General features: G+C 62.9%; 51 protein-coding genes and 3 tRNA genes (1 of these 54 cut by a window edge). 27 read left to right on the top strand and 27 right to left on the bottom strand.

Annotated features, from left to right (window positions below):
* On the top strand, window positions 1–395 hold the 3' portion of the coding sequence (locus tag FJ930_RS21950) for a Crp/Fnr family transcriptional regulator (RefSeq protein ID WP_141840116.1). It extends 325 nt beyond the left edge of the window; only the last 395 of its 720 coding nucleotides appear in the window; the start codon falls outside the window, past its left edge; the stop codon is at window positions 393–395.
* 155 nt (window positions 396–550) lie between these two features.
* Here FJ930_RS21950 and FJ930_RS21945 read toward each other — a convergent pair whose 3' ends face one another.
* The 6 genes from FJ930_RS21945 to FJ930_RS21925 form a co-directional block, all read right to left on the bottom strand.
* Window positions 551–1645, bottom strand: a complete 1095-nt coding sequence (locus tag FJ930_RS21945; protein WP_181763445.1) for a flavodoxin family protein — start codon at window positions 1643–1645, stop codon at window positions 551–553.
* Between the two features lie 159 nt (window positions 1646–1804).
* Window positions 1805–1969 carry a DUF3309 family protein gene (locus tag FJ930_RS21940; RefSeq protein ID WP_140610360.1) on the bottom strand — a complete coding sequence of 55 codons (165 nt, stop codon included), beginning with the start codon at window positions 1967–1969 and terminating at the stop codon, window positions 1805–1807.
* A gap of 238 nt (window positions 1970–2207) precedes the next feature.
* Window positions 2208–2372, bottom strand: coding sequence for a hypothetical protein (locus tag FJ930_RS30155; protein WP_181176442.1), 165 nt, complete (start codon window positions 2370–2372; stop codon window positions 2208–2210).
* A 146-nt stretch (window positions 2373–2518) separates the two neighbouring features.
* Complete coding sequence (locus FJ930_RS21935; protein ID WP_141840068.1) at window positions 2519–2914, bottom strand: PRC-barrel domain-containing protein; 396 nt, start codon at window positions 2912–2914, stop codon at window positions 2519–2521.
* A gap of 331 nt (window positions 2915–3245) precedes the next feature.
* Window positions 3246–3322, bottom strand: a tRNA-His gene (locus FJ930_RS21930).
* Between the two features lie 345 nt (window positions 3323–3667).
* Window positions 3668–4126 carry a phasin gene (locus FJ930_RS21925; protein ID WP_140744803.1) on the bottom strand — a complete coding sequence of 153 codons (459 nt, stop codon included), beginning with the start codon at window positions 4124–4126 and terminating at the stop codon, window positions 3668–3670.
* A gap of 249 nt (window positions 4127–4375) precedes the next feature.
* Here FJ930_RS21925 and FJ930_RS21920 point away from each other — a divergent pair, with 249 nt between their 5' ends.
* Window positions 4376–8266: a PAS domain S-box protein gene (locus FJ930_RS21920; protein ID WP_141840067.1), complete on the top strand. Its 3891-nt coding sequence runs from the start codon at window positions 4376–4378 to the stop codon at window positions 8264–8266.
* A gap of 246 nt (window positions 8267–8512) precedes the next feature.
* Here the strand turns inward: FJ930_RS21920 and FJ930_RS21915 are convergent, their stop codons facing one another.
* Complete coding sequence (locus tag FJ930_RS21915; RefSeq protein WP_141840066.1) at window positions 8513–10483, bottom strand: acetoacetate--CoA ligase; 1971 nt, start codon at window positions 10481–10483, stop codon at window positions 8513–8515.
* A gap of 256 nt (window positions 10484–10739) precedes the next feature.
* On the opposite strand from FJ930_RS21915, the gene FJ930_RS21910 reads away from it, so the two are divergent.
* Window positions 10740–12590 carry an AsmA family protein gene (locus FJ930_RS21910; RefSeq protein WP_140744800.1) on the top strand — a complete coding sequence of 617 codons (1851 nt, stop codon included), beginning with the start codon at window positions 10740–10742 and terminating at the stop codon, window positions 12588–12590.
* A gap of 118 nt (window positions 12591–12708) precedes the next feature.
* Here FJ930_RS21910 and FJ930_RS21905 read toward each other — a convergent pair whose 3' ends face one another.
* The 6 genes from FJ930_RS21905 to FJ930_RS21880 all read right to left on the bottom strand — a co-directional run bounded on the left by FJ930_RS21905 (window position 12709) and on the right by FJ930_RS21880 (window position 19694).
* A complete protein-coding gene (locus FJ930_RS21905; RefSeq protein WP_140744799.1) occupies window positions 12709–13527 on the bottom strand; it encodes an ABC transporter permease subunit in 819 nt (272 codons plus the stop codon).
* Entirely contained in the window at window positions 13524–14492 is a 969-nt protein-coding gene (locus FJ930_RS21900) for an ABC transporter permease subunit (RefSeq protein WP_141840065.1), read from the bottom strand. The genes FJ930_RS21905 and FJ930_RS21900 overlap by 4 nt, the downstream gene beginning before the upstream one ends.
* An 8-nt stretch (window positions 14493–14500) precedes the next feature.
* Window positions 14501–15640, bottom strand: a complete 1140-nt coding sequence (locus FJ930_RS21895; RefSeq protein WP_141840064.1) for an ABC transporter ATP-binding protein — start codon at window positions 15638–15640, stop codon at window positions 14501–14503.
* A 76-nt stretch (window positions 15641–15716) separates the two neighbouring features.
* Window positions 15717–16814 (bottom strand): polyamine ABC transporter substrate-binding protein, encoded by a 1098-nt coding sequence (locus tag FJ930_RS21890; protein WP_140744796.1) that lies wholly within the window; start codon window positions 16812–16814, stop codon window positions 15717–15719.
* Window positions 16815–17139: 325 nt separating this feature from the next.
* Window positions 17140–18093 carry a DMT family transporter gene (locus FJ930_RS21885; RefSeq protein ID WP_141840063.1) on the bottom strand — a complete coding sequence of 318 codons (954 nt, stop codon included), beginning with the start codon at window positions 18091–18093 and terminating at the stop codon, window positions 17140–17142.
* Window positions 18094–18248: 155 nt separating this feature from the next.
* Window positions 18249–19694, bottom strand: a complete 1446-nt coding sequence (locus FJ930_RS21880; RefSeq protein WP_141840062.1) for an XRE family transcriptional regulator — start codon at window positions 19692–19694, stop codon at window positions 18249–18251.
* A 236-nt stretch (window positions 19695–19930) separates the two neighbouring features.
* On the opposite strand from FJ930_RS21880, the gene aceA reads away from it, so the two are divergent.
* The 3 genes from aceA to FJ930_RS21865 all read left to right on the top strand — a co-directional run bounded on the left by aceA (window position 19931) and on the right by FJ930_RS21865 (window position 22201).
* Window positions 19931–21220, top strand: coding sequence for an isocitrate lyase (aceA, locus tag FJ930_RS21875; RefSeq protein WP_141840061.1), 1290 nt, complete (start codon window positions 19931–19933; stop codon window positions 21218–21220).
* A gap of 57 nt (window positions 21221–21277) precedes the next feature.
* Window positions 21278–21520: a hypothetical protein gene (locus FJ930_RS21870; RefSeq protein WP_006202762.1), complete on the top strand. Its 243-nt coding sequence runs from the start codon at window positions 21278–21280 to the stop codon at window positions 21518–21520.
* 276 nt (window positions 21521–21796) lie between these two features.
* A complete protein-coding gene (locus tag FJ930_RS21865) occupies window positions 21797–22201 on the top strand; it encodes a response regulator (protein WP_246676990.1) in 405 nt (134 codons plus the stop codon).
* Between the two features lie 72 nt (window positions 22202–22273).
* Here the strand turns inward: FJ930_RS21865 and FJ930_RS21860 are convergent, their stop codons facing one another.
* Entirely contained in the window at window positions 22274–22990 is a 717-nt protein-coding gene (locus FJ930_RS21860) for an HAD family hydrolase (protein WP_140744791.1), read from the bottom strand.
* A gap of 147 nt (window positions 22991–23137) precedes the next feature.
* Between FJ930_RS21860 and FJ930_RS21855 the strand changes: the two genes are divergently transcribed.
* From FJ930_RS21855 to FJ930_RS21840, 4 genes are all read left to right on the top strand, one after another.
* Window positions 23138–24574, top strand: coding sequence for a glutamine synthetase family protein (locus FJ930_RS21855; protein WP_181763444.1), 1437 nt, complete (start codon window positions 23138–23140; stop codon window positions 24572–24574).
* A gap of 40 nt (window positions 24575–24614) precedes the next feature.
* On the top strand, window positions 24615–24980 hold the full coding sequence (locus tag FJ930_RS21850) for a four helix bundle protein (protein ID WP_141840059.1): 366 nt from the start codon (window positions 24615–24617) through the stop codon (window positions 24978–24980).
* A gap of 52 nt (window positions 24981–25032) precedes the next feature.
* Window positions 25033–26319 (top strand): FAD-binding oxidoreductase, encoded by a 1287-nt coding sequence (locus tag FJ930_RS21845; RefSeq protein ID WP_141840058.1) that lies wholly within the window; start codon window positions 25033–25035, stop codon window positions 26317–26319.
* A gap of 379 nt (window positions 26320–26698) precedes the next feature.
* Window positions 26699–27571 carry an SH3 domain-containing protein gene (locus tag FJ930_RS21840; RefSeq protein ID WP_181176441.1) on the top strand — a complete coding sequence of 291 codons (873 nt, stop codon included), beginning with the start codon at window positions 26699–26701 and terminating at the stop codon, window positions 27569–27571.
* 44 nt (window positions 27572–27615) lie between these two features.
* On the opposite strand, the gene FJ930_RS21835 is transcribed toward FJ930_RS21840, so the two are convergent.
* Together FJ930_RS21835 and FJ930_RS21830 are read right to left on the bottom strand one after the other, a co-directional pair.
* Entirely contained in the window at window positions 27616–28920 is a 1305-nt protein-coding gene (locus FJ930_RS21835) for a Mur ligase family protein (RefSeq protein ID WP_141840057.1), read from the bottom strand.
* A gap of 114 nt (window positions 28921–29034) precedes the next feature.
* On the bottom strand, window positions 29035–29781 hold the full coding sequence (locus tag FJ930_RS21830; RefSeq protein WP_140744857.1) for an SDR family oxidoreductase: 747 nt from the start codon (window positions 29779–29781) through the stop codon (window positions 29035–29037).
* Window positions 29782–30091: 310 nt separating this feature from the next.
* Between FJ930_RS21830 and zwf the strand changes: the two genes are divergently transcribed.
* The 3 genes from zwf (at window position 30092) to edd (ending at window position 34156) form a co-directional block, all read left to right on the top strand.
* Entirely contained in the window at window positions 30092–31561 is a 1470-nt protein-coding gene (zwf, locus tag FJ930_RS21825; protein WP_140744786.1) for a glucose-6-phosphate dehydrogenase, read from the top strand.
* Window positions 31543–32259 carry a 6-phosphogluconolactonase gene (pgl, locus tag FJ930_RS21820; protein ID WP_141840056.1) on the top strand — a complete coding sequence of 239 codons (717 nt, stop codon included), beginning with the start codon at window positions 31543–31545 and terminating at the stop codon, window positions 32257–32259. Before zwf ends, pgl begins: the two co-directional genes overlap by 19 nt.
* Window positions 32260–32332: 73 nt before the next feature.
* Entirely contained in the window at window positions 32333–34156 is a 1824-nt protein-coding gene (gene edd / locus FJ930_RS21815; protein WP_141840055.1) for a phosphogluconate dehydratase, read from the top strand.
* Window positions 34157–34214: 58 nt separating this feature from the next.
* Here edd and FJ930_RS21810 read toward each other — a convergent pair whose 3' ends face one another.
* The 4 genes from FJ930_RS21810 to FJ930_RS21795 all read right to left on the bottom strand — a co-directional run bounded on the left by FJ930_RS21810 (window position 34215) and on the right by FJ930_RS21795 (window position 39151).
* Window positions 34215–35873, bottom strand: a complete 1659-nt coding sequence (locus tag FJ930_RS21810; RefSeq protein WP_141840054.1) for a VWA domain-containing protein — start codon at window positions 35871–35873, stop codon at window positions 34215–34217.
* Window positions 35874–35967: 94 nt separating this feature from the next.
* Complete coding sequence (locus tag FJ930_RS21805; RefSeq protein WP_181763443.1) at window positions 35968–36987, bottom strand: GlxA family transcriptional regulator; 1020 nt, start codon at window positions 36985–36987, stop codon at window positions 35968–35970.
* A 7-nt stretch (window positions 36988–36994) separates the two neighbouring features.
* Entirely contained in the window at window positions 36995–37894 is a 900-nt protein-coding gene (gene folD, locus FJ930_RS21800; RefSeq protein WP_141840052.1) for a bifunctional methylenetetrahydrofolate dehydrogenase/methenyltetrahydrofolate cyclohydrolase FolD, read from the bottom strand.
* A 180-nt stretch (window positions 37895–38074) separates the two neighbouring features.
* Entirely contained in the window at window positions 38075–39151 is a 1077-nt protein-coding gene (locus FJ930_RS21795; RefSeq protein WP_246676985.1) for a hypothetical protein, read from the bottom strand.
* 298 nt (window positions 39152–39449) lie between these two features.
* Between FJ930_RS21795 and proC the strand changes: the two genes are divergently transcribed.
* Window positions 39450–40265, top strand: a complete 816-nt coding sequence (gene proC / locus FJ930_RS21790) for a pyrroline-5-carboxylate reductase (RefSeq protein ID WP_140744781.1) — start codon at window positions 39450–39452, stop codon at window positions 40263–40265.
* Between the two features lie 13 nt (window positions 40266–40278).
* Here proC and FJ930_RS21785 read toward each other — a convergent pair whose 3' ends face one another.
* The 3 genes from FJ930_RS21785 to FJ930_RS21775 all read right to left on the bottom strand — a co-directional run bounded on the left by FJ930_RS21785 (window position 40279) and on the right by FJ930_RS21775 (window position 42293).
* Window positions 40279–40671, bottom strand: coding sequence for a type II toxin-antitoxin system VapC family toxin (locus tag FJ930_RS21785; RefSeq protein ID WP_141840051.1), 393 nt, complete (start codon window positions 40669–40671; stop codon window positions 40279–40281).
* The gene (locus FJ930_RS21780; protein WP_140744779.1) at window positions 40671–40913 is read right to left on the bottom strand and encodes a type II toxin-antitoxin system VapB family antitoxin; all 243 of its coding nucleotides are present in this window, start codon (window positions 40911–40913) and stop codon (window positions 40671–40673) included. Before FJ930_RS21780 ends, FJ930_RS21785 begins: the two co-directional genes overlap by 1 nt.
* Window positions 40914–40979: 66 nt before the next feature.
* Complete coding sequence (locus FJ930_RS21775; protein WP_141840050.1) at window positions 40980–42293, bottom strand: NAD(P)H-dependent oxidoreductase; 1314 nt, start codon at window positions 42291–42293, stop codon at window positions 40980–40982.
* A gap of 342 nt (window positions 42294–42635) precedes the next feature.
* Between FJ930_RS21775 and FJ930_RS21770 the strand changes: the two genes are divergently transcribed.
* The 3 genes from FJ930_RS21770 to FJ930_RS21760 all read left to right on the top strand — a co-directional run bounded on the left by FJ930_RS21770 (window position 42636) and on the right by FJ930_RS21760 (window position 44883).
* The gene (locus FJ930_RS21770; protein ID WP_141840049.1) at window positions 42636–44042 is read left to right on the top strand and encodes a PTS transporter subunit IIC; all 1407 of its coding nucleotides are present in this window, start codon (window positions 42636–42638) and stop codon (window positions 44040–44042) included.
* A gap of 72 nt (window positions 44043–44114) precedes the next feature.
* Window positions 44115–44576, top strand: coding sequence for a PTS sugar transporter subunit IIA (locus FJ930_RS21765; RefSeq protein WP_140744776.1), 462 nt, complete (start codon window positions 44115–44117; stop codon window positions 44574–44576).
* A 19-nt stretch (window positions 44577–44595) separates the two neighbouring features.
* Window positions 44596–44883, top strand: coding sequence for a PTS sugar transporter subunit IIB (locus FJ930_RS21760; RefSeq protein WP_140744775.1), 288 nt, complete (start codon window positions 44596–44598; stop codon window positions 44881–44883).
* Window positions 44884–44919: 36 nt separating this feature from the next.
* Here the strand turns inward: FJ930_RS21760 and FJ930_RS21755 are convergent, their stop codons facing one another.
* From FJ930_RS21755 to FJ930_RS21740, 4 genes are all read right to left on the bottom strand, one after another.
* On the bottom strand, window positions 44920–46314 hold the full coding sequence (locus FJ930_RS21755; protein WP_141840048.1) for a multicopper oxidase family protein: 1395 nt from the start codon (window positions 46312–46314) through the stop codon (window positions 44920–44922).
* Between the two features lie 194 nt (window positions 46315–46508).
* Window positions 46509–48194: a DUF882 domain-containing protein gene (locus tag FJ930_RS21750; RefSeq protein WP_141840047.1), complete on the bottom strand. Its 1686-nt coding sequence runs from the start codon at window positions 48192–48194 to the stop codon at window positions 46509–46511.
* Between the two features lie 206 nt (window positions 48195–48400).
* Entirely contained in the window at window positions 48401–49543 is a 1143-nt protein-coding gene (locus FJ930_RS21745) for a hypothetical protein (RefSeq protein WP_141840046.1), read from the bottom strand.
* 185 nt (window positions 49544–49728) lie between these two features.
* Window positions 49729–49803: transfer RNA gene (locus tag FJ930_RS21740), tRNA-Thr, on the bottom strand.
* Window positions 49804–49964: 161 nt separating this feature from the next.
* Here FJ930_RS21740 and FJ930_RS21735 point away from each other — a divergent pair.
* From FJ930_RS21735 to FJ930_RS21690, 10 genes are all read left to right on the top strand, one after another.
* Window positions 49965–50141, top strand: coding sequence for a hypothetical protein (locus FJ930_RS21735; protein WP_141840045.1), 177 nt, complete (start codon window positions 49965–49967; stop codon window positions 50139–50141).
* A gap of 128 nt (window positions 50142–50269) precedes the next feature.
* Window positions 50270–51562, top strand: a complete 1293-nt coding sequence (gene murA / locus FJ930_RS21730) for a UDP-N-acetylglucosamine 1-carboxyvinyltransferase (RefSeq protein WP_140744770.1) — start codon at window positions 50270–50272, stop codon at window positions 51560–51562.
* A gap of 327 nt (window positions 51563–51889) precedes the next feature.
* The gene (locus tag FJ930_RS21725; protein ID WP_141840044.1) at window positions 51890–52324 is read left to right on the top strand and encodes a DUF2948 family protein; all 435 of its coding nucleotides are present in this window, start codon (window positions 51890–51892) and stop codon (window positions 52322–52324) included.
* Between the two features lie 7 nt (window positions 52325–52331).
* Window positions 52332–53624, top strand: a complete 1293-nt coding sequence (hisD, locus tag FJ930_RS21720) for a histidinol dehydrogenase (protein ID WP_141840043.1) — start codon at window positions 52332–52334, stop codon at window positions 53622–53624.
* A gap of 6 nt (window positions 53625–53630) precedes the next feature.
* Window positions 53631–54116, top strand: coding sequence for a UPF0262 family protein (locus tag FJ930_RS21715; RefSeq protein WP_140744767.1), 486 nt, complete (start codon window positions 53631–53633; stop codon window positions 54114–54116).
* Window positions 54104–54574 carry a low molecular weight phosphatase family protein gene (locus FJ930_RS21710; protein WP_140744766.1) on the top strand — a complete coding sequence of 157 codons (471 nt, stop codon included), beginning with the start codon at window positions 54104–54106 and terminating at the stop codon, window positions 54572–54574. Before FJ930_RS21715 ends, FJ930_RS21710 begins: the two co-directional genes overlap by 13 nt.
* A 200-nt stretch (window positions 54575–54774) precedes the next feature.
* Window positions 54775–54993 (top strand): translation initiation factor IF-1, encoded by a 219-nt coding sequence (gene infA, locus FJ930_RS21705; RefSeq protein WP_006200926.1) that lies wholly within the window; start codon window positions 54775–54777, stop codon window positions 54991–54993.
* A gap of 23 nt (window positions 54994–55016) precedes the next feature.
* Window positions 55017–55643, top strand: coding sequence for a Maf-like protein (locus tag FJ930_RS21700; protein WP_140744764.1), 627 nt, complete (start codon window positions 55017–55019; stop codon window positions 55641–55643).
* Window positions 55640–55837, top strand: a complete 198-nt coding sequence (yacG, locus tag FJ930_RS21695) for a DNA gyrase inhibitor YacG (protein ID WP_141840042.1) — start codon at window positions 55640–55642, stop codon at window positions 55835–55837. The genes FJ930_RS21700 and yacG overlap by 4 nt, the downstream gene beginning before the upstream one ends.
* 272 nt (window positions 55838–56109) lie before the next feature.
* Window positions 56110–56185, top strand: a tRNA-Phe gene (locus FJ930_RS21690).
* The last annotated feature ends 87 nt before the right edge of the window (window positions 56186–56272 follow it).

The raw sequence follows: 56272 nt of genomic DNA, 5'->3' as shown, positions 1-56272 counted from the left end.
AGCTGAAGATGCTTACCGAACGGGCTCCTCACCTGACGCGCCTTTTGTGGCTGGACACGCTTATTGATGGCGCGATCCATCGCGAGTGGATCGTGGCGATGGGACGACGATCCAAGACTTCGCACCTCGCTCATCTGATCTGCGAGCTCTTCGTGCGGCTGCGCGTAGTCAATCGTACTGAGGGCATGAGCTTCAGCCTGCCTCTCTCGCAAGCCGAGATGGCCGATGTGTTGGGCCTGTCTGTTGTGCACATGAACCGGGTGATCGCTTCCCTAAGGCGGCTAGAAGTCGTCGCTTGGTCAAATCACACGGTGACGATTTCGGACTGGGACCGGCTGGCAGGGATCGCCGAATTCGATCCCACCTATCTGAGCATGAACAACGAGCCAAGATAGCGTCCCGCGTGGCTCAATGTCCTGTTTTCGTGCAGGGGTGCGGCCACCGGTCTGTTCGCCTGAGAACCGCGCCCCAAGGCACTGGCGGCCCGAGGCACTGGCGGCAGCAGGATACCGGAAGAAAGACGCCTCAATACGCCCTGGACGTCCGCAAGTCATTTAGGGTGCGGGTTTTTGAGGCTCGATCCGATCGGCTTCAGTCGGCCCGCCCTGCGCTCCGCGACGGCCTCGGCGAGGGCTCGCGCGGCATTGCGCACCTCTTCTTGCACAGCCTCGTTGGCATCGAGTTCCTGATGGCTGGTCGCATACGGCTTCCAATAGCCGATATAGCGATCAAGTTCGGCATAGGCTCCCGCCGGCGAAAGTTTCATGAAGCAGAGCCAATCGGACAATGACCGTCGCACATTTTCGACACCTTCGACATCGCCGTGGACCACGACGGAAAACAGCCGGCCCGCAAGATGACGCGGGTAGTCCCAGCCGCTCATCTCGACCTTCTTTGCCTCGGTAGCGTCCTTGCCGTGCGTGAGCGTTGGGTCGGGGTTGCCTCCGTCCGCACACACAAGCCGGTCCATCATGAGCTTCACGGGCGAGGAAACCTGGTACCAATTCACTGGCGTGATGACCATGACACCGTGCGCGGCGACCCAAAGCGGATAGATGTCGTTCATCCAGTCCTGGGTCTGGCCGAGAGAATGATTGGGATAGCATGAACAAGGCCAATGGCACAGCGCCGCCGCGGTCGAGAAACATGCCTTGCAGGGGTGAATGTTGCGGCCGTATTCTGAAGCGAGACGAGACAAATCCAAAATCTCGGCGTCCAGCCGGGCTTCGTTTTGGATAGTTGACCTTGCGATTTCGGCCAACCGGAAGCTTTTCGACATTTCGCCCGGACAGGTATGCTCACTGCGCGACGATCCGTTGACGATGAGGATGGTCGGCGTTCGCGCCCTATCCTCATATCTTTCCTGGGCATTGCGAATGGCATCACGCGCGGAAAGCCATTCGACCGACAGGTCGTAACCAGGATCAGCAAATTCCGCGCCTGCCTTGCGGGTCACCGGACTCTTCCTGGACTCCCTATAGGCCTGCCAGGCGACTTCGGCGAGTTCATCGATTGCCGCCTCATGCGGTTGAAACGCCGGATCGAAAAATTGCTCCCGGTACCGCCTCTTGAATTCGACCTCGTCGAGCCGGGGACTTGGCATGCCCTTGCGGGGAACTGGCGCCTCTACAGGCTCATTGTTCATCACTTCTCCTCGACCCGCCAGGCTTGCACTTGTGGCCTGCCCAGGCGTGCGTCCCGTGTGGCTAGAAGTTTCCGTGGTCTGCTTTGTTCCCCGGGGGCCAAACGGGCGCCCGAGGTGCGTTTCACTCGTCCACCTATGCCGCCCGCTGGGCGCTGCTGGTCAGATGCGGCCCAGGACCACGAGGATAATTATGATAATCAGCAACAGCCCGAGACCGCCTCCGCCATAATAGCCGGTCCCGTAGAACGGACCGCCTCCCAGGCCGCTGAATCCGCCCAGCAATGCAAGGATCAAGATGATGATGAGAATTGTGCCCAAGCTCATGTGATAGTTCTCCAGAACAGCCCAATCGGCTACTGAACAGAAACGCGCCCTGGGTGCTTCGTGTTCCGGTGTAACTAAGCCGGCGAGCGGAAAGCACGACTCGAATCAGATCCCTGCAGGCAGCGATCAGGCCAAGACGCGTTCGAGGCCACGATGGAAATGAAGAAAATCGACGTGGCCGCGATCAAGGCGGCCATTCGCAGGTAACGCCGCAGTCGGCCAAGATGCGCGCTAGAGCCTATCCTTCGGCCTTGAAATTCTTGGCTTCCTTTTCAACCTTCTTCTTGTCACCGCCGTGCTTGCGAATGAGATCGTCAGCCTGCTTCGGCGATACGTCGGTCGTCTCCGCCAAGCGCATTGCTTCGTTTTTCTTTTCAGATGATGTCTTCTTGGCCGTGGTCATAAAAGGTCTCCTTGTCGATGTGCCTCGTTCGCAACCGGGAATGACTGTGAGCGGTCGCGCAAAGAGAGGTTGGGCTGAGAACAATAACGCGGTTTTCTGATCGAGCCGCAGGGGCCGGAATGTGCGTCCGGCGCCGCAGGAAAAGCCTACTTGCTCCAGCGGCCTTCGTACTTGAACTCCGGCGCAGCCTTTAGCTGGTCTTTGGTGGCGTCCATGGTGGCCGTCCACTTTTTGTCGTTCTCGGAGTAATTGACCTTCACAGCAGCCGGCGAAACGATCACGTAATGCTCTCCAACGCCGAGGAAGCCGCCCACCGAAACGATGTAGCCGGCAAGCGCGCCATCGGAGATGAGGAGATCCTTGATTTCCCCGACGGTCTCGTTCGCGCCATTTACGATATTAAGCCCGATCAGGTTGTAGCTCAGAATATCGGTAGGCTTTGCGGTGACATACGTTCCAGTCGTCGTAGCGGTCGCCGATTGCGCGAGGTTCGGTGTCGCCAGTGCGGACACTGCAGCCAGAGCGATCAGAATGTTACGCATAAACTTCTCCTGTTGAAGGGCCAGCCGCCGCCGATTGAACGTGGCACTTCAACAACGGTTCCGATCTCAACGATGCATTCTATTTCGCCAAGAATTTCTTCCAAGAATTTCGCGGTCAGGTTAGGTGGCGGCGGCGCTGTCGATGGCAGCTGACTGCTGCCGCGAGCAGATCAGCGCAGTCATCTGTTGGACCGCAGTCGCTCGTCGAAAACCGTCTTCGATGATTCGGGTGGAAACGATCCCCCGCCTGTTGAAGAAAACCAGCCGTGACATCCAAGTCGCCAAGCGAGGATTATATAATAATGTCAATGATTTATTAGGAGTAACCCGATGGTACCGTTGGCTGGGATCGAACCAGCGACCTCCGGATCCACAATCCGGCGCTCTAACCAGCTGAGCTACAACGGCACACTTGCCTGAGCAAACCCCTGCAGGAACCCGTCCCACTTGATCCGCTCTGTCGTTCGGCGATGCGTCCTTACGGGCTTATGGATTTTAATTCAAGGCTTTTGCAAAGCAAAGACCACTTCCCCACAGCGGCACAACGTGCACAAGGCAAAGAAAAAGGCCGGCGGGAGGAGGTGCCGGCCTTTTCCTGTTACAAGCCAGCGGGAGGAGGAGCTGGCTGGTCACCCCGGAGGTGAAGGGAGGAGGTTCCACCCGCCGGGTATTCGTTGATGGCTGCCATCATACGCTTGATCATACCGGGGGGAAATGCGACCTTTCGTTGCATCTCCCGATCATGCGTAAATATTAGGCAGCCTTAATGTCCTTCACGGCCTTCTCGAAGGCGGTCTTGATCGGCTTGGAGACGTCCTCGGCCGCCTTGGAGGCGACGGCCTGGAAGTCCTTGGCCTGCTCGACGGTCATCTCGACGCGCTGGCGCAGGAAGGCGGTCTGCAGCTCGACGACTTCCGACAGCGACTTGGCCCCAATCAGGGCTTCGAGATGCGAGAAGCCGGCTTCGGCGTTGGCGCGCAACGTGGCGATGGCCTTGAGCGACAAGTCGCTCGAAACGGTCTTGGCGGTCTCGTAGGTCGACTCCAGGGCCTTCTGGGTCTCTTCGGCGCCGGTCTTGAGCTTGGCATAGGCCTCTTTCGACTGCTCGACGCCCTTCTCGGCGAAAGCGCGCATCTGGTCGGTGGCCTTGGAAGCGTCGAAGCTCGGGAATTCAACGTTTTCGATCGTCTCGGCGGTCTTGGTCCTGGACATTTTCCATCCTTTTCAGCGGGCAGCGGCTTTGACAGAAAGCCGTCTCGTTCATGTATGATGGCAATATAAAGGCAATTTTTGTGCATTGCAATATCTTTGTTGCAGTGCACAAAAAATTGTTTTGCCCCGTTAACCAAAAGCCCAGATTCCAGCCTTTGCACGTTCTGGCTTGTGGACCTTCGCGCCTGCGGCTTTTATTAACAAAGCGTTAACTGCAAATTCGCCGCTCCGTGAGGGTCCGCCAAGCGCATGCCGTCCGAATACTCCTTCCTCGACGTCGCCGTCCTCGACGCGGTCCGCGAGCGGTTTGCCGCCGGCGACGCGATCGCGATCCTGTCGGTGGACCTGGAGCAGGTGATCTGGGCCAATGGGCCGGGCGCCGCCGTGTTCGGCTACCCCGACATCGAGGCGATCATCGGCGCCTCGGCGCGGCTGCCGCTGATCGCCCGCCGTCAGGTGATGGCGACCAGTTGCTTTCCTGAGATCGGCAACGATCGCGCCATCATGGTGCGGCTGGCAACCGGCATGACCAGCCGCGCTGTCGGCTTTCTTGCAAGTGCCGTGACGCTGCCCGATGACGAAAAGGCGATCATGCTGGTGGTGCCGGCGGGACAGACAGGCTCGCGAAGTGTTGCCGAGATCGCCAGCCGGGCGATCAGTGGCTTCACCGAAGACGGCCATTTCATCGCCTTCGTCGATGCCAAGGGCAATGTCGAGGCGGCCTCCGAAGGATTTTCGGCGCTTGGCATCCAGCCCGCGACGCTGGCGGCCCTGGTGGCCGATGTGGCTGCCGAGGGCGACCGCATCGTCAAGCGCCTGGTTCCGGGCAGCAAGACCTCCTACCCGGCCGGTCTCGCCCGGCTGACGCCGGAGCGGCATCTGCTGGTAGTGATCGACGAGGATCGGCTCGAGGACGCCGATGTCGCAGACGGAACGCCGGCGCACGAGCCTTCCGACGCGGCGACGGGTGCCCCCGCCGTACAATCCCGGCCAGATGCGGACAAGGAGCGGGCCGCGGATCCACAGGCAGAAACGGCCAGGCAGGAACCCACCCCTTCTGAAGCCATCGCCGAGGACCCTCCCAAGCCGACCGAAGTTGCAGGCCCGGCCGGACCGGTGGCGGCAAACAGCGACCAGCCGGCGAACGGCGGCACGTCTCCACAGCACGATCATTGGTATTTCCATGCGGGCGAGGACGATCATCCGCCCGAGCCCGCCACGCCGGCCCCGGAGACCGGGACCAGACAAGCCGTCGCCGGAGCTTACGAGGAAAGGAAGGGGCCGGACGACATCCAGGCCGCCTCCCCTTCCGCCCAAACCGCAACCCCAGCCGCCCGCACGATAGACCGTTCGGTGGCGCCGATGCGCTTCGTCTGGCGCACCGACGCCGAGGGCAGGTTCAGCGCGCTGTCGCCGGAATTCGCCGACATTGTCGGCAAGCAGGCCGCCGACGTGATCGGCCGGCGCTTCAGGGATGTCGCGGCGGCCTTCGGTCTTGACGCGTCGGGCGAGATCGCCGGCCTTCTGGAGCGACGCGACACCTGGTCCGGCCGCTCCGTGCTGTGGCCGGTCGTCGGCACCGACATGAAGATCCCCGTCGACCTCGCGGCTTTGCCTGTCTATGGCCGCAGCCGCGCTTTCGAAGGCTTCCGCGGCTTCGGCGTCGCGCGGACCGGCGACGCGGTCGTCGATCCGGAAGCGATCGGCATGGCACTGTTGCCCAATGGCGAGGCCGCCGCGGCGTCAAAGCCGTCAGCCGTCGAACCTGCCACCGAAGAGCCCAAGGCCGAGGAGCCGAACGCTGCGGACCCGTTCAAGGGCGAGGTGCCGGCGCTGACCATCGTGCCGAAACCGGAACGGCGCTTCGCCGACAAGGTCATCCGGCTGGCCGAACACCGGCAGCCGGCCAACGACAAGGGATTGTCGACGCTGGAACGCAGCGCCTTTCGCGAGATCGGCGAACGGCTGAAGAAGGACAGTTCGCCGGCCGAGCCTCCGCAAGCGGAAAGGCCTGGCTCGGATGAACCGGCGGCCAAGATGCCCGCTGAACCCCCGGCCGAAATAGCAGATGTCCCGACGCCGGAGACCGAAGCGCCGACCATGGACGCAGGCGAGGTTGCGTCGAAACCCGATACAGAACCGGCCGAGCCATCCGAGACCGATGCCGGGGATCAAGAGGACTTGGCACGGCTTGACGGTGCGCGGCCAGACGAAGCGACGGATCGGAAGCCCGCCAGCAGCTTGCCCAATCAAGCAGGCTCGCTGCTTGACTATGCCGGCCGGGGTGACGAAGCCGGTCCTGTCGCCGATAACAGCGATCAGCCACCGGTTGCCGATCCGGCGGCGGAACCTAAAATCTCCGAGGCCCTCGCGACCGGCGGCGGACCGATCGCTGCCAAGGCCGAGGCTGTCGATGATGACAGCATGACCTCGGATGATTTTCGCGATGCCGAGGACAATGAGGATTGGAAAAACGGCGAGGAAGCCGCCTCACCCGACGAGCAGGCCGTTGCGCCCGCCGCCGGTGCAACCGACGGCGCAAGCGGCGCTGCGGACAATGCGATGGAACGGCCACGCTTGCAGGTGCCGCCACTCAAAGCCAGCGGGTTCTTGCCGTCCGCCTTTTCCGTCGGAGATGACAACAAGGCTCCCGATACCTTGCTGCTCGGTAAGCTGCCGGTGCCCCTGCTCATCCATTCGGGCGACCAGTTGCACTATGCCAACGAGGAGTTCCTGAACCTGACCGGTTACGCCGCGCTCGAGGACCTTGAGGATGCCGGCGGCCTGGGCGCGCTGTTTGCCGATCCCTATGCGGATGACGGCGCCTCCGACGGCAGTGACCATGCGCTCCGGCTGAGGACGCGCGACGGACACGAATTCCCGATCGACGCCATCCTGCGCTCGGTTCCCTGGCGCGACGGCAAGGCACTGATGCTGGTCGTGCGCCGTTCCGGCGAGGACGAGGCGCCGGCGGCCCTGCACGTGGTCGGCGAGCAACAGACGCAGCCCGACATTTCCGAGCTCAAGGCACGCATCGCCGAGATGCGCACCATCATCGACACCGCCACCGACGGCGTCGTGCTGATCGGCAGTGACGGCACCATCCGCTCGATCAGCCGCCCGGCCGAGGCGCTGTTCGGCTTCGACAGCGACGAGGTGACCGGCAAGCCGTTCGCCTCGCTGTTTGCAATCGAAAGCCAGCGCGCGGCGCGCGACTATCTGAGCGGACTGTCCGAGCCCGGCGTGGCGAGCGTCTTGAATGACGGCCGCGAGGTGATCGGACGCGAAGCGCAGGGCCGCTTCATCCCGCTGTTCATGACCATCGGCCGGCTGCCCAACGACAGCGGCTTCTGTGCCGTGGTGCGCGACATCACGCAGTGGAAGCGGGCCGAAGAGGATCTCACCCAAGCGCGTGCGGTGGCCGAGCGCGCCTCCTCGCAGAAGACCGACTTCCTCGCCCGCATCAGCCACGAGATCCGCACGCCGCTCAACGCCATCATCGGCTTTTCAGAACTGATGGTCGACGAGAAGTTCGGGCCGGTCGCCAATGACCGCTACCGCGACTATCTGCGCGACATCAACCGCTCGGGCAACCATGTGCTTGATCTGGTCAACGACCTCCTGGATATCTCCAAGATCGAGGCCGGCCAGCAGGAGATGGCCTACGAGGCCGTTTCGCTCAACGACACGCTGGCCGAGACGGTGGCTATGATGCAGCCGCAGGCCAACCGCGAACGCGTCATCATCCGCTCCAGCTTCGCCTCGCGGCTGCCGGAAGTGGTGGCGGACCTGCGCAGCGTGCGCCAGATCGCGCTCAACATCTTGTCGAACGCCATCCGCTACACTCAGGCTGGCGGCCAGGTGATCGTCTCGACCGCCTACGAGACCTCGGGCGACGTCGTGATGCGGGTGCGCGACACCGGCATCGGCATGAGCCCGGCCGAGATCGAGCAGGCGCTGAAACCGTTCAAGCAGATCAACGCCCTGAAGCGCGGCCGCGGCGACGGCACCGGCCTTGGCCTGCCGCTGACCAAGGCAATGGTGGAAGCAAACCGCGCCCGCTTCACCATCAATTCGACGCCTGGCGAAGGCACGCTGGTGGAGGTCGCTTTTCCCTCCACCCGGGTGCTCGCGGAATAGCAAAGTCCAAAAGAAAAAGGCGCCCTGGAGGACGCCTTAAAGATTGGATTGCTGTCACAACGGGGCTTGAGCGAATTCAGTCCTCCGGGGGCCGAGGAACGGGATTTCTCCCTCAAGTTACGTGCGACTATCGGCGTCGGGCCTTAACAAGTCCTTACCGGCGCCGCGGAAAATTTACGAATGTGTACCACTCGTGAAATCTAGGTAAATTCGCACGCCATATTTCATTAACCATGCCGGCTGGGCTCATTCGGCAAGCTGAGGCAGGTTCCTGAACAGTTCCAGCGCTTCCGGGTTGGCGAGCGCTTCCTTGTTCTTGATGGCGCGGCCATGCACCACGTCGCGCACGGCGAGTTCGGTGATCTTGCCCGACTTGGTGCGCGGAATGTCTGTGACGGCGACGATCCTGGCCGGGACATGGCGAGGGCTCGCGCCGCCGCGGATCTTGGCGCGGATGCGTTTTTCCAGGTCTTCGTCCAGTTGCACGCCGGCGGCCAGCCGCACGAACAGCACGACGCGCACGTCATTGTCGAAATCCTGGCCGATGCACAGCGCCTCCAGGATCTCCGGCATCTGCTCGACCTGGTTGTAGATCTCGGCCGTGCCGATGCGCACGCCGCCCGGATTGAGCGTGGCATCCGAGCGGCCATGGATGATCATGCCGCCATGCGCCGTCCATTCGGCGAAATCGCCATGGCACCAGACATTGTCGAAACGCTCGAAATAGGCCGCCTGGTATTTCTTGCCGTCGGGGTCGTTCCAGAAGCCGATCGGCATGGACGGGAACGCCTTGGTGCAGACCAGTTCGCCCTTCTCCTGCCTGACCGGCTTGCCGTCGTCATTCCAGACGTCGACGGCGAGGCCAAGGCCCGGCCCCTGGATCTCGCCGGTCCAGACCGGCTGGGTCGGTACGCCGAGCACGAAGCAGGAGACGATGTCGGTGCCGCCGGAAACCGAAGCCAGATGCACGTCCTTCTTGATGCCGTCGTAGACGAAGCGGAAATCCTCGGGCGACAGCGGCGAACCGGTGGAAGAGATGCTGCGCACGCTCAACAGATCATGGCTGCGGATCGGCTTGAGGCCGGCCTTGCGCACCGAATCGATGAATTTGGCCGAGGTGCCGAAAAAGGTCATCTTCTCGGCATCGGCGAAGTCGAACAGAACGTTGCCGTCGGGATAGAAGGGCGAGCCGTCATAGAGCAGCAGCGTCGCACCGGAAGCGAGGCCCGACACCAGCCAGTTCCACATCATCCAGCCGCAGGTGGTGAAGTAGAAGAAGCGGTCGCCATCCAAGAGACCGGCATGCAGGCGGTGTTCCTTGACATGCTGGATCAGCGTGCCGCCTGCCGAATGGACGATGCATTTGGGAATGCCGGTGGTTCCCGACGAGAACAGGATGTAGAGCGGATGCGAAAACGGCAGCCGCTCGAAGGTGACGGCCTTGGCGGCGAAGGGCGACAGCGCCTCTTCCATCGCCACGGCCTTGTCGATGGTGTCGGCCACGTCGGCCGAGGTGCCGAGATAGTCGACGAGCAGAACCTTGCGGACACTGGCGAGCTTGGCCGCGACCGCCGCGACCTTGTCGGCGACCTCGATCGCCTTGCCATTGTACCAGTAGCCGTCCGGCGCGATGAAGAGCACAGGCTCGATCTGGCCGAAGCGGTCGAGCACGCCCTGCTCGCCGAAATCAGGGGAACAGGATGACCACACCGCGCCGATCGAGGCCGCGGCCAGCATGGCGGCGACGGTTTCGGGCATGTTGGGCATCATCGCGGCGATGCGGTCGCCCTTCTTTACCTTGAGCGAGACGAAAAGCTGCTGCAGGCGCGAGACCAGGCCATGCAGTTCGCTCCAGGACAGCCGCCGCTCGACCTTGTCCTCCCCGCGAAAGACGATCGCCTCGGCCGCGCCGGTCGTCTTCAAAAGGTTCTCGGCGAAATTCAGCGACGCATCGGGGAAGAAGGCGGCGCCAGGCATCCTGTCGCCATCGACAAGTATGCGTTCGTCCCCACCGGTGCCCTTGTTGCCAACGACTCCGCAGAAGTCCCAGACCAGGCTCCAGAATGCCTCGCGGTTCTCGACCGACCAGCCGTGAAGGTCGGCATAGGAGGCGAATGCGGTGCCGGCTTTCGCCTCCGCGGCCTTCATGAAAGCAGTCAATGGCGAAGCGTCAATCTGGTCTTGCGTCGGGGTCCAGAGCGGTACTTCGGCAGCCATGATCGATCCTCCCAGGGTCGTCATCGCTTATGCATATCGCAGCGCAGCAGAGCAAGATTTTGTTCGGCTGATACCGCTAGGTGTGCGCAAATGCCATCGCCGGGCCATAAAGACTTGAAATGCGTCAGCCCTAAGTCGTAGTGACGACGGGAAGTCGTGGTGACGACGGGGAGTCGTGGTGACGACAGGAGTCGTGGTGACGACAGGGGTTACACCCGTCGGATGATTTTATCGGAATGGAAGCATACGGGGCGATATGCCATCATCCTTGATCCGCCGTGGAGTATGGGCGATCGGCGCTGCCGTGATCGTCATCGCTCTGGTGGTCGCCGCCCTGCCGCTGATCGCCTCGACGCGCATCGTGCGCGACCGCATCGCCTGGGAGATGAGCGCCTGGAGTGGATTCCGGGTTGCCATTGACGGCTCACCGCGCATCGAGGTCTGGCCGAAATTCCGCGCGATCCTGACCGATGTGACGCTGTCAAAGTGGACGGACACCGATGCGCCGCCAGTCGTCGAGGCCGAACGGGTCGAGGTCGACCTCTCGGCCATGGCGGCGTTGCAGGGCGATGTGGCGTTCTCCACGGCGCGGCTGGTGCGGCCGACGATCCGGGTCCAGCGCACGGAAAACGGCCTGTTCCTGCCCACAGCACCGACCGGCGGCCGCATCGCGCGCTCCATCGACACCGCCCGCGGCGTCGTCAATGCCAACCCCGCCAAGCCTGACCTCGACAAGCTGCCGGCCGATGCCTTCGGCACGGTGGAGTTCAGGGATGGGCGCATGGTGGCTTCGGTCAACGGCAAGGACGTGGAAATCCTGAGCAGCCTTAATGGCCAGGCCAGCTGGGCGGCGATGAACAGCAACGCGACACTGTCGGCAACCGGGATCTGGCGCGGCGAAAGCGTGACCGTGGATGCCGCTTCGCCGAAGCCGCTGGTGCTGTTTGCCGGCGGCACGGCGCCGCTCACCTTGTCTTTCAAGGCCGCGCCCGCCACCTTCTCCTTCGACGGCATGGCCAGCATGTCCGAGAACGGCTATTTCGACGGCCAGGTGAAGTTCGCAGCACCCTCGCTGCGCCGCGTGCTGGAATGGTCGCAGGCTGGCATCGCGCCAAGCGCGGCGATCGGCTCCGTCAGCATTTCGAGCAAGGTCACGGCGTCGGCCGGACGCGTCAAGTTCGAAAATACCGCGCTGGCGCTGGACAACAATCCCGGTATGGGCGCGCTGGACCTGTCGCTTGGCGATGCACAGCCGGTGATCTCCGGCACACTCGCCTTCGACACGCTCGATCTCAGATCATTCCTGTCCGCCTTCACGCCGCTGGGGCCGGCGAGCGGAGCTGGACCTAGTGATGCCGACACGAGTTTTGCCGACCGGGTCAACCTCGATCTCAGGCTCTCGGCCGCACATGCCACAGCCGGCAGCATCCAGCTTGCCGATGTGGCCGCCACCGCCCAGGTCAAGGATGGTCTTTCCGTCTTCGACATTTCCGATGCCTCGGCCTTTGGCGGCAACATCCAGAGCAGCCTTCGTTTCGACCGCAAGCCCGAAGGCACCCAGGTCGAGATCCGGCTGCTTGCTTCCGATGTCGATGGCGGCGCGTTCGGCACGGCGGCCGGGATGACCCGGCTGGTTCCGGTCGGCACGGGCACCGTTTCGGTCATCCTCAAGGGACCGGGCAGGACCTGGGATTCCATCTTCGAAAACGCCGACGGCTCGGTGACGGCGACCTTCGGCCCCGGCGCGCTCAGCAAATTCAACCTGCCGGCCTTTCTCAAGCATACCGAACAGGGCGGCTTCTTCGCGCTGGACGACGTCTCGGACGGGACGCTGCCGATCGACGGCGCCGAAGTGAAGGCAACCATTTCGAGAGGCGTGGCGAGGCTGGACAAGGCCGAGGCCAATTCGGCGAAATACAAGATCTGGCTTTCCGGCATCGCCTCCTATGCGGGGCGCGGGCTGGCGTTGTCCGGCGGCGTCATCCAGCCTGACCAGGCGGCGCAGAAGAACGGCCAGCAGGGGCCGAACCAGTCGTCCTTCTTCGTCGGCGGAACGTGGAGCACCCCGTTCATTTCACCGATAAGCCGTGGCGTCTCTGGCGAATAGGACAATTCCAGGAAACGTGCGAAGCGGGTTTCCTGGAATTGCGTCAAAACAAAAAAGTCGGAGCGGTTCGCTGTTTCCATGAAACGGTGAACGGCTCCAGCCTCGGCTTCCGTCTCCCTCACCCGCGCTGCGCGGCCCGCTCGTCGAGCTGGCGCTGCACCTCACGCCGCTTGTTGGCGATCGAGGCGATGATGACGCCGACCGCGACGACGGCGATCAGGATCGTGCAGGCGGCATTGATCTCCGGCGTCACGCCGAGGCGGACCTGGCTGTAGATCTTCATCGGCAGCGTGGTGGCGCCCGGCCCGGAGGTGAAGCTGGCGATAACCAGATCATCGAGCGACAGCGTAAAGGCCAGCATCCAGCCGGAGACGATCGCGGGCATGATGACCGGCAGCGTGATCTGGAAGAAGGTCTTCGCCGGCGTGGCGCCGAGATCCATCGCCGCCTCCTCCAGCGAACGGTCGAAGGAAACCAGGCGCGATTGCACGACGACCGCCACGAAGCACATTGTGAGCGTGATGTGGGCCAGCGTCACCGTGAGGAAACCGCGATCGAGACCGACGGCAACGAAGAGCAGCAGCAGCGACAGGCCGGTGATCACCTCCGGCATGACGAGCGGCGCGAAGACCATACCGGAAAACAGTACCCTGCCCCTGAACCGCGTGTAGCGCGTCAAGGTCAGTGCCGCCAGCGTGCCGAGCACGGTCGCCACCGTCGCCGAAATGACACCGACGCGCGCCGTGACCCAGGTGGCATCCATCAGGCCCTGATTGTGGAACAGCGACACGTACCATTTGGTCGAGAAGCCGCCCCAGACGGTGACGAGCTTGGATTCGTTGAAGGAGAAGACGATGAGCAGCACGATCGGCAGGTACAGGAAGGCAAAGCCAAGCACGATCGAGGTGACGTTGAAGCGGCTCCAGGTGGCGTTCATTTATCCTGCTCCTGGGCACGCGCCTGCGCTCGTTGGAAAAGCATGATCGGCACGGTCAGCAGCAACAGCAGAATGACGGCGACGGCCGAAGATACCGGCCAGTCACGGTTGGCGAAGAACTCGTTCCACAAGGTCTTGCCGATCATCAGCGTCTGCGACCCGCCAAGCAGGTCGGGAATGACGAACTCGCCGACAGCGGGGATGAACACCAGCAGGCAGCCGGCGATGACGCCCGGCAATGAAAGCGGGAAGGTGATCTTCCAGAAGGCTGATGTCGGCGGGCAGCCGAGATCCTTGGCCGCCTCGATCAGCGAATAGTCCATCTTTTCCAGCGACGAATAGAGCGGCAGCACCATGAACGGCAGATAGGAATAGACGATGCCGATGAAGATCGCCGTGTAAGTGTTGAGGATCACCAGCGGCTGGTTGATGATGTGCAGGGACAAGAGCAGCTGGTTGAGCAGGCCTTCGGGCTTCAGGATGCCGATCCAGGCGTAGACGCGGATCAGGAACGACGTCCAGAACGGCAGGATGACCAGCATCAGCAATGTCGGGCGGATGGTGGCCGGCGCACGCGCCATGCCGTAGGCGATGGGATAGCCGACCAGCAGCGTCAGCACGGTCGAAATGGCGGCGATGATCAGGCTGGTGACATAGGCCTTGAAATAGAGCGCGTCCTGCGTCAGCCAGACATAATTGTCGAAGTTCAGGTCACGGAACCCGGCGAAGAAGCCGGAAACGCCGTCGCTGAAGTCGAGCACGGGCGTGTAGGGCGGCATGGCGATCGCCGTCTGCGACAGCGAAATCTTGAAGACGATGACGAAGGGGATGAGGAAGAAGAACAGCAGCCAGAGATAGGGGACGATGATGACGAGCCGGTTGACGAAACCGGCGGCCAGCCGTGCCCCGAAAGGCTGGCCGGCGGCGGATGGCGTGGCGGCGTTGGTGACAGCGATGTTGGACATATCAGCCCCTACCGTGTCAGGACGACGCCGGCGTCGGGCCGGAAGGACACCCAGGCGCGGTCGTTCCAGGTCAGCGGATCCTCGCTCACGCGCGCCGCGTTCAAGGCGCTTGCCCGCACGAGCTGCCCGTCATCCAGCCTGACGTGATAGACGGTCATGTCGCCGAGATAGGCGATGTCGTAGACTTCGCCCTCCAATGCGTTGAGGGCGTCGGCCGGCTTCTTCGACGACACCCTGATCTTCTCAGGTCTGATGGCGAAGATGATGTCGGCGCCTGTCGCGGCGGCGGCGCCATTCTCGACGACGATCTGGGCTCCGGTCGTGCCGGTGATGCGTGTTGTCTTGTCGGTCCGCTCGGCAACCTTGCCTTCGAACATGTTCACGTTGCCAACGAAATGCGCCACGAAGCGCGACGTCGGGGCCTCGTAAACCTCCGCCGGCGTCGCGACCTGCATCACTTCGCCCTTGTCCATGATGGCGATGCGGTCGGCCATGGTCATCGCTTCTTCCTGGTCGTGGGTGACGACGACGAAGGTCAGGCCAAGCTCCTGCTGCAAGTCCATCAGTTCGAACTGGGTTTCCTCGCGCAACTTCTTGTCGAGAGCGCCGAGCGGCTCGTCGAGCAGCAGCACCTTCGGCCGCTTGGCGACCGAGCGGGCGAGCGCGACGCGCTGGCGCTGGCCACCGGAGAGCTGGTGCGGCTTGCGCTTGGCGAACTGCTCGAGCTTGACCAGCTTCAGCATCTCGGCGACGCGCTTTTCGATATCGGCCTTCGGCATGCCCTCCTGCTTCAGGCCAAAGGCAATGTTGTTCTCCACCGTCATGTGCGGGAACAGGGCATAGGACTGGAACATCATGTTGACCGGTCGGCGATAGGGCGGAATGCCGCGCAGATCCTGACCATCGAGCAGGATGCGGCCGGCCGAGGGTTCCTCGAAACCGGCAAGCATCCTGAGCAACGTCGACTTTCCGCAACCCGACGCGCCGAGCAGGGCGAAAAATTCGCGCTCGAAAATGGTCAGTGACAAATTGTTGACGGCGGTGAAGTCACCGAACTTCTTGGTGACGTTGTCGAACTGGATGTATGGCTTGGCGCTCGGGTCGTTCCATGGCGCGAAATCCCTGCGGATGCTGCCAAGCGATTTCATTTCCAACTCCGTGCTTCAAAATTCCCCAAAGGAAAGGCGGCCCCGGCAGTTGGCTGCCGGGGCCGTATCCCATGACTTACTGGCCGGTGACGATCTTGGTCCAGGTACGCGTGATGACGCGCTGGGTCTTGGGATCGTATGGCGAGACGGTATAGAGCTTCTGCAACGTCGCGTCGTCCGGATAGACGGCCGGGTCGCTCAGCAGCGCCTTGTCGACGAATTGCTGCGACGCCTTGTTGCCGTTGGCGTAGAGCACGGCGTTCGACGATTTGGCGATCACGTCCGGCGTCATCATGTAGTTGAGGAATTCATGCGCCTCGGCGACATGCGGCGCATCGGCCGGGATCGCCATCTGGTCGAACCACATCTGGGCGCCTTCCTTCGGCACGGAATAGCCGATCTCCACGCCCTGCTTGGCATCGTTGGCGCGGTTGCGCGCCTGGAAGACGTCGCCGGACCAGCCGATGGCCAGGCAAATGTCGCCATTGGCCAAGGCATTGATGTACTCGGACGAGTGGAATTTCCTGATAAAGGGGCGGACCTTCATCAAGGCGTCCTCGGCCTTGGCGATGTCATCGGGCGAGGTGCTGTTCGGGTCGAGGCCGACATATTTCAGCGCCGCCGGAATGATGTCGGCCGGCGAATCCAGCACGTAGACACCGCAGTCCTTCAGCTTGGCCAAGCTCTCGGGATTGAAGAACACATCCCAGCTGTCGATCTTGTCGGTGCCAAGTGCCGCCTGCACCTTCTTGATGTTGTAGCCGATGCCGACCGTGCCCCACATATAGTTGATCGAATACTCGTTGCCCGGATCGTATTTGGCGGTCCGTTCCGAAACCGTGTCCCACATATTGGAGAGGTTCGGCAGTTTCGACTTGTCGAGCTTCTGGAACACGCCGGCCTGGATCTGGCGGGCAAGGAAATTGCCGCTCGGCACGACGACGTCATAACCGCTGCCGCCGGCAAGCAGTTTGGTTTCCAGTATCTCGTTGGAATCGAACGTGTCGTAGACGACCTTGATGCCGGTCTTCTTGGTGAAGTCGTCGATGATCGTCGGGTCGATATAGTCGGACCAGTTGAAGACATTGACGACGCGGTCCTCGGCGTGCCCCGCGGGCGTCAAAAGCGCCAGAAATACCGAGGTCGCCGAAAGCCATAGCGCTTTGCGGATCATGCTATTCTCCTTTGGTGAGTGTTCCATCGCCGACTCGTCGCGGCGTGCGCGCGGCCGGGCATTTGCTTCAGACTATTGAGCTTTCCAGGGGACAACAAGCGCCAATCGGCGCGCCCGACGCAGCCCAGGAATCGTCTCGGACTGGAGGGAATCACGGCGCCGTCAGAAGCTTTCGCCACCGCGCGGACAGAAATACAGAAATATGGTCCGGTCTCGATCGGGTTGCCGGGGAGACTTGGCAAGATACGCCTGTCTTGTTGTTGCCGTGTTCACAGCCTGCCCGGGCGGCAGCAACGTTGTCAATGGCAAAGCATCGGTGCCGGCATCAATTAGGCGACGGCACTCCGGTAACCCCTGCCCGTTGCGGCCGTGCCTGGCGCTTGAATTCAAGCCCGATATGGACAAGCAGTGCCGTGACCACCACCGCACCGCCGATGATGGTACGTCCGGACGGCACTTCGGAATGGATGAGCCATACCCATATCGGCCCAAGAATAGGCTCGAATGTGCCGAGCAGTGCCGCGATTGCCGCCGGGATCAGCCGAGCGCCGGTGGCGAAGAAGGCGAGGCCAATGCCGAGATTGACCACGCCGAAGGCGAACAGAAAACCCATGTCACCGGGCGAGACCGAGAAGGTCGAGGCCTGTGAGGCGGCAAAGCCCGCGGCCAGAATCGTGCCGAGACAGGTCGCCGGCGTCATGCGCACACTGGAGAACCGCCGGGTGATGACTGTGGCGATCGAGAACATGAATGCGATCAGCAACGCCAGCCCGTCGCCTATGGGCGATACCGCGCCATCGAGCGATTCCGACACCATGATGGCGACGCCGGCGATAACGGCGGCGATCGCCACCCAGGTCACGACACCAACCCGTTCGCGAAACAGAGCCCAGGCAAACAGCGCCGCCAGAAGCGGCACGCCGGCCTGCATCAAAAGGATGTTGGCGACGGTGGTATAGGCGAGAGCCACGACGAAGGCGGTCGACGCGATGGCGAAGCAGAACCCGACCGCAAGGCCGGGCAGGCCCATGTCGCGGAATGATTTCAGCATGCCGCGCCAACCGTCACGCCAGACCATGAAGCAGAGCAGGAAGGCGGCGGCCCACACGGAGCGCCAGAACACCACCGTCCAGGTATCGCCGGCAGTGATGAAGCGGGCGATTGTGCCGCCGAAACTCCACATCAGCGCCGACAGGAACACCAGCAGGAAGCCGATGCGCTCCTCGCGCCGCGAGGCGGTCGATGCAACAAGGCTCCGTGATGATGCTGCGTCTGTCATGGGCCGCGACTGTCGAGTTTTTGTGGACGGGACGATGCGCCAGGGGACGACCAAAATGTACTCCGTTCGCGTAACGCAAACGCGCGGGCCGGGCGTGATCCAGAGCCCGGGGACGATTGTGGCACCTCACGACCGCTCTATCGGAATCCACCGCGTTACTGGAAGTCGAAGGCACTCAGGCCGGTCACCATCTCGTCGAGGCCGAGCGGACGTGTCACCGGCGGTTCGGCACGCGCCAGACAGCCGACGCGTTCGCAGAGCCGGCAGGCGGGCCCGACAGGCGTCGCCACGACAGTGCCTGGGCCCGACTTCCCGGCAGCCGAGCCGGGCAGTGCCGCGCCATAGACGATGTCGTCGCGAAAGCCGATGTCGCAACCGAGCAGCAGAGCGGTGCGGCGCGGACGCTCGGAGAACGCGCCCTGCGGGCCTTCCAGCGTGCGGGCAATGCACAGAAACTCGGCGCCGTCAGGCATTTCCACCGCCTCGACGAAGACCTGGCCCGGCTGGGTGAAGGCGGCATGCACGGGCAGCTTGGGGCAGCCGCCGCCGAAGCGGCTGTGCGGAAAGCCCTGGCTGCCGGCTCTACGAAAGCGGTTCCCGGCATTGTCGACCTCAAGCATGAAGAACGGCACGCCTGGCGTGCCTTGCCGCTGCAGCATGGTGAGCCGGTTCGCCGCCTGTTCGAAGGAGACGCCAAAACGCGAGCGCAGGACGTCGATGTCATAGCGAGCGCGAATGGCGGCCGCGTGAAAGGCCTGGTAGGGCATCATCAACGCATGCGCGGCATAACGGCCGAGCTCGAAACGGGCGAGCCTGCGGGCTTCGTCCGTGGTCAGTTTGAGCGCCTGGATTTCGCCGGCGACCGCGACCGTCATGCGGATCAGGCAGGCCTCCGTCGCTACTTCCCGCAACTGGTCGAACGGTGACAGCCGCTCGGACAGGAACAGGCGTTGCGAATGGCGATCATAGCGGCGGCGCCAGTTGGGCATGGTGGCGACCGGCAGCACCTTGACCACGATGCCGTATTCGCGCTTCAGCCAGGCCTTGAGCGCACCGAACAGGTCGTCACCGGGATCGAGCACCGCGGTGAACGCCTCGGCCTCCTCCTCGAGCCCGGCGAAATGGTTCGGTCGCCGCTCGAAGGTCTCATGCACCTCGTCGATCGGCAAGCGGGCGCCGGAAAGCGCCGTCGCCCGCCCCTCCCGCGCCAGAAGCTCGTTGAGGTCGGACAGCCGCTCGGCCTGCTCGCGATAGGCACGGAATAGTTTTATCACCGCGGCCGAGGCGTTGGGCGCCGCCTCCGCAAGCTCGATCAGTTCCTGGTCTCCAGGCAACTCGCCGACCAGCAGCGGATCGGTGAAGACCTCCTTCAAGGCCGCGACCGATCCCCTTGCCTCGCCCTGCAGCTCGTGTGGGTCGACCTTGTAGACGGACGCCAGCTTGAGGATAAGCTGCACCGTCAGCGGCCGCTGGTTGCGCTCGATCAGGTTGAGATAGGAGGGCGAGATGCCGAGCCCCTCGGCCATCGCCGTCTGGGTCAGGCCCTTGGCGTTGCGGATACGGCGGATGCGCGGTCCGGCGAAAATCTTCTGGTCAGCCATCACATGCCCTTGACATAAATTTACACGATAGCCGCGAAGTTCTCAGCCTGCCGCCTTTTACAGTGTTGACAAATTTACAGCGCGTTCGTGTCAAACACAATACAGATTTTCCCTTATATCCGGCTAAGCTTCCCGATTTTTCTGGCTCATTTTGCGCCGCAATGTAAACTTAGTCACATACCGATGCCGAAGCCAATCGGCATGCGGACAGCGTGCAGCAATCTTTCGGAGTGACCATGACTGATATTTACAACCTTGTCCCCTCGGCGCCGGAAGGTCGCTTCGACGGCATCGAACGTCCCTATTCGCCGGAGGACGTGAAGCGGCTGCGCGGGTCGGTGCAGATCCGCCAGAGCCTCGCCGAAATGGGAGCCAACCGGCTGTGGAAGCTCATCCATGAGGAAGACTTCGTCAACGCGCTCGGCGCCATGTCGGGCAACCAGGCCATGCAGCAGGTGCGCGCCGGGCTGAAGGCAATCTATCTGTCTGGCTGGCAGGTCGCCGCCGACGCCAACACAGCCTCGGCGATGTATCCCGACCAGTCGCTTTATCCGGCCAATGCCGCGCCGGAGCTCGTCAAGCGCATCAACCGCACGCTGCAGCGCGCCGACCAGATCGAAACCTCCGAAGGCAACGGGCTTTCGGTCGAGACCTGGTTCGCGCCTATCGTCGCCGACGCCGAAGCCGGCTTCGGCGGGCCGCTCAACGCTTTCGAGATCATGAAGGCGTTCATCGAGGCGGGTGCCGCCGGTGTCCACTATGAGGACCAGCTGGCGTCGGAAAAGAAGTGCGGCCATCTCGGCGGCAAGGTGTTGATCCCGACCGCGGCGCACATCCGCAACCTCAACGCCGCGCGGCTGGCCGCCGACGTCATGGGCACGCCGACGCTGGTCGTGGCGCGCACCGACGCCGAAGCCGCCAAGCTTCTGACTTCCGACATCGACGAGCGCGATCAGCCCTTCGTCGACTATGACGCCGGGCGCACGGTGGAAGGCTTCTACCAGGTCAGGAACGGTATCGAGCCCTGCATCGCGCGGGCCGTCGCCTATGCGCCCCATGCGGACCTGATCTGGTGCGAGACCTCGAAGCCCGACCTGGCACAGGCCAAAAAGTTCGCCGAGGGCGTGCGCAAGCACCATCCGGGCAAGCTGCTGGCCTATAATTGCTCGCCATCGTTCAACTGGAAGAAGAATCTCGACGACGCGACGATCGCCAAGTTCCAGAGGGAGCTCGGCGCCATGGGCTACAAGTTCCAGTTCATCACGCTGGCCGGCTTCCACCAGCTCAACTACGGCATGTTCGAACTGGCGCGCGGCTACAAGGCGAGGCAGATGGCTGCCTATTCCGAACTGCAGGAAGCCGAGTTCGCCGCGGAGGCCAATGGCTACACCGCGACCAAGCACCAGCGCGAGGTCGGCACCGGCTATTTCGATGCGGTGTCGATGGCGATCACCGGCGGCAAGTCGTCGACCACCGCCATGCATGAATCGACCGAGCACGCACAGTTCAAACCGGCCGCGGAATAGCGGATCAGAAAACACCGAGGAAACGCCCTACAGGGCTTCAAGGACAGGAGAAGACCAATGGCATCGATAAGCCGCGTCAAGGAACGGGCGGAAGAGCAATCGACCACGATGAGCGTCGACCAGCAGGCGACGATCCGCATGCTCGCCAACGATCTGCACAGACTCAACCAGTCGGTGATGAAGGCAGTCGAGGCGGGCGTCTCGGTGGAGCTGGTGCGCTCGGCAAGGCACCATGGCGGCGACGGCAATTGGGGCGATCTGCTGATCCCGGTGATCGTGACACAGCAGAGCCATGGCTGATCGGAAATCGTTCGAACCGACCCTTCACCTGCGCACAATGTGCGCAGGTGAATTTTATTTTTACGCAATCAGATTCTGGACAGTTCAGTACAGTACTGTTGCTTGAGTCCATTGTTTTTAGGGGCAAAGCAGAGGCCTTTTATTTCAACTTGACACGAGCCACGATCTCACGCCAATTGTCCTCAGATTTCAACTCTGCATTGAAATGGGGGCGAACTTGGCCGACTTGGGTGCCCAGTGAATCGTGAGGGCGAGACCACAAAACATCCGAATCAGATTAGCCGGCATTCCAGCGCCGAGACTATCCGCGATCGCTCGCAAGTGCTCGTTGTCGGGAAATCGCCGATCAACCGAGTGGTGGTATCGAAGATTGTCGAGCGTTCCGGGCTCAGACCGATCTCGGAATCGCCCGATACGGCGGCGAGGACCTTGCGGTCGCTCGTGCCCGGCGTGATTGTGCTGGACGGCGGCTCCGACAACAGGGACTGCGACAACCTGATGTCCGGCATCGAAACGTTGCGGCGGACTTCGGGCAAATCGCTTCCTCCCGTGATCCTGCTTTCAACCAAGAATGGCACGCCCGAGAGCCTGGGCCTGTCGAGCGTCGTCGATGTGGTGGTCGCCAAGCCGATCACGCCTGAGCGGCTGCAACCGGTGATCGATCGCCTGATCAGCCGGTAGAGCAATTCCGGAGAAAAGTGCGCAACGGTTTTTCCGTACGGAATTGCGCAAAAACAAGAGTTGAGGCGGCGATCAGCCCGATTTCCCGATGCTTTCGACCAGTGCGGGCAACAGTCCAAGATCGGCTATCTGACGGAACCGCGGCTCGGCGACGGGCGCCTCGACATGCTCGAGCACCCAGGTCAGTTCGTGCGGCACATGGACACCCCAGCCGCCGGCCTCGATGGCCGGCACCACGTCCGACTTCAGCGAATTGCCGACCATCATGCTCTTCGCGGGACCGTCACCGTGGCGGCTGAAGAGGCGCGCATAGGTCGCGGCACTCTTGTCGCTGACGATCTCGACCGCGTCGAACAGATCGCCGAGGCCGGACCCGGCCAGCTTGCGCTCCTGGTCGAAGAGGTCGCCCTTGGTGATCAGCACGAGGCGGAATGTGCCGGCGAGCTTCTCCACCGTCTCGCGCGCGTGCGGCAAGGGCTCGATCGGATGGTTCAGCATCTCACGGCCGGCATCGAGAATTTCCGATATGACCGCAGCCGGCACGCGCCCATCGGTGACCTCGATCGCCGTCTCGATCATCGACAGAGTAAATCCCTTGATGCCGAAACCATAAACGGCAAGGTTGCGCCGTTCGGCCTCGAGCAATCGGGCTGAAATCTGCTTCTCCTCGCCATGATCGGCAAGCATGGCGGCGAAGCGCTTCTCCGTCATGCGGAAGAATTGTTCGTTCTGCCAAAGCGTATCGTCGGCGTCGAAGCCTATCGTGGTTACTTCGCTGCTGGTTCGCATCGCCGACTTCCTGGACTCAAGGACAAGCCGAATCTAAGCCGACCCGAGGGCGATTTTCAACCGCGGCGGCAAATGCCGGCAATGGCTCCCCTTCCCTTCCATCGCTGGCCACGGCTATACTCCGAAATCCGCAACTCTATCTGGTGAATGATGCCGCCTGCAAAAAAGGAAGTCCGTCCGTCGAGCCGCGGAGGACGTGTCCGCACGCCTGCCTTCGTAAAAAATCAACGTGGCGTCAAGAACTGGAAGGAAGTCAGCGCCTGGCTTGAATGGCGCGGCATCGAGGATATCGAATGCATCACGCCTGACCAGGCGGGTGTCGCACGCGGCAAGATGATGCCGTCGAAGAAATTCACCTCCAACACCTCGCTGGCCCTGCCTTCGGCCGTCTTCATGACGACGATTTCCGGCGGCTATCCCGAGGACGGCAACGGCTTCCACTATCCCGAGGATGACGGCGACCTCAAACTGATGCCGGACCTGTCGACGCTGACGGTGGTGCCTTGGGAAGAGGATCCGACGGCCGCCGTCATCTGCGACCTCGTGCATCAGGATGGCCGCTCGGTGGAGTTCACGCCGCGCAACGTGCTGAAGCGCGTCATTGCCGCCTATGACAAGCTCGGGCTGAAACCGGTGGTAGCGCCCGAGATCGAATTCTATCTCGTGCGCAAGAATCCGGATCCGGATTATCCGCTGACCCCACCTGTCGGCCGTTCGGGGCGCGCGATCGGCGGCGGCGCCGGCTATTCGATCGCCGGCGTCAACGAATTCGACGAACTGATCGACGACATCTACCATTTCTCCGAAGGACAAGGCCTGGAGATCGATACGCTCATCCATGAAGAGGGTGCGGGCCAACTTGAGATCAACCTGCGCCACGGCGATCCCGTCGAGCTTGCCGACCAGGTGTTCATGTTCAAGCGCACCATTCGCGAGGCGGCGCTCAAGCATGAGATCTATGCGACCTTCATGGCCAAGCCGATCCAGGGCCAGCCGGGCTCGGCCATGCATATCCATCAGTCGATCATCGACAAGAAGACGGGCCGGAACATCTTTTCGGCCGAGGACGGCTCGGAAACCGAGGACTTCTTCCATTTCATCGGCGGCATGCAGAAGCATGTGCCGAACGCGCTGGTGATGTTCGCGCCCTATGTCAATTCCTATCGCCGGCTGACACAGGCGGCCTCGGCTCCGGTCAACAACAAATGGGGTTATGACAACCGCACCACGGCGTTCCGCGTACCGCGTTCCGACCCGGCGGCGCGACGCGTTGAAAACCGCATCCCGTCCTCCGACGCCAATCCCTACCTGGCCCTGGCGGCTTCGCTTGCCTGCGGACTGATCGGCATCACCAACAAGATCAAGGCCGAACCGCCGGTGCTGACCACCGCCAATGCCGACGAGATCGACCTGCCGCGCAGCCTGCTCGAAGCCGTCGACCTGTTCGAAGGCGACGAAGAACTCGGCGCGATCCTGGGCAAGTCCTTCGCCGCCACCTACGCCGCGATCAAGCGGGCGGAATTCGAGACCTTCATGGAGGTGATCAGTCCGTGGGAGAGGGAATATCTGCTGCTGAACGTTTAGGGAATAGGGGAGTAAGTCAGTAGGGCAGTAGGGGAAGACTATGGCGAAGATCGAATCATACAGAGATTTGGTCGTCTGGCAGCAAGCCATGGATCTTGCCGTCTCAATCTACGAAACGACAAAAGCCTGGCCGAAAGAAGAGCTCTATGGATTGACAGCTCAGCTGCGCAGGGCAGCCACTTCCGTGCCTGCCAATATCGCCGAGGGTTATGGGCGAGAAAGCCGAGCTTCCTATCAGCAATTTCTCAGGATTGCGCAGGGATCGCTCAAGGAATTGGAGACCCATTTGCTGATCGCACGGCGCGTCGGGATCACCTCCCATGAGGCAACCGAACCGTTGATGACTCGGAGTGAGAGCGTGGGAACGCTCTTGCGGCTTCTGATCCGCAAATTGTCGCCGGAATAGCTCTACCTACTGCCCTACTGCCCTACTGCCCTACTGCCCTACCGTGAGCATCATGCCCTACCAATCCCCGATTTCTCCCGGCCGCTCCTGGTATGAGGATACGGCCGGGCCACGGCCTGAATATCCGGCGCTGGACGGTGACCGGACCTGTGACGTGGTCATCATCGGCGGCGGTTTCACTGGTCTGTCGGCGGCGACGCATCTGGCCAAGGCAGGGACCAATGTCGTCCTGATCGAAGCTCACCGCTTCGGCGATGGCGCGTCCGGGCGCAATGGCGGTCAGCTTGGCACTGGGCAGCGCGCCTGGGCCGAGGATCTCGAGGCTGAATACGGCTTGTCCCGCGCCAAGGCGCTGTTCGATCTCGCCGAGGAGGCGAAGGCGCATCTGCTTGAATTCGCCGCCGCCAACCAGATCGAGATCGATTACGTGCCGGGCCAGCTTTCGGTGGCGCACAAGCCGCGCTATGTCGACGACTACAAGGCGCATGCCGAGATCATGGCCAAACGTTTCTCCTACCCGCACATCTCGTTCATGGATGCCAAGGAAACGGCGGAGCGGCTGGGCTCGACCGCCTATTTTGGCGGCACGCGCGATACCGGCACCGGCCATATCCATCCCATGAAGCTGGTGATCGGCACGGCGCGGGTGGCGGCAAAGACAGGCGCGCGGCTCTTCGAAGGGACATCTTCGACCGGCATCATTTCCGCTGGCGGCAAGGTCAAGGTTTCGACGCCGAGAGGTACGGTGAGCGCTCAGAAATGCCTGATCGCCGTCAATGCTTATGGCGGTACGCTCGAGCCGGTGAGCGCCGCGCACATCATGCCGATCGGGTCGTTCATCGGCGCGACAGTGCCCTTGGGAGCGGATTCAGAAGTTCTGCCAGGCGGCGAGTCGGTCGATGATTCGCGCTTCGTCGTACGCTATTTCCGCAAGTCGGCGGACGGCCGGCTGCTTTTCGGCGGACGCGAGGTTTATGGCGTCAACGACCCAAAAGATATCCACATCCATATCCGCCGTCAGATCGCCGAACTCTATCCGGCGCTGAGTGATGTCGAGATCACCCATGGCTGGGGCGGCTATGTCGGCATCACAATGCCGAGAAAACCGTTTGTGCGCGAAGTGATGCCGAATGTGATCTCGGCCGGCGGCTATTCCGGCCACGGCGTCACGCTGTCGAACTTCTTCGGCAAGCTCTACGCGGAGACCGTCGCCGGCAACCGCGACCGGCTGAAACTGATCGAGGACCTGAAAATTCCGCCATTTCCCGGCGGCCGCCGTTTGCGCGCGCCGCTGCTTTTCCTGGCGCTCAACTGGTTCGCGCTGCGCGACAGGATCTGATGCATGTCGCCCGAAAGCGACCCGCTTTTCGGGCGAACGACATTCACGAAAATAGGGTTTAAAGGGCGTCGACTGAACCCGTTTCGACGCCGTGCGCTTGGGATCGCCACGACCCCGTGCGATCACGATCCCGTATAATATTGTAATATCCATGTAATATTTGTTGCCCGGGCGGGACATTGCGGAATTCCCGGCAAAAGCGCAGAATCTCTCATAATGGCGCACTGATGCCACAATCGCGGGCGAAAGGTCCGCATCTGGGCGATTGTTCGGGGATTGTTGCGGGCCTTCCCGCGTGTTTTGGGACCGATGCTGATCAGACGCATGATTTGCGGGATTTGATCGAGAGAACACCGGCCCGCTTATGGAGGTGGCAAGAGTGAAAGAGCCCTTCAGTTTCGGTGCTCCGGAACGTCGGCGCTTTGCCATGCAGTTCGGCTATGACATGCGTCCGTCCTTTTGGCAGGAAGTCCGTTCGAATTCTCATCTGGTGATTGCCGCGATCGGCACCGCCGCGCTGCTTGGCGTGGCTGCGGTCGCGCTCTGGCTGGCATTGCCGGCTAGCGAGCGGCAAGCGGTCGCCAGCACTGAACAGACGATTCCGGCCACCCCCGTGAAAACGACGAAGATCGCCCCATCGGGAACGACAGTGGCCGCGGCAGCGGTGCCGCGGGCGGCGCACAAGGCCAATCAGGTTTCACCGGCCGTGGCTGTCGCCGAGGCCGCCATTCCCGCGCTTGCGGCCAATGACCCTCGCTGGACCGGCTCGCAGGCAAAAACCGTATCGGCTCCCGCCCCGGCTTCCACCGGCCCGACCGCAGGCAAGACCGAGCAGCCGACGGACAAACCAGCCGCCGTGGCGGCGTTTGCTCAACCGTCGGCCGACAACGATGCCGCCACCGAGCTGGCCAAGGTTGCCGCGCCAGCACCGGCGGCAGCCAGCAATCCCGATGGCGCACAGACTGCCGCCATTCCGGAGGTTCAGCCGCAAGTACCGGAACAGCAGCCGGCGGCGGCCGAGGATAATGGCGGCAAGGACAAGGCCAAGCCGCACAAGGCAGCTGCGGCCGGCACCGGGCGAATTCTCCGGCCAGTGACCATGCGCAGCAGTCCGAAGAAGAATGCAGCCGCCATCGTCACGGTGCCCGCCAAGACCTCGGTGCAGGTGATGAGCTGCAAGAAGTGGTGCCAGATCGTCTATAACGGCAAGACCGGCTGGGTCTACAAGAGCTATATCAAGACCGGCGCGTAACGGACTTGCGCATGTGCAGCCGAGGCCGGCCTCAGCTGCCGGGACTACGACGACCTGCCGCCGAACATGCGTCGCAGCCGCTGCCATCTTTTGGCGCGCCTGCGTTGCCTGACATGCTCGCCATGCTGCTCGAAAGGAACTTCGTACAGGCCGCAAGTATCGCAGCCCTCCCGCTTGCCGCAGACGGGAATCCAGCATCTGACATCATGCGTCCAGGCGAGCGCCACGCGCTCCAGGTGAAGGTTTGAAGAGCTTTTGAGGAGAATCAGCTCACCCGGCACCGCCGTGCGCTTGATGTGGTCGGAGACTTCCTTCGCCGTGCGAAGCTCGACAAATCGGCCGCTGTCGCGGTCAGCCTGCCCCGCCCCGGAGCGATGCGCATTGTCACCGGCGTAGATCACCTGATCGGCGATTTCCCGCGCGGTTTGGTAGGCGTAGGCGTATTTCTTGGTCGAGCCGGAATAATCCGAAATCTGGCCAAGCACGATGCGTTTTCGGCCAGCACTCGCCTTGGCCATCACATCCAAGGCAAGATTGATCGAATGCCAGGGTGCCTTGGCGGCATCGACAACGAATTGCGGACCGCCTTCGGTGACAAGCACGGCACAGCGATTTGCCAATGGCTGGAACGTCGCCATCTGGGTGGCAATCTTGTCCGGCGGAACACCGAGTTCGAGCGCCGTCGCCACGGCAGCAGCGGTCGGCAACCAGAAGTGCTCGGCTGGAAATGGCGTTTGAAGCTCAAGTACGCCTCCGCGCCAATGGATCGAAAGCGTCAGCCGATCCGGATAGGCGGCGTGAATGTCTGTCACACGATAATCGGCCAGTTGCGACCTGCCGAAGGTGACGACACGGCATCTGGCGCCTTCAGCCATGCCGGCCACCAGGGGGTCGTCGGCATTGAGGACGGCAAGGCCGTCCGGCCGCAACGCCTCGACCAATGCACGTTTTTCGACGGCAATGTTTTCCAGGGTCCTGAAACTGGCAAAATGCTCAAGGCGAACCATGGTGACGATAGCCACATGCGGCTGCAGCATTTCCGCCATTGGCCGGATCGTATCGATGCCAAAGGCCCCAGCTTCGAAAACGACATAATCGACCTCGCCCGCTCGCTTCATGCGCTTGTAGAGCGTGCTGACCAGCGACTTGATGGTGTTGGCGAAAACTCGCGCATAGGTCGGCCCGTGGGCGGCCAATATATGCCCAAGCAGCGCCGTGACGGTCGATTTTCCCGAACTGCCGGTAACGCCGATGAAGGTCGCCTTGCTTTTCGCGCGGGCGCGCCTCGCCCTGTAGGCCCTGACGCGCTGCCGCAGGTTTTCGCGAACTTTCCGCAATCTCGCGTTCATCGCACCGGCCCCTGGCCTCGGGAAGAACTCTAGGCCGCGGGAACCTCAAGTCAAATCGAGGCCGGTTGCGGTCAAATCGACGATTGCCATTGCCTGGCTTGTCGAAGATGCGCTTCAGATGCAGCGGCCGCCATCGACCTCCAGCGCCACGCCGGTGATGAAAGCGGCTTCGTCCGATGCCAGCCACAGTGCCGCATTGGCGATATCGAGCGGCGTCGACAGCCGGCCGAGCGGAATCGAGGCGCGGAATGTCTCGCGGATTTCGGGCGTATCGACGCCCATGAACTTCTCCAGCATGCCCGTCTCGCCGGCGACCGGGCAGAGGCAGTTGACGCGGATGTTCTTCGGCGCGAGTTCCACAGCCATCGACTTGGTGGCGGTGATGGCCCAACCCTTCGAGGCATTGTACCAGGTGAGACCGGGCCGTGGCCGCAGCCCCGCGGTGGAGGCCGTGGTCAGGATGACGCCGCCACCTTGCCGCTCCATGATCGGCACCACCGCAAGGGCGGCATGGTAGATCGCCTTCATGTTGACGGCCGTGATCAGGTCGAAGGTTTCCTCGTCAACCTTGAGCATGTCGCTATTGCGATGCGTGAATCCGGCATTGTTGACCATGATATCGATACGGCCGAAGGCGCTTTTGGCGGCATAGACCATCTCGTCGAATTCAGAGCGCAGCGAAACGTCGGTCTGCGTCCAGATCGCCGCCTCGCCGATCTCGCCGGCGACGCGCTCCGCCCCCTTGGCGTTGAGATCGGCGACAACGACCCTGGCGCCCTCCTCGGCAAAGCGCCTGGCCATGCCTTCGCCAAAGCCCGAGGCCGCACCGGTGATGACGGCAACCTTGTTTTCCAGACGCATGCTTTTCCCGCTCATTGATATCCTCGAGATCATTCCACAGCTTGCACAACAGGCTGACGGCAGATGCGGTCCACACCGCGAGATTTCCCCCTTAGCTTTCGTCACATTCACGTTCTATGCTGCAACTGCGAAAGCTTCTGGAGTCTTCGTTCACCGACAAGCCTCCGGCTGTCGCCAGTGTCAAGCGCACATGTGGACCCACGCATTATCCAGCGATCGGTCCTTGATGTGACACCATGGCACTGGAAAATTTAAATCGATTAGAATATATCAGCCGCATACTCGCGAGCGGCGTCAAAGCGGACAGACCATGACCAGCCAGATCATCCCCGTCGACCCTTTCGACTTCATCATCTTCGGCGGTACCGGCGACCTGTCGGAGCGCAAGCTCCTGCCGTCGCTCTACTATCGCCAGCGCGACCATCAATTCTCCGAGCCGACGCGCATCATCGGCACGTCGCGCTCGAAAATGAGCGACGAGGAATTCCGGGCCTTTGCCAAGCAGGCGATCTCGGACCATGTGAAGCCAGCAGACATCGACCCGAAGGAACTGGCAACATTCCTGGCTAGGCTAACCTACGTCGCGGCGGACGCGACCACCGGCGCCGGCTTCGACAAGCTGAAGAAGGCGATCGGCGACAGCGACTGCATCCGCGCCTTCTATCTGGCGGTGGCGCCGGCGCTGTTCGGCGATATCTCGCACCAGCTCAAGGAGCACAAGCTGATCACGCCGAACTCGCGCATCGTGCTGGAGAAGCCGATCGGCCGCGACCTTGCCTCGGCGCGCGCGCTCAACGACGCCGTGGGCGACGATTTCCACGAAAGCCAGATCTTCCGCATCGATCACTATCTCGGCAAGGAGACGGTGCAGAACCTGATGGCGCTGCGCTTCGCCAATGCGCTGTACGAGCCTTTGTGGAATTCCGCCCAGATCGATCATGTGCAGATCACCGTCGCCGAGACCGTGGGACTGGAGGACCGCGTCACCTACTACGACAAGGCCGGCGCGCTGCGCGACATGGTGCAGAACCACATGCTGCAGCTCCTGTGCCTGGTTGCCATGGAAACGCCGTCCTCGATGGACGCGGACGCCGTGCGCGACGAGAAGCTGAAGGTCCTGAGGGCGCTCAAACGCATCAACGGCAACGAAGCGCCGAAACACACGGTACGCGGCCAGTATCGCGCCGGCGCGTCCGCCGGCGGTCCGGTCAAAGGATATGTCGAGGAACTCGGCAAGGACAGCAACACCGAGACCTTCGTCGCCATCAGGGCCGAAATCGGCAACTGGCGCTGGGCCGGCGTTCCCTTCTATCTCAGGACCGGCAAGCGGCTGGCGACCCGCGTCTCGGAAATCGTCATCGAGTTCAAGCCGATCCCCTATTCGATCTTCGGCGACAGTGCCGGCCCCATCTTCGCCAACCAGCTGGTCATCCGGCTGCAGCCGGACGAAGGCGTCAAGCAGTTCATCATGATCAAGGATCCGGGTCCGGGCGGCATGCGGCTGCGCCAGATCTCGCTCGACATGAGCTTTGCGCAATCCTTCGACGGCCGCGCGCCCGACGCCTATGAGCGGCTGATCATGGATGTCATCCGTGGCAACCAGACGCTGTTCATGCGCCGCGACGAGGTCGAGGCGGCGTGGAAATGGATCGACCCGATCCAGAACGCCTGGGAAAGCGCCAGGCAGGAAGCACAGGGCTATACGGCAGGCACCTGGGGGCCATCGGCCTCGATAGCACTGATCGAACGCGACGGGCGGACATGGCACGAGAGCAATTGAACAGCACCAGCTACAACTGGAACGCCTTTCCCGACCGCCCGGCACTGGCTGCGGCGCTGGCCGGTCGCGTTGCCGACCACCTGACCAAGGCGATGGCCGAGCGCGGCACGGCATTGCTGGCTGTCTCCGGCGGCACGACGCCGGCGAAATTCTTCGCCGCACTTTCGGCGGCGCCGATCGCCTGGGACAAGGTGATCGTGACGCTGGTCGACGAGCGCTTCGTGCCGGCCTCCTCGCCCCGCTCCAATGCCGGGCTGGTGGCCGCCAATCTGTTGCAGAACGCGGCCAAAGCGGCGCGTTTCGTGCCGCTCTATCATGAGGCCGCCGGCATCGAGGCTGCGGCGGCATCCGACGATGCGGCATTGCGCTCCCTGCCCTGGCCGCTCGATGTCGTGGTGCTCGGCATGGGGCCGGACGGCCACACCGCCTCGTTCTTTCCCGATGCCGACGGTCTGCCGAGGTTGCTCGATCCGGCATCCGACCGGATCATCCTGCCGGTTCACGCGGCAAGTGCCGGCGAGCCACGACTGACGCTCTCGCTGGCGCGCATCATCGACGCCGGTTTCATCGCGCTGCACATAGAAGGCGAGGATAAGCGCACCGCTTTCGACGGCGCTGTCGCGCCCGGGCCGCGAAAGCCGGTCCGAGCCGTACTCGACGCCGCCCCCAGACCCGTAGAGGTTTTCTGGGCGCCCTGATTTCACGTTTACTGTGGTCCCGGCAAACCGCGGGAGGATGTTTCCGGGACCTCGTCTGAAAGGACCGACCGCCATGACCGCAAGACGCGACATCGAAGCCATCACGGAACGCATCCGCCAACGTTCGAAGGCGGGCCGCGAGGCCTATCTCGGCCGTATCGCCGGCGCAGCGAACCAGACCGCCAACCGGTCGGTGCTGTCCTGCGGCAACCTTGCCCATGGCTTTGCGGTCTGCAGCCCTTCGGAAAAGCTGGCGCTCGGCGCCGACAAGGTGCCCAATCTCGGCATCATCACCTCCTACAACGACATGCTGTCGGCGCATCAGCCGTTCGAGACCTACCCGGCCCTGATCAAGGAGGCCGCGCGCGAGGCCGGCGGCATCGCCCAGGTGGCCGGCGGCGTGCCTGCAATGTGCGATGGCGTCACACAAGGCCAGCCCGGCATGGAGTTGTCGCTATTTTCGCGCGACGTGATTGCCATGGCCGCCGCGATCGGCCTGTCGCACAACATGTTCGATGCCGCCGTCTATCTCGGCGTCTGCGACAAGATCGTGCCCGGACTGGTGATCGCGGCACTGACCTTCGGCCATTTGCCGGCGGTTTTCATTCCGGCGGGGCCGATGACGACCGGCCTGCCCAATGACGAGAAAGCCAAGGTCCGCCAGCTCTATACCGAAGGCAAGGTCGGACGGCCCGAACTGCTCGAGGCGGAGTCCAAATCCTATCATGGGCCGGGCACCTGCACTTTCTACGGGACGGCGAATTCCAACCAGATGCTGATGGAGATCATGGGCCTGCACACGCCCGGCGCCTCCTTCGTCAATCCCGGCACGCCGTTGCGCGAAGCCTTGACCCGCGAGGCGACGAAGCGGGCGCTGGCGATCACCGCGCTCGGCAATGCGTATACGCCGGCCGGGCGCATGATCGACGAACGTTCCGTCGTCAACGGCGTCGTCGGCCTGCACGCCACCGGCGGCTCGACCAATCACACGATCCACTTGATCGCCATGGCGGCTGCAGCCGGCATCGCGCTGACCTGGCAGGATATTTCAGACCTCTCGGAAGCAGTGCCGCTTTTGGCACGCGTCTATCCGAACGGCCTTGCCGACGTGAACCATTTCCATGCCGCCGGTGGCCTCGGCTTCCTGATCCGCGAATTGCTCGACGAGGGCGTGCTGCACGAGGACGTGCAGACGGTGTGGGGCGAAGGCTTGCGGCCCTATGCGGTCGAGGCAAAGCTCGGTGCCGAGGGAAGCGTGGTGCGTGAAGCCGCGCCGCGCGCCAGCGGCGATGAAAAGGTGCTGGCGCCGTTCAAGAAAGCGTTCCAGCCGACGGGCGGCCTGAAGGTGCTTTCGGGCAATCTCGGCCACGCCGTGATCAAGACCTCCGCGGTCAAGCCGGAACGGCGCATCATCGAGGCGCCGGCCAAGGTGTTCGACAGCCAGCAGGGCCTGAACGACGCCTTCAAGGCTGGCACGCTGACCGGCGATTTCATTGCCGTCATCCGCTTCCAGGGGCCGAAGGCCAACGGCATGCCGGAACTGCACAAGCTGACCACCGTGCTCGGCATCTTGCAGGATCGCGGCCAGCGCGTCGCGCTGGTGACCGACGGACGGATGTCTGGCGCTTCCGGCAAGGTGCCGGCGGCGATCCATGTGACGCCGGAGGCGGTCGAGGACGGGCCGATCGCCAGGATCCATGACGGCGACATCATCCGCCTCGACGCCGATGCCGGAACGCTGGAGGTGCTGGTGCCGGGGACGGAATTCGCGCTGCGCCGCGCCGCCGAAGCCGACCTCATCGGCAACGAGTTCGGCTTCGGACGCGAGCTTTTCGCCGGCTTGCGGCAGCTGGTGGGCCGCGCCGATCACGGCGCCAGCGCGTTCGGGACCGCCTGAGTTCATACGCAAAAGGGCGGCTCGAAGCCGTCCTTTTTACGACCAGCGGAAAACGGCATCACGGCTGGACCGTGATCTCGGCGCGTTCGCCGGCTTTCACCGTCACCGGCATTTCCTTGTCGTGGCCTTCGTCGGACATGTGACGGACAACCACATAGTCGCCGGCCGGAACGGTCTGCTGCCAGGTGTCGCCATAACTCAGGCCGAGTGACTTGCGCTTGCCCTCGATATCCTTTTTCGACGACAGCACCTCGACCGAATAGGCACCGGGGGCGGTCATGGCCAGCACACCCGCATCGAGCGTCACCTTCACGTCCTGATTGTCGCCGGCCTTGATGCTGAAGGGCTGCTCGACGACGGCGAGGTCAACCGTGGCGACCAGCACATAGTCATCGGGCGACAGGTCGAACTTGCTGTCGGGGCCATAGGCATAGGTGACCTCCTCGCGGGTGCCATCGATCTTCTTCTTGGCCTTGAGCACCTTGAAGCCGATGCCTGAACCGTCGGCCTTGTCGCCGCCGACTGTATAATATGCGTTGGCAACGACATGGCCGACGCCAACGATAATGTCCTTGTCGACCACCCTGCCCGCAGCAAGCGGAATCGTTTCGGTGACCACGCCCTGTCCGATCGTGACAGTCACTTTCTGGTCGCCGGCGGGCAATACGGCTTTCGTCTCTCCATAGTAGGTCGGGGGGTTGTCGACGCCCGGATAGGCGATCACGACAGCCGCCCCGTTGGCCACCTCGGCTCCCTGGCTGGGACGCGGATGCAGGATGAGCGTGCCGGCATTCAAGGTGAAAACCGGCTTGTAGGCCTGGCCTGCTTCGATCTTGATCTTCTGCTCCACCTTGGCCTCGCCGTCGCGCGCCACGATGACGTAGTCGCCCGGTTCCAGGTTGGCTTTGTAGTCGCCGTATTCGGTGGTGATGTTGTCGCCGCGCGTGCCGTCTGATTTGGCCTTGTAGACTTCCCAGGCATTGCCGTCTGTGACGGGATCGCCGCCCTCGGCCAGCACCACGGTCGGCATGAAATTGAACTCGAGCTTTGCCCGCGCCGGTGCCGGAGCGGGGGCGGGTGCTGGTTCGGGCGCCGGCGCCGCGACGGTTTGGACCAAGGCTTCCTGCAGCGCCTTCTCGTCGGAGGCTTGGATGTACTTGCCGCCCGTGTTGTCGGCGAGGCAAGCAATCTGCTTGCCTTCGTCAGCGGTCAGGCCGAAGCCGACGACGTCGGCGGTGAAATCGACACCTGACGCCTTCAACTCCTTGCCAAGCGCACAAGGATCGCCGCCGCAGGTCTCCAGCCCATCGGTGATAAGGACGACGGTCGCCTTGTCCTCGGTGTATCTCAGGGCTTCGGCCGCCTGCTTGACGGCCGCCGTCAGCGGCGTCTTGCCAAGGAATTTCAGGCTGTCGGCGGCGGCCGTGATGGCGCTTGCCGAGCCCGCCTGAGGCGGCACGATCAGCTGGATGTCATCGCAGCTGCCCTTTTCGCGGTGGCCATAGGCCATGAAGCCTATCTCGTCTTCGGCGGGAACCGATTGAAGCACGGTCCTCAGCGATTCACGGGCGATTTCGAGCTTGGGCTTGCCGTCGATCTGCGCCCACATCGACCCGGAAGCGTCGAGAATGATGATGACCTTGTTCGCCGCAAAGCCGAACGTCGTCATCGACAAAAGGAGGATCGCCGCAGCGACGCTCCGTGCAAGTCCCGCCATCGCCATCTCCTGAGTAGCCCCGTCCGCCGGCCGAAGCTATTTGAGCGCGTCCCGGGATACAAGCCCGCACGCGCCCTGTCGACCGAGCGGTGGCTCAATAGGTGGTGCGGCGCTCTTCCGAGGGCGGCCTGCCAAACTGCAGCCGGTAGCTCTGGGCAAAATAGGAATGCGAGGTGAAGCCTGTCGCGATTGCCACATCGAGGATCGGCATGTTGGTCTGGCGCAGCAATTCACGTGCCCGCTCCAGCCGCAGCCGCATATAGTAGCGGCCGGGCGTGACATTGAGATGGCGCAGGAACAGGCGCTCCACCTGGCGCACCGAAAGGCCGGCCGACTTGGCGAGTTGCACCGCCGACAGCGGTTCGTCGAGGTGGTCCGCCATCAGTTCGACGATGCGCCGCAGCTTTTCCGATTTGCCTGTCAGATCGCGTTCAGGTCCGACGCGCTGGCGGTCGCCGGCCGAACGGATGCGCTCGTGCTGGAACTGGTTGGCGACGCCATTGGCGAGGTTGGAGCCGAAATCGCCGCGCACGATCTCCAGCATCAGGTCGATCGAGGTGGTGCCGCCGGCGCAGGTGTAGCGCTTGCGGTCGATCTCGAAGACATTGCCGGTGCAGTTGATGTCGGGGAAGCGCTCCATGAAGCCGGCGCGGTTCTCCCAATGGATGGTGCAGCGGTAACCGTCGAGCTGCCCGGCCTCGGCCAAAAGGTAGGAACCAACCGACAGCGCGCCAAGCGCATTGCCGCGCCGCCCCCAGCTGCGCAACGCCGCCAGGACTTTGCTCTTGCCGGGGAATTCCGTCGTCAGGCCGACCGAGACGAAGAGGATGTCGACCGGCGGCAGGTCGGCGACGCTGTAGTCGATCTTGAGCGGCAGGCCGTTGGACGCCATCACCGGATCGCCGTCGGCCGACACCGTGGTCCAGCCGTAGAAATCGCGGCCAAGCAGCCGGTTCGCCGAACGGAACGTGTCGATCGCGGCCGCCAGCGAGAACATGGAAAACTTGTCGACCAACAGGAAGGCGAAATGCCGGCCACCCTGAACGGGATCATTCGTGACCGGCCGTTCCGGGGAAATTGTGGGGTTAGGCAAAGCTGCGGCTTTCAGGGTCAACCCAGGCTCAGAAGGAGGGCCGTTTCAACCCGGCCGAAAGGTAGGCCGAAGCTAACGTATTGGCCATCAGCATGGCAATGGTCATCGGCCCGACTCCACCTGGCACCGGCGTGATGGCGCCTGCCGCCTTGGCCGCTTCGGCATAGGCGACATCGCCGACGAGGCGCGACTTGCCCTCGCCCTTTTCCGGCGCGGGAATGCGGTTGATGCCGACATCGATGACGGTGGCGCCGGGCTTGACCCAATCGCCCCTGATCATTTCCGGGCGACCAACGGCGGCGACAAGTATGTCGGCCGTGCGGGCAAGCGCCGGGAGGTCCTTGGTGCGGCTGTGGGCAATGGTGACGGTGCAGTTAGCGGCAAGCAGGAGATTGGCCATCGGCTTGCCGACGATGTTGGAACGGCCGACGACGACGGCGGTGAGGCCGGACAAATCCTTGCCGCGCACGCGCTCGATCAGGAGCATCGAGCCGGCGGGCGTGCAGGGAACAAAGGCGGTGTCGAGTTCGCCGGTGCCGAGCTTGCCGACATTGATGAAATGGAAGCCATCGACATCCTTCTGTGGCGCGATGGCCTGGATGATCTTGCCAGCGTCGATATGGGCAGGCAGCGGAAGCTGCACCAGAATGCCGTTGATGGCCGGATCGGCGTTGAGTTCGGCGATGATCCGCAGCAGTGCGTCCTGGGAAGTCTCGGCCGGCAGCGTGTGTTGCAGCGAATGGAAACCGCATTCCTTGGCGGTGCGGGATTTGGAGGCGACATAGACCTGGCTCGCCGGATCCTCGCCGACGATGACCACGGCCAGACCGGGTTTGGCGTTGCCTTTGGCGACCAGCTCGGCGGTCAGGGTCTTCACCGTCCGCACCACGTCTTCGGCAACGCTTTTTCCGTCGATCACTTCAACCATGAACCACCCTCAACATCGTTTCACCCAACGCCGCGTTCAGAAAACACGATGCGGCGCCGGCAACATGCAGCGCGGCATTGTCACGAAAATTCCGGCACGCAATCCCGTCAAAGCGCCTTCCCATGCCGTTTACGCGAAACCAGGATGGTTTTGTTCGGCCTCGGCAACCTATCTTGTGGCTCAGAAGTAGCGGCGGCGGGCGCGGCTCTCGGCGAGTTCGCGGACCGCATCGCGGAACTCCCGCAGGCTGGCGCGAATTTCGTCGATCGGCGCCTGTTCGGCACCTTCCTCGACTTGCGAGGGTTCCACCGGCGGCTGCACCGGGTAGGCCGATGGTTGCGGCGATGCGGGGGGCTGCGGTGGATACGGTATGTGCCCGGCATAGGGCGCCGCCATGGCCTGAGTGTAGGGGTAGCCTGCCGGCGATGGCGCCTGCCACGGCCGCATCCGCGGATACCCCGCCTGCTGTGCATGGGGATAGGGCGGCGGAGCCGGATAGACCGGCAGCGGCAGCAGGGGTGACCGCGACGGCGGCCCCATCGGCCTGGAATAAGTCGTATCGAAGCCCGGGGGGAAAGACGGCCGCGGATAGTCCGACACCACTGGCCGAGGCATGAAGACCGAATCCAGATTCGGGTGGCCGGAGGGCATGGCGGCATCCGCCGCCCGAGCGTTTTCACCAAAAGCGGCTAACGCGCTGGAAATGCCGTCGTCAGCCTCGTCGGATGGCTTGCGGGACATGGCATTGCGCAGCCTCGCCATCAGCGCACGGCCGACACCGGAGGCAAAACCCAGGAGCCGGCCCGCAAGCGCCATCACGGCCCGTGACGGGCCTTTCGCCTCGAGCGGCGCGAAGGCCTTGGAGATCACATTCATGTTGGCGGTGTTGATGTCTTTCTGTTCGCCGGGTTCCTTGGCGCGCAGCAGGAACTGTTCATAGACGGTGCGCTTGGCGGCGGCCTCACGCTCCAGTTCGCGCATCGACACGAGGTCGTCGTGCTGTGCAGTCGCTCTCGGCTGTCCGTCCCGCCGGAGCCGCTCTGTTTCGAGGGCCGACAGTGTCGGGTCCGTCCGCGTCTCCCGCCGTGAACGGGCCAGGCGATGGCGCGTGGCGGCGTCTTCGCGCCATGCCGGATCCGCCCGGTCCCCTATCGAGACCAGGGACGCGTCCTTGCCGTCCTCACCGCGTATGGCCTGGCCGAGCGCCAGCAATGAACGCTCGCGCCTCCAGTCTTCACGGTTTTCCCTGTCGACCATTTCTTGGAGCTTCACTCTTTGGCCGCCTGGCAGCGGCGGTCGGCCATTCGTTAAGCCACGCTAAACAAGCATAGGAAACAAAAGGTTAACTTTGGCAGGCCGGTGCATAGGCTTTTCATAACCTCGAGCACTGGAATTGCAGCGCATTCGGGCCTCGGAATGGCACGTTAAGCTTTCCCGCCTATGGCTCCCAGCACACGACCGAGGCTCGCGGCGCGCGATCATCCCGTCCGTCCTGACAGGGCTTCCCCGCTGAGACGCGAACGTCTATGTCAGAGCCTTCCTTCGGAGGGTTTCCATGACGATCAGGCTCGTTCTCGCCGGCTGCGGCAATATGGGTTACGCCATGCTCAGCGGCTGGCTGAAATCCGGCAAGCTGGGGCCTTCGGCGGTCTTCGTGGTCGAGCCCAATACCGATTTGCGCAACCGTGCCGCAGCTCTCGGCTGCAGCACGGCAGCGGATGCCGGCGGCATTCCAGCCGACGCCGTGCCTGATCTCGTCGTCATCGCGGTGAAGCCGCAGGTGATCCGCGACGCCACCACCGCCTACAAGCGTTTCGGCGACGGCCGCACCACTTTCGTCAGCATCGCCGCAGGCACGCCGGTCGCCACCTTCGAGGAGATCCTGGGCAAGCGTGCGCCGATCGTGCGGTGCATGCCCAACACGCCCGCGGCGATCGGCAAGGGCATGATGGTGGTGTTTTCCAATCCCCTGGTTTCCGACGATGCCAAGCGTTTCGTCGCCGACCTGCTGTCGGCCAGCGGCGAGGTCGCCACCATCGATGACGAAGGCCTGATGGATGCGGTGACCGCCGTGTCCGGATCGGGACCGGCCTATATCTTCCATTTCATCGAGGCGCTCACGGTGGCCGCTGAAAAGGCCGGCCTGCCGGCGGCAACCGCCAGGCTGCTCGCCATGCAGACAGTCTATGGCGCCGCCTCGCTTGCCGCCGAAAGCCAGGAGGAACCGGGCGTGCTCCGCCAGCAAGTGACCAGCCCGAACGGGACGACAGCGGCCGCGCTTGGTGTGCTGATGGGCGAAGACCGGCTGACCAATCTGCTCACCCGGGCTGTCGAAGCAGCGCGGCTGCGGTCAATCGAGTTGGGGAAGTAGCGCCGATATCCCGTCAAGCGAGATCGGTGTGCGAAAAGTCGTTGCCTTTGTAGAGCAAGACCGAGCGATGGTTCTTTGCGCAAGCATAGGACAGGCAATCGGCAAGGTTCAACTGCGCGGGGTGCCCACGTCCTTTTCCGTAGTCTGAAAATGCCCTGATCGCGAGTTTGGCGTCGCTGGCATCGATCGGCACGATTTCGATTTCGGCCTCGCGCAGAAAGGCTTCTATCGCCACTTCCGCGACCACCGGCTCGATAGCAAGCATGGTGGAGAGGCGCATCGCCGCTTCCAGGACCACCAGCGCGGACGTAATCTTGAGAGGTGCGGCCGCGATCCGGTTGCTCCACTCGGCGGCATCCCCTTCTCCCGAAAGAATTGCCACGACAACGGAGGTGTCGACGAACATCAGGGGTGTCCCCACATGTCGTCGATCTCATCCTTGCTCACAGGCCGGCCGCCATGGCCGGCCTTGGCTTTAAGGTCATCGGCGATGGCAGCCAACCGCTTCGCCAGGGGAACGCGTCCGCTTTCCCGTCTCAATTCAGACTCAAGCGCTTCGATGACCGCTTCGGTCATCGAAATCTTGCGTTTGGCGGCAAGCCGCTGTGCCAGTTCACGGGCACGCGGGTCTCTGATCTGGAGATTCATTGGCCGATCCTCAGCGACATCTGCCACTACAATGTAGTGCATTTGTCATGACGGCGCCACAACGACCTATTTTCCATAAAGCATCTCATCCTGCAGCCGGCGCAAGGCGAACAGCCTCGTCGTCTGGTCGGGGGCCGCATTGTCGGTGGTCAGCAGTTCGCCTTTGCCAACCGGCTTCAACACCTTGCCGCCCTCGAGCAGGCCGACCGGCACGGCGCACCGGGCGCGGGCTTCTCCGACGGTCATGGTCCAGGACCGGTAGCAGGTCTCGCCGATCGCATCGAAGGTCTCGCCGGGAGCCAGGTCCCGCTTGGCGACGGCACAGACTTCGGCGACGGGCCTTGGCAGCGGCACCATGTCTGGCTTGCCGAAAAGCACGATGCGGGCGGCGGTCAGCGGCACTTCCAGCGACGTCAAATGATAAGGCCGGAACAGGCTGTAATAGGGACCATGGCCGATATGCAGATCGTCCATGCGCTCGATGATGCGCGGATGCGTCGCCTCGACAATGACGAAGACACCGGGCGCCACGCCCTTGCCGATGGTGTAATCGACGACGCCCTTTTTGGTGAGGAGCCCGCCATCCTCGCGCGGAATCAGCACTTTGACGAGGTCGTCGCGGTCGGCCTTGGGACCATGCATGCCGGGCACGTCGGGTTCCAGGCCGGTGGCGTTGGCGATGGCGCACATCTCGACCATGGTCTTGGAGCCGTCGACGAACTCGACCAGCATGCGCGGGTTCATGTTGCGACGGATCGCTTCCTCGCGATAGTCGTCGGGCACGGCGTCGCGGTTGAGCGGGTTGTTCTTGCCCTTACCGGCCGAGACGATCGTCAGGCCAAGGGCGGAAGCGAACTCGATCAGCTCCATGCAGCTCGACGGCTCGTCGCCAGCGCCGACCGAATAGACGACGCCAAGCCGGTCGGCCTGCTGCTTGAGATAGCAGCCGATGGTGACGTCGGCCTCGACATTCATCATCACCAGATGCTTGCCATGCTCCATCGCCATCAGGTCGAAATCGGCGGCGACGCCGGGCTTGCCGGTGGCGTCGATGACGACGTCGATCAACGGATTGGTGACCAGCATCTCGTTGGAGGTGATGGCGATCCTACCGCTCTCGATGGCACCGGTGACTTTCGATGCGGTGTCGGCCTCCACCGCCATCGCCTCGTCGCCATAGGCGATGCGGATGGCGTCACGCGCCGTGTGCGGGCGGCGGGTGGAGATGGCGCAAACCGAAATGCCCGGCATCAGCATGCCTTGCGTGACCAGGTCGGTGCCCATTTCGCCCGAACCGATGACACCGATGCGCACCGGACGGCCCTCGGCGGCGCGGCTGGCGAGATCACGGGCAAGGCCGGTCAGGGCGACATTGGTCATGCAGGGACGTCCACAGCTTCTTGATTGCTCGCCGGATTAGCAGGGACCGGCCACCTGTGCCAACGAAACCGGCTCCGGCCGGCAATTCCAGCCGAAATTGGCCGGGGAAAAGCGGCTTCGCATTGGTCGATTGGCCCAAAGGGTTGCCAATTGACATCGTTGTGAACAATCTGAATAAAACATTCGTTTGCTGACAAAGGCAAATGTTCATCGAGACGATCGATCGGAGAGCATTCGTCCGGAGCAATTTGGGGAGTGCCTTTGCGCCGAGGTGGCGGCAGGGCGTTGGATGAGATCAAGGAGCATCGCGAGGCATAGGCTCGGGCTCCGGGGGGAGGAAGAATGGATACTGTTCTCGCTGGCCTCAAGGGGGCCATCGACACGCTCGGCGCGACAATTCTGCTGCCGATCGTCATTTTCGCCATAGCCGTGGTCCTGGGTGCCAGGGTCAGCAAGGCCTTTCGCGCCGCTGTCACGATCGGCGTCGCTTTCATTGGTATCAATCTTGTGCTTGGCCTGATGTTCACGTCGATCGGCGACGTCGCCAAGGCCATCGTCACCAACACCGGCATCCACCGCGACATCATCGATGTCGGCTGGCCCTCGGCGGCCGCGATCGCCTTCGGTTCCTCGGTCGGCCTGTGGGTCATCCCGGTCGGCATCGTGGTCAACATCGTGCTTTTGCTGACGCGCATGACGCGTACGCTCAACGTCGACGTCTGGAATTTCTGGCACTTCGCCTTTGTCGGCTCCCTCGTCGTCGCCGCCACCAACAATCTGGCCTACGGCATTGCCATTGCCGCCCTTGTCGCAGCGCTCTCGCTGCTCTTCGCCGACTGGTCGGCGCGCGCGGTGCAGCAATTCTACGGCGTGCCCGGCATTTCGGTGCCGCATCTCGCCTCGGCGCAGATCCTGCCGATCGCCATCATTCTGAACTGGATCATGGACCGCATTCCCGGCATCAACCGCATCAACATCAACACCGACACCATCGAGCGCCGCTTCGGCGTGTTCGGTGAGCCGGTGGTGCTCGGCCTGATTATCGGCCTCGTGCTCGGCGCCATCGCCTTCTACAATGCAGGCGATCTCGGCACGGTGCTGGCCAAGGTGCTGGGCACCGGCATGACGCTGGCGGCTGTGATGCTGCTCCTGCCGCGCATGGTGAAGATCCTGATGGAAGGCCTGCTTCCGGTTTCCGACGCGGCGCAGGAGTTCGTGCGCAAGCGCACCGGCGATCGCGAGCTGCTCGTCGGCCTCGATTCGGCGATCCTGATCGGCCACCCCGCCGCGATCTCGTCGTCGCTGATCCTGGTGCCGATCGCGATCATCCTGTCGGTGATCCTGCCGGGCAATCGCGTCATCCTGTTCGCCGACCTGGCGGTCATCCCGTTCATCGTCGCCATGACCGCGCCTCTGGTGAAAGGCAACGTGTTCCGCATGGTGGTGATCGGCACGGTGACGCTGGCGATCGGCTTCTACGTCGCCAACGCGCTGGCCCCGCTGTTCACCAGCGCGGCCGTCGCGTCGGGCTTCAAGCTCCCGGCGGACGCGCTGCAGATCACCTCGGTGGTCGATGGCTTCCTGTGGGTCCCCTATGTAATCATCGAAGCGATCCAGGGACTTGGCCTTGTCGGCATCATCGTGATCGCGGTGGTCATCGCAGCGCTGTTCGTCCTCTACCGCCGCAACACGCTCGGCTGGGAACGGGCAGCAGGCGCCGAGGACGAGCCGGCAGAAGGCACGGCCTGAACGCCAACACGGCTTCAATTTGAACCGGTCGTGCGCCCCTTCGCGGGCGCACGATCCATAACGGAGCAAGACATGTCCGACGGCCTCATGCAGCTTCTGGATCCCGAAGCGATCGTGCTCGGATCCGATGCCTCGACCAATGAGGAGATCATCCGCATCCTGGCCGGCCGGCTCGAGGCCCTTGGCTATGTCAAAAGCTCCTATGCCGACGCGGTCGTCCATCGCGAAAGAACCACCCCGACGGGACTGCCGCTGGAACGTGCCGACAATGTCGCGGTGCCGCACACCGATCCGGAACATGTGCTGAAACCCGGCATCGCCATGGGCACGCTGAGAAAGCCGGTGACCTTCGCCAACATGGAAGACCCCGACGAGAAGCTGCCCGTCGGCTTCGTCTTCCTCCTTGCCATCAATGACAAGGACAAGCAGATTGAAGCGCTGCAATCCGTGATGGCCACCATCCAGAATCCAGAAGCATTGGACGGCTTGAGGTCGGCCAGGACGCTTGACGACGTGCGTGCCGTGCTCGGCTGATACCAAGGAGAAGCAAGAGATGTCCAGACAGAAAACAATTCTCTTTGCCTGCGGCACGGGCATTGCCACCTCGACCGCGGTCAATGTCGCCGTCACCGAGGCCATGAAGAAGCGCGGCCTGACCTTCAACGCCCAGCAGGCAAAGGCGACCGAAGTACCGGGCCTTGCCGACGGCGTCGACTTCATCGTCTCCACCACCCCGATCTCCGCTTCGGTGACCAAGCCGGTCATCAAGGGCCTCGCCTTCCTCACCGGCATCGGCAAGGACAAGGTGCTCGACGAGATCGAAGCGGAGCTGCGCAAGTAGCTCGCCAACGATGCGACCTGGCAACGGGGCTTGGCTTCAAACCACCCTTAGGTAGCTCGTCATGCCCGATTTCTGGTGCTCGATGATGTGGCAGTGCAGCAGCCAGTCGCCCGGATTGTCGGCGACGAAGCCCAGGCTCACCTTCTCATTGGGCTGGATGAGGTAGGTGTCCGAAATCAGCGGCTGAACCGGGCGCGTCGACGACGACAGCACCTTGAAGCTCATACCGTGCAGATGCATCGGATGCGATTGCGGCGTCAGGTTCTCCATGTCGATGACATAGCTCTGGCCGAGCTTCAGTTCTGCCAGCGGCGCGGTCGGATCCGGCGTATCGCCTGGCCACGGCACCTTGTTGATCGCCCAGAAACCGTAGCCGAGCGAACCGCAGATACCGTTGCTCGGAATGTTTTCGGCCGTGGCGCTGAGCGCCAGGGAAATATGCTGGGCGCTGGTCAGATCGACATCCGCCACCGGATTGACCTCCAGCGGCGCAAGATCGCGTATGTCTCGCTTGAGCGAGCCGCCCATCGCGCGCAGGGTCGTCAGGATTTTGGGCTTGGTGCCCCTGACATCCCGCAGGCTGACGACAGCGCCTTCCTCGTCCGGCATGCGGATGGCGAGTTCCATGCGCTGTCCCGGGCCAAGCAGCAATGCATCGGGCGAAAAACGCTGCGGCACCGGATTGCCGTCGAGCGCCATGACATCAGCCTCCGCGCCATCGACACGAAAGGCGTAGATGCGGGTGACATCGGTGATGGCGACGCGCAGCCGCACCAGCCCGCCGGCCGGCGCGTCATATTGCGGCTGGTCGAGCCAGTTGGCGGTGCGCACCGTGCCGTAGGTGCCGGTTCTGGCGGCATCGCGTGGCCGGAACTGGTCGATGAACTGGCCGTCGTCGCCGAGACGCCAGTCGCGCAGATTGAGGACAAATTCGGCGTCGAATTTCGGATCGTTCGGGTTCTCGACCACGATCACGCCGGTCAGGCCGTGGCCCATCTGCTCCAGCGTGTTGCAATGCGGGTGGTACCAGAAGGTGCCGGCGTCGGGTGGGGTAAAGGCGTAGTCGAAATGATCGCCGGTGTAGACGTAAGGCTGGACCAGGAACGGCACGCCATCCATCGTGTTCGGCAGGCGGATGCCATGCCAATGGATCGTTGTCGGATCGTCGATGGCGTTGATCAGACGCGCGGCGAAGGGTTCGCCCTTTTTCATCCTGAGCACCGGCGGCATGCCGGCGCTGCCATAGGTCAGCACATTCCTGGTCGGGCCGACGTCCATCAGCTTCGCCTGGATTTTCGCCGTCTGCAGCACCACCGGTTCGGCGCTGGCGGCGGCCAGACTGCCAAGCCTGCCGATCGCGGCAAGTCCGACACCGCTCGTGCCAGCGACGGCGGCGGTTTTCAAAAGCCCGCGGCGTGTGATTAGGGTCATTCAGCGCTCCAACCGCAGGGGTGACCCGCATCCAGTGCCGCCTTGGATCACAGGCGAGCCACCGGCGCAAATGCCGACACGTTGCACATGGCGATGGCTTGCGCCATCACTTCGAAGCAGGCGAAGATCGGATCGCAGCGGTCCGGTATCGCGCACATATATGCATGCCACCTCCAACGGGTGCGTTCGTCGACCTATTTGAAGCTGGCGATGGGCAGGAACTGCACCGCGGAACCGGTGAAGCGGCGGTGATCGGACGTCCGTCCTCGCGGCCGGAATCCGTCGAGATAGACCTGCTCCGGCGCCGTGCGGATGAAATTGGCTGCGATGACAGGCGCCGGTGTCGACCCCACCTTGCCGGCGATCCCGCGGCCAGCCCCGAGCGGCCCGCCGGCCGACGCAGCGGGCACAATGACAGGCGGTGCTTCGGCATCGCCGCGCGGCTGGACACGGTCGGCCTTGGGGCTCGCCCCGACGCGCTCTTCGGGTTTCGACGCGGGGACCGGCAGCCGCTGGCCGGCCAGTCCATCGAGGCCGTCATCGGCATGATGCCCGGCCAGCAAGGCAGCGATGACATCGCCGGATCCGGCCTCCGGCCGAGGCGCGGCGCTTGTCCGCGGCCGCCACGTCGGCAAGGGGATGTTGAGGTCCGGCGCGGCGGTTGCGGCAGCGGCATTCGTGTTGCCCAAGGAAATTTCGGCATTGGCTGCCGCCGGCTTGGCAGCCGACAGTTCGGCCCGAGCCGCGGAAGCGCTGGCTGTTGTGAACGGCACGGTCTCGCGGGTCGGCGTTTCGGGGATCGGAACACTCGCCCTAGACTCGGTGCGCGGTGCGAAGGCCGGCAGAGGCACCGCGCCGGGCGCCATCGCCATGACGATCGCTTCAGGCGTTTTCGCCTGCTGCTCGACTGGCGCTTCTTCAGCCGGACCGGTGGAAGCCATCTGGATATCCGCCCGCTGGGCTGCCTCCGGCGGCACGATGGTGATACCCTGTCCGGCCGGCCTGGTTTCAACGGACTTCGGTTCAACGGATTTGGTTTCAACGGATTTGGCCGGCTTGCGCGGCGCCGGCACCGCTTCCGCGACATCATCCGCCTCGTCCGCGCCGCGACTGCCCAGAAGCGTCGCCAGCAGGCCACGCGCCGGTCTGCGCTGGCCGCTGTCGGCGCTTGCCAGTTCGATGTTGGGCGTGCCGGCGGCCTTGCGCGATTTATAGGCGGCAAACGCCTGCTCGTAGCCGGGCAGCGGCTTGCCATCGCTCGGCACATGCAGCGTGTTGCCGTTCGGGAAGACCCTGGCGAGTTCCTGGCGGCTGATGCCCGGCCAATGCCGCACATTGCCGACATCCATATGGATGAAAGGCGAACCGGATGTCGGATAATAACCGACGCCGCCGCCCTGCATCTTGAGGCCGATGTCGCGCAGTTTCTTCAGCGGCACATCCGGCAGGAAGAAGTCCATCGCGCGGCCAACCATGTGCTGGCTTTCCCGGGCCACGCCCTTCGAGCGGCCGCGCAGCATGGCGTTGGTCGCCGGCGAACGATAGGCGCTGACCACATGGATATAGGCCGTCGAGCCGCTGGCCCGATAAGCCTGCCAGACGAGGTCGAGCAGACGCGGATCCATCCTGGTCGGCTCGTTGCGGCGCCAGTCGCGCAGCATGAAATTGATCTTCTTCAATCCCGCCTGATCGTAGCGTCCATCGCGCTTGAAGACGATCTCGGCCTTCTCGCCCGTATGGAGATGTTGGATCTTCAGGGCGCGCGTCTCCGCGAATGCAGTGGTGGCGCACATGCAAAGGAACGCGACCGCAATGGCCGGCAGCCATGTCCAACGAGGGGAGGCGCCGGGTGCGTTTTGTTCGCTTTCGATCACGTTCATGCCTTACACATTGTTCTTGTTTCGGGCGATTTGACGTCTTCGCCGATGCGGAGCCTTCTTTCGACGCTCTCGACCTGACAAGCAGGCTTGACCACGCAGACGGGACATCAGTCCTCGACACGCCGATGAACAGCATCTTGGTTAACGAATCGTGTTCGTGCCCGAAAGGCTGTCCCGCAGGGGCGGTTGCCCGGAATGAACCTGCTTCAGCGAAACAGATATTTCGAGACTTCCGGATTGCCGCGCCGCCACATCACATTGTCCAGGAAGTAGTGGTGCACGTTGATGAATATCCAGGCGATGAAGAGGAAGAGCGACGAGCCGAGCACTGCCTTGTCGTAGGGAATGAGGTCGACCAGCGCCATCGGCACCAGCCAGAAACCGAGCGCTCCCAGAATTGCGCCCACGATGATGAACGCCAGCACGCGCAGCCTGTACAGCGGTCCAAGAATGGACAGGAGCTTCAAAGCCGGCTTCTCGACGGCATCGGCGCGGTCGCGCTCGACATTGGTCTGATAGCGCCAGACCACCGCCAGATACTGCAAGGAATGCATCGCCGGCACGACGAGCAGCCAGAGCGGGTTCCAAGTCACGAACAGTATCCAGGCATAGAGGGACACGACATAGGCGACGACGCCGTTATACGGCAGCGCGCCACCATGCCTGCGCCAGCGATTGATGAACATCACGGCGGTAGCCGCCGAGGAGGCGGCGGCGATCGACATGGCGATGGTGATAAGCCATGGCGGGACCGCGAAGGTGTAGTAGTCCAAACCCCAGAACTGCCTCTGGGTGATCACCATGTTGGTCTGCAGCCATGCGAACAGCCACACGGCATAGCCGTTGAACAGCAACACCTTCTTGTCCTGATCGCTGAAGAATTTGCGCTTCAGCACGGCATCGACCATCAGCATGCCATAGCCCTGCTTGACGTAGTGCCAGCCCACGAAAAAGCCCATCGCGTTGGTCGCATAGCCGAGCAGCCGGGTGTTCCCCGTCAATGAACCATAGGCAAAGAAGGCAATCATCGCCAGCGGGACGACGATGCCCGCCAAAATATAGCGGATCTGCAGATTGCGGCTGTAGCCGTCGCCGCGCACCTTGCGCGCGAAATTGCGATAGAAGATCTGATACGAATGACCGAAGTGCGGCTGGTTTATGAGATGGGAAAGCAAGAACATCGTCAGCGTCACAGCAGCTTCGTATCTGAGCGGCACGAAATACAGGACCGGCAGGATCAGAAGCGCGCTTCCGCCAAGCATGAAAAAGTCGATGAACGGGCCAAAGAGATATTTTTGCGGCGCAGCCGCGACTGAAGCCGGGGCATCCGCCGAAAGGTGAAGTGCCATGCTCCCTTCCCCTGTGAGCGTTTATTTAGCCATCGACCCGAGCGCCCGACAAGCCGTCAGCCCGCGAAAACGACCGAGTTGGGCGGTGCGATAAGGGAGGCAGCCATGTCGCGGAGCGCCAAACAGCGCTTGTCCGACGCACGCCAGGCGTCAAGGCAGATAAAATTCGAGATTCGGAGATAGGCTGGTGCTGCGAGAGAGGATTGAACTCTCGACCTCTCCCTTACCAAGGGAGTGCTCTACCACTGAGCTACCGCAGCCGCCGATGGCGGGGCTTCTGCCATATCGAACCGGCAAGCGCAAGGCCAAGAACAACGCTTCTGTGAAAGCCTTTGCCGGATAGCTTTCAATGACATGGCGGCGCCACATTCTTGGCTATCCCTGAATGTCGGTTTGGTCGGGCGCCGGCCGGGACGGGACGATGAGCGGCAAGACAATTCCATCGAAAAACAGCGACACGGACCGCAAAACCCGGCTTGCCGAGCAGTTGCGCGCCAATCTGCAGAAACGCAAGGCGCAGTCGCGCTCGCGCCGCACCGGCGAGGCCGACCAGCGGCCGGACGGGCTCACAGCTTCCAAGGAAATGCAAAAAGATTAACTCAAATCGGCCACTCTTAGCTTGGGATGGGCGAAATGCTATTTCTTGAACCAAGCCAACCGATGGTCTAGACGGGCCGACACTCAAACGATTGAACCGGCCTTTTTGGCCGAGAGGGACGTTCTCCAATGGATCGCATCAGAATTGTCGGCGGCAACGAGCTTGCCGGAAGCATTCCGATATCGGGCGCGAAAAATGCCGCCCTGCCCTTGATGATCGCCTCGCTTTTGACCGACGACACGCTGACCTTGGAAAACGTGCCGCATCTGGCCGATGTCGAGCAGCTGATCCGCATCCTCGGCAATCACGGCGTCGATTATTCCGTCAATGGCCGCCGCGAGAAGCAGAATGAGGGCTATTCGCGCACCATCAACTTCTCGGCCCGCAACATCGTCGACACCACGGCGCCTTACGAGCTGGTGTCGAAGATGCGGGCGTCGTTCTGGGTGATCGGGCCGCTGCTGGCCCGCATGGGCGAGGCCAAGGTGTCGCTGCCAGGCGGATGCGCCATCGGCACCCGCCCGGTCGACCTGTTCCTCGAAGGCCTGCAGGCGCTGGGCGCGGATATCGACGTCGACACCGGCTACGTCATCGCCAAGACCCGCAATGGCCGCCTTGTCGGCAACCGCTATGTTTTCCCGAAGGTGTCGGTCGGCGCCACCCATGTGCTGATGATGGCGGCCTCGCTGGCCAAGGGCGAAACGGTGCTCGAAAACGCCGCCTGCGAGCCCGAGATCGTCAACCTCGCCGAATGCCTCAACGCCATGGGCGCGAAAATTTCCGGCGCCGGCACGCCTGTTATCACCGTCGATGGCGTCGAGGCGCTGTCGGGCGCACGCGTACGCGTCATCCCCGACCGCATCGAGACCGGAACCTACGCCATGGCGGTCGCCATGACCGGCGGCGACGTCGTGCTCGAAGGCGCGCGTCCCGAACTTTTGCAGACCGCGCTTGATGTGATTTCACAGACCGGCGCCGAGATCACGCAGACCAATTCCGGCATCCGCGTCAAGCGCAACGGCGCCGGCATTTCGCCGGTCGACGTGACGACGGCGCCCTTCCCGGCTTTCCCGACCGACCTGCAGGCGCAGTTCATGGGCCTGATGACCATGGCCAAGGGCAAGTCGCGCATCACCGAGACCATCTTCGAGAACCGCTTCATGCATGTCCAGGAACTGGCCCGGCTCGGCGCCCACATCACGCTTTCCGGCCAGACGGCGATCGTCGACGGCGTTCCGAAACTGAAGGGTGCGCCGGTGATGGCGACCGATCTTCGCGCCTCGGTGTCGCTGGTCATTGCCGGACTGGCGGCCGAAGGCGAGACCACGGTCAACCGCGTCTATCATCTTGACCGCGGCTTCGAGCGGCTGGAGGAAAAGCTGTCTAATTGCGGCGCGGTGATCGAGCGGATTTCCGCTTAGAACCCCAAGGCAGCCGCTTCAAGTCGGCGTCCAATGGGCAATTGTCGAGTCGGCACCGCCCCCTTATCTGCCTGCCGGCATCCGCGATCGGGGGGCGTCCTTCTCCCCGTCTCTATACGGGGAGAAGTGCCCGGCAGGGCGACGAGTAGCGGTGCAAACCTGAAGCGATTGTCCTGGCGCAGAACCCCTATCGCGGTTGCGTGCTTCGAAAAGACCGCCTAGAGCCTGTTTTGTCTGAGCATGATCTTTGCCAAAAACCGGTTTCCACTTTTCGGGATCATGCTCTAACAGAAGGCTGAACAGTCAACTTTCAGGTGCGAAATCCGCATGAATGCCCTCAAGCTTATCGCGCTCGACGACCAGGACCTGGGCATCGTCTCGGCCCATGTCCAGGATGCCGTGATGAAGGTTTCGGACCTCGAATATCTGCCCGCGGCCAAACGTTTCGTGTTGACCATGAACCGCTTCGTCTGGGAGGCGAAGTCGGGCCTGTTTCGCCAGCATAACGAGCGGCGCCAGGCGGTGCTGCATTTCGACCGGGTGCTGGGCGCCAAGACCAACGGCATTGCCCGCGACAAGCCAACCGAGGTTCTGTCCCTGCTGGCCATCAGCTTCATCGAGATCAGCAAGCCCGCGGGCATCGTCGAGCTGATCTTTTCAGGCGGCGGCACCATCATGCTCGATGTCGAGTGCATCGAGGCCCGCCTTGCCGACATCGGCGGCGCGTGGGAAGCCACGTCACGTCCCGTGCACAGGGCCTGAGCGTCTCATGGCCATCACGCTTCGCCACTCCGACGCCGATTTCGAGCAGCGTTTCGCCGCCTTCCTTCTGACCAAGCGGGAAGTGTCCGCCGATGTCGAGGCCGCGGTGCGCGAGATCATCGCGCGGGTGCGCGCCGAGGGCGACGCGGCGCTGATCGACTATTCCAAGCGATTCGACCGCGCCGACCTCAGAAGCGTCGGCATTGCCGTATCGAAGACCGAAATCGCCAGCGCCTATGATGGCGCCGATGCGGGGACGATCAAGGCGCTCGAATTCGCGCGTGACCGGATACGCGCCTATCACGAGCAGCAGCTTCCAAAGGACAATCGCTATACGGATGCCGCCGGCGTCGAACTCGGCTGGCGCTGGACGGCGATCGAGGCTGTCGGCCTCTACGTGCCGGGGGGCACCGCAAGCTATCCGAGTTCGGTGCTGATGAACGCCATACCGGCCAAGGTTGCCGGCGTCGAACGCATCGCCATCTGCGTGCCTGCCTCCGGCGGCGCCATCCCGCCGCTGGTGCTGGTGGCGGCCGATATATCCGGCGTTTCCGAAATCTACCGCGTCGGCGGCGCGCAGGCGATCGCGGCCCTTGCCTATGGCACCGAAACGATCCGTCCGGTGGCCAAGGTGGTCGGCCCTGGCAATGCCTATGTGGCGGCGGCCAAGCGGCAGGTATTCGGCACGGTCGGTATCGACATGATCGCCGGCCCCTCGGAAGTACTCGTGGTGGCCGATGGCGACAACGATCCGGACTGGATCGCGGCCGATCTGCTGGCCCAGGCCGAACATGATGTGTCGGCACAATCGATCCTGATCACCGACGATCCGGCCTTCGGCAAGGCGGTCGAACGGGCGGTCGAGCGCCAGTTGCAGAGCCTGCCGCGCGGCGAGACGGCCGCGGCGAGCTGGCGTGATTTCGGCGCGGTGATCGAAGTTCCGACCATCGAGGCCGCACTGCCGCTGGTCGACCGCATCGCGGCCGAGCATGTCGAGTTGGCTATCGACGATGCCGAAGGCTTCCTGTCGCGGATGCGCAATGCCGGCGCCGTTTTTCTCGGCCGCCATACACCGGAAGCCATCGGCGACTATGTCGGCGGCTCCAATCACGTGCTGCCGACCGCACGCTCGGCGCGGTTCTCGTCGGGCCTGTCGGTGCTCGACTTCGTCAAGCGCACCTCGGTGCTCAGACTTGGACCGGAGCAGTTGCGCGTTCTGGCGCCGGCGGCGATCGCGCTCGCCAAGGCGGAAGGGCTCGACGCGCATGGCCGCTCCGTCGCCATACGGTTGAACATGTAGGCTGATATGACGGGCTCCGATCAAACCCGCGCAAAACTGATCGATGTCGAACTCGATGAATCGATCGGCCGTTCGACGCCCGATGTCGAGCATGAGCGGGCGGTGGCGATCTTCGACCTGATCGAGGAGAACAGTTTCCGGCCCGTCAATGACGGCGGCACAGGCCCCTACCGGCTAAAGCTGTCGCTGGCCGAGCAGCGCCTGGTCTTTGCCGTGGCGCGCGAGGACGGCACCGGGGTCGTCACCCATATCCTGTCGCTGACGCCGCTCCGGCGCATCGTCAAGGATTACTACATGATCTGCGAAAGCTATTACGACGCCATCCGCTCCTCGACGCCGAGCCATATCGAGGCCATCGACATGGGCCGCCGCGGACTGCACAATGAGGGCTCGCAGACGCTGATGGACCGGCTCGCCGGCAAGATCGACATCGACTTCGATACGGCGCGCCGGCTGTTCACGCTGGTCTGCGTGCTGCACTGGCGGGGCTGATCCTGGCACCCGGCGCCCTGCCCCGCTCGATTCTGTTCCTGTGCGGCATGAATGCCGTGCGCTCGCCGATGGCCGAGCAGTTGGCGCGCCGGATGCTGCCCGCCACCATTTTCGTCGCCTCGGCCGGCGTGCGCGCCGGCGAGCGTGACCCGTTCGTCGATGCCGTGCTTGCCGAGGAAGGCCTGTCGCTGGGCGAGCGTCACCCAAGGACATTGGACGATCTCGAGGACGACTATTTCGACCTGATCGTGACGCTGGCGCCGGAGGCGCACCACGCCGCGCTCGAGCTCACCCGCTCGCTGGCCGTCGAGGTCGAATATTGGCCGACGCCGGACCCGACCGATGCCGGCGGCACGCGCGAACAGATCATGGCGGTCTATCGCGATGTCCGCGAGCGGCTGAAGGCGCGCATAAGCCGACGTTTTTTGCTTCCAGAAGCAAAAAACGCGACGGATTAAGCGTGTTCACAAGCGCACGATTATCATATAGGTTCCGCCGAAATTCCGGCTGGAGTCGGATGATTTCGGGTCTGTTCGACCTGAAATCCGAATCCGCCTCCAGGTCAAAGAAGTAGAGCATGATGTCGTCCGAAAACCGCTCCACACTTTTCGGCATCGTGCTCTAGGCGCCGGAACTGCCATCCAAGCAAAGGTATCGAATGCCGAAGGAAGAAGTCCTCGAGTTTCCTGGTGTCGTGACGGAATTGTTGCCCAACGCGATGTTCAGGGTGAAGCTCGAAAACGAACACGAGATCATCGCCCATACGGCCGGCCGCATGCGCAAGAACCGCATCCGCGTGCTGACCGGCGACAAGGTTCTGGTCGAGATGACGCCATACGACCTGACCAAGGGCCGCATCACCTACCGTTTCAAGTAAAATCAAGGCCCGGCCGGAACGCAATGAGCATTTTGCAGAAGCTGGTGCTTGCCTCGGGTTCCCCGCGCCGCATCGAACTCTTGCAGCAGGCCGGCATCGAGCCGGACCGTGTGCTGCCCGCCGATGTCGACGAAACACCGCTGCGTGCCGAGCATCCGCGCTCACTGGCCAAGCGGCTGTGCCAGGAAAAGGCCGAGAAGGCGCTTGCCTCGCTGAAGACCGAGACGGACTATGCGCCAAGCTTCGTGCTGGCCGCAGACACGGTGGTCGCGGTCGGACGGCGCATCCTGCCCAAGGCCGAAACACTGGACGATGCCGCCAATTGCCTCGGGCTGTTGTCCGGCCGCTCGCACCGGGTCTATTCCGGCATCTGCCTGATCACGCCGGGCGGCAAGCTGCGCCAGCGGCTGGTCGAGACGCGGGTGCGTTTCAAACGGCTGCCGCGCGAGGAGATCGATGCCTATGTCGCCTCGGGCGAATGGCGCGGCAAGGCCGGCGGCTATGCCGTCCAGGGCCTCGCCGGCGCCTTTGTGGTCAAGCTCGTCGGCTCCTACACCAACATCGTCGGCCTGCCGCTCTATGAGACGGTGGCACTGCTTTCCGGCGAGGGTTTCAAGACCCATCAAAACTGGCAGTCCGCGCGGCCATGAGCCTCGACGACAAGGTGACGCCGCTGCGGCCCAAGCGCCCTTGCCCAGAATGCGGCAAGCCGTCGGCGCGCGAGACCTATCCATTCTGCTCGAAGCGCTGCAAGGACATCGACCTCAACCGCTGGCTGAAGGGCACCTATGTCATCTCCGCCCGCGACGACGAGGAGGACCCCGACGCCGACGAGCCGAAATAGGGATCGCTCCGCCGGCCCCCTCAACGCCTTCAACAAATCCCCGAGCTGTTGGCGGCATGAGGCCGTTCGATTTCCGCGACGACTGGCAAGCCAGACAGGCAGGCGCATGGCATTGAAACCGACCTATCGAAGCGCATTTCTTTTCCTACGGAAAATCCACATCTAGGCGCTGGACAGGCCGGATTCCCATGCTATAACCCACGCGCTTTCAAGGGGCGCCCATGGCGCTTCCAGTGAAATCCGGAGCGCGAGTCATTCGTTAGCCGGAACAGGCCCAGATAGCTCAGTTGGTAGAGCAGCGGACTGAAAATCCGCGTGTCGGTGGTTCGAATCCGCCTCTGGGCACCATCTTTTCAATTGTACGGCCCGGAGACATGGGTGACAGAGCGTACCTAAGACATGGGTGACAATCTCGTGCCGAACGGATTGTCGATG

Source organism: Mesorhizobium sp. B2-4-15, assembly GCF_006658505.1.
In the GTDB taxonomy this organism is placed as follows: Bacteria; Pseudomonadota; Alphaproteobacteria; order Rhizobiales; family Rhizobiaceae; genus Mesorhizobium.
The sequence above is the reverse complement of the archived record's forward strand: the minus strand, read 5'-3'. Positions and strand labels throughout refer to the sequence as shown.

What these genes read in the sequence shown, in the direction of transcription:
- FJ930_RS21945 (WP_181763445.1), bottom strand. Translation starts at nt 1,645, where the DNA reads ATGAACAATGAGCCTGTAGAGGCGCCAGTTCCCCGCAAGGGCATGCCA.
- FJ930_RS21940 (WP_140610360.1), bottom strand. Translation starts at nt 1,969, where the DNA reads ATGAGCTTGGGCACAATTCTCATCATCATCTTGATCCTTGCATTGCTG.
- FJ930_RS30155 (WP_181176442.1), bottom strand. Translation starts at nt 2,372, where the DNA reads ATGACCACGGCCAAGAAGACATCATCTGAAAAGAAAAACGAAGCAATG.
- FJ930_RS21935 (WP_141840068.1), bottom strand. Translation starts at nt 2,914, where the DNA reads ATGCGTAACATTCTGATCGCTCTGGCTGCAGTGTCCGCACTGGCGACA.
- FJ930_RS21925 (WP_140744803.1), bottom strand. Translation starts at nt 4,126, where the DNA reads ATGTCCAGGACCAAGACCGCCGAGACGATCGAAAACGTTGAATTCCCG.
- FJ930_RS21920 (WP_141840067.1), top strand. Translation starts at nt 4,376, where the DNA reads ATGCCGTCCGAATACTCCTTCCTCGACGTCGCCGTCCTCGACGCGGTC.
- FJ930_RS21915 (WP_141840066.1), bottom strand. Translation starts at nt 10,483, where the DNA reads ATGGCTGCCGAAGTACCGCTCTGGACCCCGACGCAAGACCAGATTGAC.
- FJ930_RS21910 (WP_140744800.1), top strand. Translation starts at nt 10,740, where the DNA reads ATGCCATCATCCTTGATCCGCCGTGGAGTATGGGCGATCGGCGCTGCC.
- FJ930_RS21905 (WP_140744799.1), bottom strand. Translation starts at nt 13,527, where the DNA reads ATGAACGCCACCTGGAGCCGCTTCAACGTCACCTCGATCGTGCTTGGC.
- FJ930_RS21900 (WP_141840065.1), bottom strand. Translation starts at nt 14,492, where the DNA reads ATGTCCAACATCGCTGTCACCAACGCCGCCACGCCATCCGCCGCCGGC.
- FJ930_RS21895 (WP_141840064.1), bottom strand. Translation starts at nt 15,640, where the DNA reads ATGAAATCGCTTGGCAGCATCCGCAGGGATTTCGCGCCATGGAACGAC.
- FJ930_RS21890 (WP_140744796.1), bottom strand. Translation starts at nt 16,814, where the DNA reads ATGATCCGCAAAGCGCTATGGCTTTCGGCGACCTCGGTATTTCTGGCG.
- FJ930_RS21885 (WP_141840063.1), bottom strand. Translation starts at nt 18,093, where the DNA reads ATGACAGACGCAGCATCATCACGGAGCCTTGTTGCATCGACCGCCTCG.
- FJ930_RS21880 (WP_141840062.1), bottom strand. Translation starts at nt 19,694, where the DNA reads ATGGCTGACCAGAAGATTTTCGCCGGACCGCGCATCCGCCGTATCCGC.
- aceA (WP_141840061.1), top strand. Translation starts at nt 19,931, where the DNA reads ATGACTGATATTTACAACCTTGTCCCCTCGGCGCCGGAAGGTCGCTTC.
- FJ930_RS21870 (WP_006202762.1), top strand. Translation starts at nt 21,278, where the DNA reads ATGGCATCGATAAGCCGCGTCAAGGAACGGGCGGAAGAGCAATCGACC.
- FJ930_RS21860 (WP_140744791.1), bottom strand. Translation starts at nt 22,990, where the DNA reads ATGCGAACCAGCAGCGAAGTAACCACGATAGGCTTCGACGCCGACGAT.
- FJ930_RS21855 (WP_181763444.1), top strand. Translation starts at nt 23,138, where the DNA reads ATGATGCCGCCTGCAAAAAAGGAAGTCCGTCCGTCGAGCCGCGGAGGA.
- FJ930_RS21850 (WP_141840059.1), top strand. Translation starts at nt 24,615, where the DNA reads ATGGCGAAGATCGAATCATACAGAGATTTGGTCGTCTGGCAGCAAGCC.
- FJ930_RS21845 (WP_141840058.1), top strand. Translation starts at nt 25,033, where the DNA reads ATGCCCTACCAATCCCCGATTTCTCCCGGCCGCTCCTGGTATGAGGAT.
- FJ930_RS21835 (WP_141840057.1), bottom strand. Translation starts at nt 28,920, where the DNA reads ATGAACGCGAGATTGCGGAAAGTTCGCGAAAACCTGCGGCAGCGCGTC.
- FJ930_RS21830 (WP_140744857.1), bottom strand. Translation starts at nt 29,781, where the DNA reads ATGCGTCTGGAAAACAAGGTTGCCGTCATCACCGGTGCGGCCTCGGGC.
- zwf (WP_140744786.1), top strand. Translation starts at nt 30,092, where the DNA reads ATGACCAGCCAGATCATCCCCGTCGACCCTTTCGACTTCATCATCTTC.
- pgl (WP_141840056.1), top strand. Translation starts at nt 31,543, where the DNA reads ATGGCACGAGAGCAATTGAACAGCACCAGCTACAACTGGAACGCCTTT.
- edd (WP_141840055.1), top strand. Translation starts at nt 32,333, where the DNA reads ATGACCGCAAGACGCGACATCGAAGCCATCACGGAACGCATCCGCCAA.
- FJ930_RS21810 (WP_141840054.1), bottom strand. Translation starts at nt 35,873, where the DNA reads ATGGCGGGACTTGCACGGAGCGTCGCTGCGGCGATCCTCCTTTTGTCG.
- folD (WP_141840052.1), bottom strand. Translation starts at nt 37,894, where the DNA reads ATGGTTGAAGTGATCGACGGAAAAAGCGTTGCCGAAGACGTGGTGCGG.
- FJ930_RS21795 (WP_246676985.1), bottom strand. Translation starts at nt 39,151, where the DNA reads ATGGTCGACAGGGAAAACCGTGAAGACTGGAGGCGCGAGCGTTCATTG.
- proC (WP_140744781.1), top strand. Translation starts at nt 39,450, where the DNA reads ATGACGATCAGGCTCGTTCTCGCCGGCTGCGGCAATATGGGTTACGCC.
- FJ930_RS21785 (WP_141840051.1), bottom strand. Translation starts at nt 40,671, where the DNA reads ATGTTCGTCGACACCTCCGTTGTCGTGGCAATTCTTTCGGGAGAAGGG.
- FJ930_RS21780 (WP_140744779.1), bottom strand. Translation starts at nt 40,913, where the DNA reads ATGAATCTCCAGATCAGAGACCCGCGTGCCCGTGAACTGGCACAGCGG.
- FJ930_RS21775 (WP_141840050.1), bottom strand. Translation starts at nt 42,293, where the DNA reads ATGACCAATGTCGCCCTGACCGGCCTTGCCCGTGATCTCGCCAGCCGC.
- FJ930_RS21770 (WP_141840049.1), top strand. Translation starts at nt 42,636, where the DNA reads ATGGATACTGTTCTCGCTGGCCTCAAGGGGGCCATCGACACGCTCGGC.
- FJ930_RS21765 (WP_140744776.1), top strand. Translation starts at nt 44,115, where the DNA reads ATGTCCGACGGCCTCATGCAGCTTCTGGATCCCGAAGCGATCGTGCTC.
- FJ930_RS21760 (WP_140744775.1), top strand. Translation starts at nt 44,596, where the DNA reads ATGTCCAGACAGAAAACAATTCTCTTTGCCTGCGGCACGGGCATTGCC.
- FJ930_RS21755 (WP_141840048.1), bottom strand. Translation starts at nt 46,314, where the DNA reads ATGACCCTAATCACACGCCGCGGGCTTTTGAAAACCGCCGCCGTCGCT.
- FJ930_RS21750 (WP_141840047.1), bottom strand. Translation starts at nt 48,194, where the DNA reads ATGAACGTGATCGAAAGCGAACAAAACGCACCCGGCGCCTCCCCTCGT.
- FJ930_RS21745 (WP_141840046.1), bottom strand. Translation starts at nt 49,543, where the DNA reads ATGGCACTTCACCTTTCGGCGGATGCCCCGGCTTCAGTCGCGGCTGCG.
- FJ930_RS21735 (WP_141840045.1), top strand. Translation starts at nt 49,965, where the DNA reads ATGAGCGGCAAGACAATTCCATCGAAAAACAGCGACACGGACCGCAAA.
- murA (WP_140744770.1), top strand. Translation starts at nt 50,270, where the DNA reads ATGGATCGCATCAGAATTGTCGGCGGCAACGAGCTTGCCGGAAGCATT.
- FJ930_RS21725 (WP_141840044.1), top strand. Translation starts at nt 51,890, where the DNA reads ATGAATGCCCTCAAGCTTATCGCGCTCGACGACCAGGACCTGGGCATC.
- hisD (WP_141840043.1), top strand. Translation starts at nt 52,332, where the DNA reads ATGGCCATCACGCTTCGCCACTCCGACGCCGATTTCGAGCAGCGTTTC.
- FJ930_RS21715 (WP_140744767.1), top strand. Translation starts at nt 53,631, where the DNA reads ATGACGGGCTCCGATCAAACCCGCGCAAAACTGATCGATGTCGAACTC.
- infA (WP_006200926.1), top strand. Translation starts at nt 54,775, where the DNA reads ATGCCGAAGGAAGAAGTCCTCGAGTTTCCTGGTGTCGTGACGGAATTG.
- FJ930_RS21700 (WP_140744764.1), top strand. Translation starts at nt 55,017, where the DNA reads ATGAGCATTTTGCAGAAGCTGGTGCTTGCCTCGGGTTCCCCGCGCCGC.
- yacG (WP_141840042.1), top strand. Translation starts at nt 55,640, where the DNA reads ATGAGCCTCGACGACAAGGTGACGCCGCTGCGGCCCAAGCGCCCTTGC.